The following is a 53,809-nucleotide window of genomic DNA, read 5'->3' as shown; positions in this document are numbered from 1 at the left end:
AAGGGCCGCAACGGTCTTGATAAGGTTCTGGGCGACAGTGAAACGACCCGCGTGAAGATTAACTCTGTGATCCTCGATAAACCGCACGGCGTAGCAACGATACGCTTTACTACGGTTCGCCGCGTGCGCAGCAATCCCGTTGATGATCAGCCGCAGCGCTGGATTGCCATTATGGGGTATGAATATAAATCGCTGGCGATGAATGCTGAGCAGCGTTATGTCAACCCGCTGGGTTTCCGCGTGACGAGTTATCGCGTCAACCCTGAAGTTAACTGAGGGCTGCCCCATGAAAAAACTACTTCTTTCAGCAGTCGTTTTGTCAGTCCTGGGAGGCGCGGCCACTAACGTTATGGCGCTTGAGGTTGGCCGCAATTCTCCTTATGACTATCGCATTAAAAGCGTTGTTTATAACCCTGTTAATGTGGTCAAAATTGACGCTATCGCCGGTGTGGCTACCCACATTGTTGTCGCGCCTGACGAAACCTATATCACTCATGCTTTTGGCGATTCTGAAAGCTGGACGTTTGCGCACAAAATGAACCATTTTTTTGTGAAGCCGAAACAGGCCATGAGTGATACCAACCTGGTGATCGTCACCGATAAGCGCACCTATAACATCGTCCTCCATTTCATCGGTGAAGAAACGAAGAAAAATGCAGACGGTACGGTATCAAAATCCTTTATTGAAACGCCGTGGGCTGTGCGCCAGGCCGTTCTTCAGCTGACCTATGAATATCCGTTTGAGCAGCAGGAAAAAGCCAAAAGCGCGGCTGATAAAAAACGCATTACGCAGAAGCTGAAGCAGACGGCTTTTGCGGGGGCGAAGAACTATCAGTACGTAATGAGCGAACAGCCTGAAATGCGCAGCATCCAGCCGGTTCACGTCTGGGATAACTACCGCTTTACCCGGTTTGAGTTTCCGGCCAATGCGGAGTTACCGCAGGTCTACATGATCTCGGCCAGTGGCAAAGAAACGCTGCCTAACTCTCATGTTGTGGGTGAGAACCGCAACATCATCGAGGTGGAAACCGTCGCTAAAGAGTGGCGTATTCGTCTGGGCGATAAAGTCGTTGGCGTTCGTAATAATAATTTCGCGCCGGGCGCCGGTGCGGTAGCAACCGGTACGGCTTCCCCGGATGTGCGCAGGGTTCAAATTGGGGAGGATAACTGATGGCCCGTAAAAGTGTCGATGTAGATCAGGAACTCGATGAAAACACCGGAGACGGTGAATTTGAAAGCGAGCGTGGCGGATTTAAAGGCAGTAACCGCCGTTCGGCTCCTGGTATGAAAGCCTTTGTCATACTGATGGCGCTGCTTGCTTTGGTATTCATCGGGATTACGGTCATGGGTAAAATTCGCACCCCGGCTAAAGCTGAAGCTGATAAAGACGGTGGTAAAGCGCAACAGGCCAATACACTGCCAAACTACAGCTTTAACAGCGATCCTGATGTTAATAAACCTGCAACTGCGCAGAATAGCGCCACTGATGCCCGTGCTGTGCAGGCTGCCGCACAGGCAGATGCAGATGCGGGCAGCAGCAATACCGCCGCGCGTACCTCTAATAAGCGTAAAGAACCTTCGCCTGAAGAACTGGCTATGCAGCGTCGTCTGGGCGGCGAGCTGGCCCAGACTAATCAGGCGGCTACAAGCAATAGTCCCGGAGTGCAGCCCCAGGACAACGAAACAAGCGAAGGTAGTTCAGCACTCGCTAAAAACCTGACTCCTGCAAGGCTGAAGGCTAGCCGCGCTGGAGTCATGGCTAATCCCAGCCTGACTGTTCCGAAAGGCAAAATGATCCCCTGTGGTACCGGCACCGAGCTGGATACCACTGTTCCGGGTCAGGTTTCCTGCCGGGTTTCACAGGACGTTTACTCAGCTGATGGACTCGTTAGGCTGATTGATAAAGGCTCATGGGTTGACGGGCAGATTACCGGTGGTATCAAAGACGGCCAGGCGCGCGTGTTTGTTCTCTGGGAGCGTATCCGCAATGACCAGGACGGGACAATCGTTAATATTGACAGTGCCGGAACGAACTCACTCGGCAGCGCGGGGATTCCGGGCCAGGTGGATACCCATATGTGGGAGCGTCTGCGTGGTGCGATCATGATTTCGTTGTTCTCTGACACCTTAACGGCGCTGGTTAACCAGACGCAGAGTAATAACATTCAGTACAACAGCACAGAAAACAGCGGTGAGCAGCTGGCGTCTGAAGCACTTCGCTCTTACATGTCTATCCCCCCTACCCTCTACGATCAGCAGGGTGATGCGGTGAGCATTTTTGTTGCCCGCGACCTCGATTTCAGCGGCGTTTATACGCTCGCAGACAACTAAAAAAGTGGGCGCTTAGCGCCCGCTTTTCTTCAGGAGTAATCATGACTGATGCAGCTTTCTATCAACTTGGCCCACTGCGCGAGTATTTAGAAGATCCTACTGTTTTTGAAATTCGCATTAACTGCTTTCAGGAAGTTATCTGTGATACGTTCAGCGGCCGCAGGGTTGTGCAGAACGCGGCAATTACGGCAGATTTTATTAGGAACCTTGCTAAATCGTTGGTGAGCAGCAACAAGCTGACCATGCAGGCCATTAATGACGTGATCCTGCCTGGCGGGATCAGGGGCGTTATCTGTCTGCCCCCTGCGGTGATTGACGGTACAACGGCCGTAGCGTTTCGTAAGGATTTGGCGGCCGATAAAAATCTGGAGCAGCTGACCAGCGAGGGGATTTTCAGTGACTGCCGGAAGATTACCGGCAGCAAGCAAAGCCTAACGGATGATGATTTTTTCCTTAAAGAGCTGCACAGCAGCGAAAAATGGCCCGCATTCCTGCAAACCGCCGTTGAGAAGAAACGCACTATCGTGATCTGCGGTGAAACCGGGTCGGGGAAAACGGTACTCACGCGCGCGCTGTTAAAATCGCTACATAAAGACGAGCGTGTAATTATTTTAGAGGACGTTCACGAAGTCACGGTCGATCACGTTGTAGAAGCCGTTTATATGATGTACGGCGATGCAGGAAAGATCGGCCGCGTCAGCGCCACTGATGCCCTGCGAGCCTGTATGCGTCTGACACCGGGCCGTATCATCATGACTGAGCTTAGGGATGATGCTGCGTGGGATTATCTTAAAGCACTTAATACCGGCCATCCAGGCGGTGTTATGTCAACGCACGCTAACTCTGCGCGCGATGCCTTTAACCGTATTGGGCTGCTTATCAAGGCGACCCCTATCGGCCGTATGCTCGATATGAGCGATATTATGCGAATGCTCTACTCCACCATTGACGTTGTGGTGCATATGGAAAAGCGGAAAATCAAAGAAATTTATTTTGACCCTGAATATAAAATGCAGTGTGTGAACGGGAGCCTGTAATGAAAAACTTAGCAACCTGGCTTCTGGCCGCAGCATTTACGACAGCCGCCCTGCCCGCCTTTGCGGTGGAACCATCCGTTCAGGTTGGCTACTCGCCTGAAGGAAGCGCCCGCGTTCTCGTCCTGAGCGCCATTGACTCCGCAAAAACCTCGATACGGATGATGGCTTATTCTTTTACCGCCCCGGATATTATGAAGGCACTGGTAGCAGCCAAAAAACGGGGAGTTGATGTGAAAATCGTAATTGATGAAAGGGGCAATACGGGGCGCGCCAGCATTGCGGCCATGAACTACATAGCGAACAGCGGCATCCCTTTGCGTACTGACAGTGATTTCCCTATCCAGCATGACAAGGTGATCATCGTGGATAATGTGACCGTTGAAACTGGCAGCTTTAATTTCACCAAAGCGGCCGAAACGAAAAACTCGGAGAATGCGGTGGTGATCTGGAACATGCCTAAGCTCGCTGAATCATTCCTCGAACACTGGCAAGACCGCTGGAATCGGGGGAGAGACTACCGTTCCAGCTACTGAATACTGACCGCCGAAAGGCGGTTTTTTTTGTTCAAAGAAACTGATCTCAGTATCGCGCACGGGGCAGCTGGCCAACGTCGCCGGCATCGCGCCGGCAAAAATCGAAAAACAGAAATATCAGCAAGATAGCTTAAACAGGTGTCGGGAAATTTCGTTGAGATATTTTGAAGGAATCACAGTGTAAGCAGGCGGCCTATTTCAAAAAAGGCGGCTGTACGGTAGTCACTGACTCTCTCGCAGATCTTCCCGCTCATGTACCAGTAATACCCGTCAGTGCTGACAATATCGAGCAAATACCGCATATCATAAACCGTATCGGGTATTACCTCACCCTCACCGGCCAGAACGCCGCTGGCAATAGAATGGTTCCCTCCTCGTACAAAGCCTATCCGCCAGGGCAACCACAAAGTAACGCGGTGGTTAATATCCTGTACCCACGGATTGCCCTTAGCGCTGCCTATATGGGGTCTGAGGTCCAACCATGCGAAAAACCACGTTAAGAAAGCAACCTTCTGAAAAGGCGACGTTTATCAGTTTTTTTTCCGGCCATAAAGGGGGCGGAAATTATTCCCTGCACGGGTATTCGCAAGGATTTCGGTAGTGCTCTGGCTCTGCCCCCCATAACCTGGCGGACAGAGCATGATTGGGAAAGCGGTACCCTCACGGCAGAAACGATTGACGCAGGCTATATTTCTATTATTCTGGAAATATAGATAAAGGAGGTATTATGGATTTAAACACTGCTGCAAACGCACTTCGAGAACTGGGCCACCCGACACGTCTCAGCATATACCGGGAGCTGGTCAGGGCGGGTCATGAAGGCCTGCCGGTTGGCGAACTGCAGAAGCACCTTGAGATTCCTGCCTCCACGCTCAGCCATCATCTTTCAGCGCTGATATCCGCTGGACGGCACTGTTGCAAATAGTCGGTGGTGATAAACTTATCATCCCCTTTTGCTGATGGAGCTGCACATGAACCCATTCAAAGGCCGGCATTTTCAGCGTGACATCATTCTGTGGGCCGTACGCTGGTACTGCAAATACGGCATCAGTTACCGTGAGCTGCAGGAGATGCTGGCTGAACGCGGAGTGAATGTCGATCACTCCACGATTTACCGCTGGGTTCAGCGTTATGCGCCTGAAATGGAAAAACGGCTGCGCTGGTACTGGCGTAACCCTTCCGATCTTTGCCCGTGGCACATGGATGAAACCTACGTGAAGGTCAATGGCCGCTGGGCGTATCTGTACCGGGCCGTCGACAGCCGGGGCCGCACTGTCGATTTTTATCTCTCCTCCCGTCGTAACAGCAAAGCTGCATACCGGTTTCTGGGTAAAATCCTCAACAACGTGAAGAAGTGGCAGATCCCGCGATTCATCAACACGGATAAAGCGCCCGCCTATGGTCGCGCGCTTGCTCTGCTCAAACGCGAAGGCCGGTGCCCGTCTGACGTTGAACACCGACAGATTAAGTACCGGAACAACGTGATTGAATGCGATCATGGCAAACTGAAACGGATAAGGGGTCTGACGCTCAGTGGAACGAAAACTCACGTTAAGCAACGTTTTCTGCCTCTGACGCCTCTTTTAATGGTCTCAGATGTCCTTTGGTCACCAGTTCTGCCAGCGTGAAGGAATAATGGCCGAGCATATTGATATGTCCGTGGCAAAGCGGGGAGAGGCGTGCGATATCTTCATCATTCAGTGTTTCACCCTGCGCCCGGAGATGATCCAGGGCTGCCTGCATATAAATAGTGTTCCATAACACGACGGCGTTAGTGACCAGCCCCAGTGTGCCCAGTTGATCTTCCTGACCGTCGGTATATCGTTTTCTTATCTCACCTTTTTGACCGTGACAGATGGCTCTGGCAACGGCATGGCGACTTTCTCCCCGATTAAGCTGGGTCAGAATGCGCCGGCGGTAATCTTCATCATCAATATAATTAAGCAGATACAGCGTTTTGTTGATGCGCCCCACTTCAATGATTGCCTGAGTCAGTCCGGAAGGACGTTCACTTTTCAGCAATGAACGGACCAGCACTGAAACCTGTACTTTGCCCAGCTTCAGGGAGCCAGCGGTCCGGATCATTTCGTCCCACTGAAGGACTATTTTTCGGGGATCTGATTGCCCTCTGGCAATATCATTCAGCACGCCATAGTCGGCATCATGGTCCATTCGCCAGAAAACCGAAGCACCGGCATCAGCCAGGCGTGGAGAAAACTGGTATCCCAGCAGCCAGAAAAGGCCAAAGACAAGTTCGCTGGCACCTGCTGTATCGGTCATAATTTCGGTTGGATTCAGCCCGGTCTCCTGTTCCAGAAGACCTTCCAGCACAAAGATAGAGTCCCTCAGCGTCCCCGGTATAACGATGCCATGAAAGCCGGAATACTGATCGGACACAAAGTTGTACCAGGTGATCCCTCTGTTATTACCAAAGTATTTGCGGTTCGGTCCGGCATTGATTGTTCTGACTGGCGTAACAAAGCGCATTCCATCTGCAGATGCCACTTCTCCTCCACCCCATATCTGTGCCAGTGGCAGCGTTGCCTGAAAATCAACCAGTCTGGCATTAGCGCTGGTGATAGTTTCAGCCCGCAGATAGTTCGCTTTTGTCCAGTTCAGCCGGTGTCGGGTCAGTGCAGGAACATTTGATCTGATCAGTGGTTCCAGACCGATATTGCAGGCTTCAGCCATCAGCACGGCGCTGATGCTGACGGGCAGATCATCAACTCTGGCACTGGCTTCACTGGCATGGAAAAACTCATCAGCAAATCCGGTATGGGCGTTAATTTCGAGCAGCAACTCCGTTAAATCCACCGGAGGGAGTAGATCACTGATCATTTTGCTCAGTCGTTTCAGACTGTCCGGCTCATCAAGACTGGCGAGGGGAGAAATTGTCAACCGGGGCTTCGGGCCAGAAACATCGAGTTCGACAGCCTCATTTTCGCAAAGACGTGCAGCAACCTGTCTGTAACGACTATCAAGCTGATGACCCAGAGATTTTATTGCTTCCTGCGGGTCTGTCGGGTGCCCCAAAGAACGATAAACCTTAATCCGGTTTGCCTGCCAGTCAGCACCCTGTAGTAATCTTGCACGAGGATCTCCCCACCGGTTACTGCCGGTAACGTAGACATCCCTCCGCCTCAGACTATCCTGCAGTTTACTGAGAAAGCAGAGCGTGTATCCCCTGCGGGTGATATGTTTTTCCTTGTTAATCACCAGCCGTTTCCATGACCGACTGATAATTTCCGTTGGTGCGTCGTCAAAAAACTGCCGCCGTGAGCTGAACTCCCGGCTGAGGTAGTCACAGGCATTCAGAGTGGTAACCCCGGCAGGTGCGGATGAAAATTTAACGGTATTCAGCAGATGGGGCAGGAAACGACGAACGCGCCCGTACTGCTCCACCATTTCTTCATGAAAATTATCGTCTGAGGGCCGGGCAATTTCACGGACAAGCGTGATGATTTCAGCCAGCTTTTGCCTTGGGATGTAGCTGAACACCTCAGCACGAATCGATTCGTCCGGTGTTTCTTCTTTCAGCAGGTACGAACATGCGCTGGCGAGCGCCAATGCAGATTTATCCAGATCCTTCAGCGAGCGGAGCCGTTTTTTCTGCCCAATCTTTCTGGCGTCACGGATGATAACGGCCAGCATGGCGTCCAGAACGGGGGGGTAAGCGGGAACCCCAGAAAATTCCGCCATTCCGCATTGTGGAATTTTTTGGGGGGGTGGTCCGCGGCATGACGACCCGCCAAAGGCTACCGCATCTATCTGAGGCGCTGTGGCGCGACGCTGAAACCCCGGGGAATTCCGCTACTCCAGTTCCAGGTCCGCAATAGTTCGTCCAGGTCGGGTGGCGTACGCCGGAAACGCCGATTTTTCCGCAACCGTTTCTGCGTTGTCGGCAAGGTGGTCTCAGAGAGCGCTCAAGAAGCGGTTTTTCTCGTATGTTTAGCTACGGTGGCCTAGGAGCCTGCGCGGCAGAAGCCAAATCGGCGGAAGATCGAGGACGATACGGGGATGGCTGCCAGTTACCTTCCTTACCGACCCGACCAATCCTATCTGCTGCCCCCTTCTCTGGGAGAGTGGCTACCTGAAGGGCATCTTGCCTACTTCATCAGCGAGACTGTCGATACGCTGGACTTGAGCGCATTCCACGCCCGGTATGCCGGCGGTGGTCCGGGCAATCAGCCGTTTCATCCGGCGATGATGGTCAAAGTGCTGATCTATGGTTACGCGAGCGGCGTCTTCTCTTCGCGCAAACTAGCCAGGAAGCTGTACGAGGATGTCGCGTTGCGTGTGCTGGCCGCTGGAAACTTCCCGGCCCACCGCACGCTGAGTGACTTCCGTGCCCTACACCTGACCGAGCTTGAGAATTTGTTCGTTCAGGTGGTGCAACTGGCGCGCGAATGTGGGCTGGTGAAGCTTGGCACGATCGCGGTCGACGGCACCAAGGTAAAAGCCAACGCCAGCCGCCACAAGGCGATGAGCTATAAGCGCATGAAGCCGGCCGAGGACGAATTGCATTGCGAGATCAAGGCGCTGCTTGATCGCGCCAAGGCTACCGACGACCAGGAGCGTAACGAGCCGGAGCTGGACATTCCTGCCGAGATTTCTCGCCGCGAGAAGCGCCTGGAGGCGATCCAGGCGGCAAAGGCGCGCCTGGAAGCGCGCCAGCGTGAAGCGGACCAGGCCCGGGGGCGCAGCGAAGACGATGGCCGCCGGCCTCGCCATCCGGATGGCTCGGACAAGGGCGGTGGCTCGTACAAACGCGAGTTTGGTGTGCCGGATGACCGTGATCAGGAAAGCTTCACCGATCCGGACAGCCGGATCATGAAACACGCCGGTGGTGGCTCCGAGCAGAGCTACAACGGGTACACAGCGGTCGATGCCGAGCACCAGATCATCGTGGCGGCGGAGTTGACCAACTGCGCCGCGGACAGTCAGGCGCTGCTGGGCATGCTGGCAGCAGTTCAGGCCAACACCGGAGAAATGCCGGCCCAGACGCTGGCGGATGCGGGATTCCGTAGTGAGGCTGTTCTGGCAAAGGTCGCCGATCACCACGGCGATGTCATCGTTGCCCTCGGCCGCGAGGGACGTGAAGATGCCAAGGTCAATGCCAAGACCCATCCGCATACGGCGGCGATTGCGGCGAAATTGAAAACGGAGCAAGGCGATGCAGCTTACCGCCGGCGCAAGTCGATCGTGGAGGCTCCGAATGGTTGGATCAAGGCGGTGATGGGATTGCGTCAGTTCAGCATGAGGGGCCTGGACAAGGTGCAAGCCGAGTGGAAGCTCGTCTGCATGGCGCTAAATCTGAGGCGAATGGCGTATCTGTGAGGGCGAAGGTTAAATGGGGCGGCTCAAATGCACCCCAGTCGTCATAACACGCCGCGCGCCGCAAGATTGGTATCCTTGGCGCCGACGCCTTGCCAATTGCAGAGAGCGCCGCCGCCATCGTCAGTGCTCTACAGAAAACCGGTCACACGGCTCTGCCGCGCAGACTCCTAGCCTAAATGTGACAGTGGTTGGTAATCCATGCCGCCCGCAAGGGCGGCGGTGGTGGGCCAATAGATGATTTTCAGAGCCTTACTGCCCGTTGACGCCCAATCCCTCGAGCGCGAGTCTAGCCGCAGCGGCGATGACGGCCTCGCTGTGCTTGTCATCCTTGTTAGGCGCCCGGGTGTAGACGGCCAACACAATAGGTGCGCGCCCAGTGGGCCAGACGACGGCATAGTCATTTGCCGTGCCATACACTCCGCAGGTTCCGGTTTTGTCTCCGACTGCCCAGTCTGCCGGCACCGCCGCGCGGATGCGGTGGTTGCCGGTCGTGTTTCCCTTTAGCCAATCAACAAACTGCTGCCGCTGCGGCGCAGCCAGTGCAGAGCCCAGTGTCAGTTTTTGTAAGCTTTCCGTCACGGCGCGCGGCGATGAGGTATCGCGCGCATCGCCTGGGATGGCGGAGTTCAGCTCCAGCTCCCAGCGGTCCAGACGGAACGTGGTATCGCCGATAGAGCGCATGAAGGCCGTCAGCCCGGCCGGGCCGCCCAACTCCTTCAGCAACAAATTGGCGGCGGCGTTATCACTGTATTGCACGGCGGCCGCGGACAGCTCCGCCACCGTCATGCCTGTTGTCAGATATTTTTCCGAGATGGGTGACCACGGAACCAGCGCATTTTTGCCGTAACGGATGGGTGTGTCCAGCAAGCCGGCCTGCTGCTGGCTGCGAGCCAGCACAGCGGCAGCAAGAAAGCCCTTGAATGAGCTGCACAGTGGGAAGCGCTCCTCAGCGCGGTAACTTACAGTTGCGCCTGAGCCGGTATCCATCGCGTACACACCGATGGAGCCGCCAAAGTCCTGTTCGAGTTTAGCGAATGGTTCCGCGACGAGGTTGGTCAGCGCGGTGGCAGAAAAGCCAGCCAGCGGCCATGAGAGACAAGACAGCAGAACTAGACGGCGATACAGTGACATCAACGATATTCCTTGTTTGAAGGTGGAGCTAGGTGTAGCGGCCGGATGTAATCAGGCCGCTACAGCTGGGATTATCACCGAGCGGCAAGCCGCTCCCTCTCCAGAGGCTGTAACGGCTGTAACTGCCCCGGATGGGCACACATCGGGTTGGTAAGTCCCTGGCACCACAACGTCCAGCGCTATTGAAAAACGAATCAGGTCGGCGTTCATGGGTCGGCCACCTCGCCTGACCTCGGCATCCACGTTACGGACGGCCTCAGGAAGTCCTGGCCAAGCCCCGACTATTGGGGCGCGAAGATAGCACCGAGGGTACGCCGGTGTCAACACCAACTGAAAACTGACCCACTTTACCCCTGAATCACCAAAGTAATACTGACCCACCTGGATCATTCGGGTTTGGAATTTTTCCTGACCACTCCCGCCTTCCTCTTGTCCTTCAAGCGGTAGCTTTCGCCGCTCAGGGTCAGGATATGGCACTGTTGCAAAGTTAGCGATGAGGCAGCCTTTTGTCTTATTCAAAGGCCTTACATTTCAAAAACTCTGCTTACCAGGCGCATTTCGCCCAGGGGATCACCATAATAAAATGCTGAGGCCTGGCCTTTGCGTAGTGCACGCATCACCTCAATACCTTTGATGGTGGCGTAAGCCGTCTTCATGGATTTAAATCCCAGCGTGGCGCCGATTATCCGTTTCAGTTTGCCATGATCGCATTCAATCACGTTGTTCCGGTACTTAATCTGTCGGTGTTCAACGTCAGACGGGCACCGGCCTTCGCGTTTGAGCAGAGCAAGCGCGCGACCATAGGCGGGCGCTTTATCCGTGTTGATGAATCGCGGGATCTGCCACTTCTTCACGTTGTTGAGGATTTTACCCAGAAACCGGTATGCAGCTTTGCTGTTACGACGGGAGGAGAGATAAAAATCGACAGTGCGGCCCCGGCTGTCGACGGCCCGGTACAGATACGCCCAGCGGCCATTGACCTTCACGTAGGTTTCATCCATGTGCCACGGGCAAAGATCGGAAGGGTTACGCCAGTACCAGCGCAGCCGTTTTTCCATTTCAGGCGCATAACGCTGAACCCAGCGGTAAATCGTGGAGTGATCGACATTCACTCCGCGTTCAGCCAGCATCTCCTGCAGCTCACGGTAACTGATGCCGTATTTGCAGTACCAGCGTACGGCCCACAGAATGATGTCACGCTGAAAATGCCGGCCTTTGAATGGGTTCATGTGCAGCTCCATCAGCAAAAGGGGATGATAAGTTTATCACCACCGACTATTTGCAACAGTGCCACCGCATCAACGCCTTCAGCCAGTTCGGTAGCCATCGTTGCGCTGATAGGCCCGTTATTGGTGGTTTCCACACAAATGCGGAACAGGTTTTTAATGAGGGCAATATTGCGTTTGGTCGGTTCAATCTGAAGCGGGGCAAACCCGGACGGCATACCCTGTTGCAGAACTTTATAGTAGCCACCAACGCTTCGAATGAACGGCTCCATACCGCGGTCACGGTCATAAACAAAAAGCCGCGGGTTGTACTTCATTGACTGCGCCAGCAGGAAGTTAAGCAGCGTGGTTTTACCTTCCCCCGACATACCCGTTATTAACGCATGGCCCAGCGGGCGTTTACCGTAGGAAAGTTCTTCAAGCGGGGTCACATGGAAATTAAAATAGAGTGGCGTACCGCTGATCGTGCGGAACATGGTCAGCGCTGGCCCCCACGGGTTATTGTCAGGCTTGCCACGCATAAAATTGTGGAACGGGCTGAAGTGCAGGAAGTTCCATGAGTTTATCGGAACCGGGCGCGGCGCCCATTTCTGGTTGCCAGGCAGTCTCGCATAATATGCAGCCTCAGAGGCCAGGCTGATAGTCCCGCCAACCACGCCACAGCCGGTTAGCATAACCTTCACACGACGCGCTTTGCGCTGTACCGCGTTTTGGTCATTATCCCAGACATGCACGGTTCCATGATGGTAGCCCATCACGAACTCTCTGGACGTCAGCATATCGAGCGCAGTACCAAGCTGTGCCAGCTGGCTTTGCGCACGGTCGCGCGTTTCCTGCAAAGATTTTTCCTGATGCGTCAGAAACGTTTTAGCTGAAGATTCAGAGAGGCAAGAAAAACTCTGCGTCAGAAGGTATTCAAAATCGGCTTCTTTAAGCATGTTAAGCTGGCCTGGCTCTGTATCTTCTTCGTATTCACGAAATTCAATGCCGGTGGTATAGAAGTTGTGATCTACCGTTCTGATCTGGACAACATCCCCCCACAGGGAGCTAACAGGGCGGTTGTCCATGATGTACTCACGGATACGATCACGGCAAACAGGCACGATGGCCCATTCCATATTTGCGAGGAAATAAAGGAACTCCAGCGCTTTTGAATAAGCGTGAGCCTGCGAAGGTTCAGGCTCGTTGCGTTCGATAACAATGGCTTCGTCAAAAATGTCTGATTCATCGACTTCAGCAAGTTCTTCACGTTCTTTTTTATCAGGCGCAGGAATTTCAACACCGCGTTTGTCACGATAATAGATACCCAACTGCTGAATGCCATACGGCTTCATTGCTTCCAGGATTTGTTCAGAAATATCTTCCAGACCTTCAAGCGCCTCATTCTGCATTTGCTGAATTTCGTCACGAGTCGGCTTTTCAAATTTCGCCAGAAACTTCTGTGTTTTATCCCCTACCTGTTTGTAAATAACGGTCAGATAAAGGTCATTAATCAGCTGCTTGGAATCACCGTGCAGCTTACGGTTATATTGATCAACATAAGCAGGGAAAAAATGGTCATACTCACCATCCGGGTACTCTTTAGCCTCATGGTGATATTCATGCGTCCACAGCTCTACATGGTCTGTTCCGAAGCTCTTGACCAGCGTATTAAGGTCTTTATGCCAGGTGACCAGTTCCCGATCTGATGCGCAGTCATGTGTGCGGCCATCCAGCTTGAAAAAAGCCATCAGATCGCCGTTTTCCATCGAAATCACGTAATCATTGAGGTGATAAGAATAGGGCAAATACTTTTTATTTACTGATGGCTCCTTACGGTAGGCATCAATTTTTTTTGGCTTCGTAGCGGTGGCAGCTCTCATTATTTTAAACCCTTACGTTTGTAGTCAACAGAGGAATAAGACGATCCTCCCCACTGCTTAAACGGAGAATCAAACCAATTACTGAATTTGGTTTTCAACCACAGGCCCATAATTCGAAACATGCGGTCGTCATATTTTGTTAATGCAGCTGAAGGAATCCACAAAAAGACGAACACCAGAATCGCCCACATATGAATAATCATAAAAAGCGAGGCAGAAATCATGAATATCATCATAGCTACATTACGTGGTACACCCAGCGCGCGAGGTAAGCGAGTCGCACCTTTGAAAAGCGGTCTTTTCCCGTCAACGAACATCTTTGTAGTCCTCACTTTGGGGGACAAAAGTCCCCCCTTTTCGCGTTGTTCAGCTTCCTACGCCCGTCAGGGAAACCAGAAATGATGCAGAACCAATACCAATCAGCGAGATTACGATACGAGGAATAAAGCTGGCTGGGATTACGTGAAGCATCCACATAAAGCAACTAACCATGATCGCAATAGCACAACCAATTGGAATCCATGTGCTCAACCACGTCTGGATTGATGTAGCGGTTGATTCACCAGTATCGGTGCCAGCGGCCAGCGCAATTTGCGGCAGGGCAATGGACAAAACGCCCATAACTACCGCAGGGCCATACTTCTTAAACAACGTGGTCATACTTTCTCCTTACTCACTATCTTCTGTTGATTGCAGATTTAACCGGCATTCTTCAACGCCACACTTATCTTTCAAAAACTCTGCCAGTAGCCTTAAATCAGCCCAGGTTCGTAGCTCATGCTCTTTGTTAACCCTAATGGAACATGCGATCTGGCCCAGCTGTTCATCGTCTATCTGAAAAACGGGATACCACTTCTTTAATGAAACCCGTTCTATCGTTACCTCCTTCACTTTTCCTGCTTCAAATAGCTCCAGGATCTGTGATTGCAATACAAGGTACAAACGTTCCATCCATAACCTCATTCCCCCTTCGCTGTTTCCTGTCTGGTTAAAAAGGCATCCGTATTATTTCGGCTGAAGGCATCGCCATCACCCGAACCAAAAACATCTTGTTCACCGTCATACTGCGGCGCCGTACTTTTTGCCTGCTGAGGCTCAGTCGCGGTGCTGTCCTCACTGGTCTGGCCGTCAGGTAGCAGCGTAGGGATTTTCAAATCAGTTGATTGACGCGCCACGTTGATAACTTTCGTGACATACCCGTTAGAAATCCCGTTTGTGAGTGAGCCGGTGTTGTAGCAGGAAAGCGCGTGTCTCAGCGCAACCTGCCCGGCTGGGTAGGATTTCAGGGCGCTATCATAACAGGCTTTAAGGATGGTCTGGCTCGCCCGCAGGTTGATGCAGGGTTTGAAAATATCGTCAACCGAAAGACCCAGGCCCACTAAATTATTTGAGTTAATTTGTGCAAGGCCCATATCAAAACTTTTATTATCCTTCAGCAGAACTTTCGCAACGCTGACGGCCTCAGCTTCAGTACGCGGTTGCTGTTTTAACTGAATACTACCGTTAATATTGATCCTGTACGGCCCATTTGAGGACTCATGGCCGACGATGTACGCCATCGTTAAGGGTGAAACATCAGGCGCACATCTCTGCGCAAGCCTGGCAACTTCATCGGAGGCAGGCGCAGCACTGGCACGGCCAGCACAAGCAAGGCAGGCCAGAGCGAGAACCAGGAGTTTTGGATGTTTACTCATTTATGTTTCACCGCGTAATTGTAATTTCGACGACTTTTGTTTATGATAAGGGCTAATGAGATCGTGTCAAGAAGAAACGAAAAGAAAACCGCTGAAGGAAGGAAGGTGATGCTGGTTCCCCTGAAATCAGAAAAACGACCAAAAGGCGAACCCGTGTATCGTGACCCGGATAACCCTTTTAATACGTGGACTGGTATAGGGAAGCGCCCGGCCTGGCTAACTGCAAAATTGGACGCTGGCATTAGCCTGGAAGCCATGAAGATGCAGGGCGTAGCCAACCCCAGAGAACATAGACCAGCAAAATACCGCGACCCCAGGAACGCAGAAAATACCTGGTCCGGGACTGGCCGCCGACCCACATGGCTCAAAGAGCTGCTTGATAGTGGTTTATCACTTGATGATCTGAAGATATAACCGGAGGGTATAAAAATGGGCGAACTTATTGATTTTGCGGAAAGGCAAAAAAGCAGAAGGAAGAAAAAGGCATCTTCCATTCCGCCCATTTTTAGAAAATTTCGTGTCCATGCGATCAGGTTACTCGCCAGCATCATCAAATCCGGCTCTTATTCAGTTGCTTATATTGTTAAGAAAATTACAGGAAAGTTAATCAAGTTTTACACAATTTTAACGATTTTCGTTTTTGTTGTCGAATATATTGCAGGCGATATAGGTTACAAATCTATTTATAACGCAGCGTTATTATTAATATTGCTTACCGTTATCAACATTCTGGCGAGTGTATATCTGAACAAACTGTTAAGGACAAAACAATGAAGAAACTCTTAATACCTCTGATAGCAGCTGGTAGTCTGCTTTATATTCCTGCCAGCCATGCTGAAGATCCCTGCAAAGTTATTATGTGCATGGCGGGCAAGCTCACCGGCGATAGCGGCGGAAGCGAGTGTAACAGTGCTGAAGCTGCTTTCTTCAATATCGTTAAAAAGAACAAGCACGGCTTTTTACCCAACCACACGAAGGATGCCAGGAAGGCTTTTCTTAATGAATGCCCGGATAATGGCGAAGGTGGAAGTAACCAGTCGATGATAAGCCAGATCATAAGTAAATACGGGAAAGTTCGCTTATAGGCGAACTAGGAATAATCTCAATTTAAGGAGCCAACGTGAAAAAAATAATATTAAGTGCATTAGCCTGTACAGCTCTCTTAACTGGTTGCGTCAGCCAGGATAAAGGTAATGCGATGCAGAGCCAGCTGAATAACCAGCAACGCCAGATTAACGAATTATCCGTTCGTTTGCAGTCTGCGGAGTCCCGGCTATCAAAGCAGGAAGAAAAGCTGCGCAACGAACTGCTGCAATCCAGCGGCTATTGCTATCTGAATGGCGCCCGCTACTCGACCGGCACCGTACTTTACGGGCGGATTTGCCAGAATCAGTCAGGCAGCGCTTCGTGGCAGGTATACAGCCGTCGCTAAACACCAGGGCGGTTTAACCGCCCTTTTCTTTACCCTCAGAAAGCCCACTATGACCATGATCCCCTTCCCCACTACAGAAAACCTTATTCTATGGGCTTGCAGCGCCATCGCACTGCTTGCCGTTGTATTCTTCCGGCGTTCAGTACGGCACAGGCGACACAAAAGGAAGCAGCAAAGTGCGCGGCGGGTGCTGGAGCGCATAAAGACGTTGCCGGGCTTCCCACAAAAAATTGACTACCTGAGGAAAATTGATCCTTTTGTGTTTGAAGAACTGTTGCTGGAAGGATTTGAAGCGCATGGCTTCAGAACCATCAGAAACAAACGCTATACCGGCGATGGAGGCATTGACGGCCAGGTAATAATAGGAAAATATCGCTATCTTATTCAGGCTAAACGCTATCGCGGCCATATTGCTTTACAGCACGTACAGGAGTTCGAGAAGTTGCTTAAACGTCATAACTGTCGCGGTCTGTTTTGCCATACCGGGAAAACCGGCGCAGGTTCAAAATCTGTCAGTATTGCCAGTGAACGGATGGAGATTATCAGCGGCCAGCGCCTGATAGATTTGCTCACGCCCGGCAGCTCCTTCACTATCGCAACCGCCCCGCAGACGATGATGAAGCGTACCGCAGCAACACTAGAAACGAGCACCATTGTTAAAGATGCCGGTAAAGAAAATCGATACCATGAGAGTTAATTAAATGAAGTCAGTAACTATAGAAGCAAAAACATTTGCTGAAATGTTAGGAATAACAGAAGGTGAGTTAATCTTTGCCATTAAGAAAACTGGCACATTCAAAAACAAGACCATCCCACAACCTCATGAGCCACATAAATCAAATAATAGATTTTTATATTCAGACGTAATGAGGTTTATAGAATCACTAAAAGACAAAGAGAACCGGTAATGACTCCAACTTACTGATAGTGTTTTATGTTCAGATAATGCCCGATGACCTTGTCATGCAGCTCCACCGATTTTGAGAACGACAGTGACTTCCGTCCCAGCCTTGCCAGATGTTGTCTCAGATTCAGGTTATGTCGCTCAATGCGCTGAGTGTAACGCTTGCTGATAACGTGCAGCTTTCCCTTCAGGCGGGGTTCATACAGCGGCCAGCCATCCGTCATCCATACCACGACCTCAAAGGCCGACAGCAGGCCCAGAAGACGCTCCAGCGTGGCCAACGTGCGTTACCTAACAATAAACCTGTTTAAATATCCAGATAAAAACATTCAATCTGGGTCAAATGAGTGATACAGTTTCACCCATAAGACCCAATGGAGGCAATATGTCTGAATTTGAATTACTGGCGCAGGATCTGCTTGAGAAAGCAGAAGCGGAAGAACAACTGCGACAGGAAAATGATAAAAAGCTGCTCGGGCAGGTGCTGGAAATCTATGACCAGAAGTACGTGGCTGAACTGCTTAGAAAAGTTGGTAAAAATGAGTGGAGTCGCGAGACTCTTAATCGCTGGATTAATGGTAAGTGCTCACCTAAGACGCTGACGTTAGCCGAAGAGGAACTTCTACGAAAAATGCTTCCGGAAGCGCCTGCACATCACCCTGACTATGCCTTCCGGTTTATTGACCTGTTTGCTGGGATTGGAGGTATACGGAAGGGCTTCGAAACCATCGGTGGCCAGTGCGTTTTTACCAGTGAATGGAATAAAGAGGCTGTGCGCACATATAAAGCTAACTGGTTTAACGATGCTCAGGAACACACTTTCAATCTCGATATTCGTGAAGTCACGCTCAGTGATAAACCTGAAGTACCTGAAAACGATGCCTATGCTTACATTAATGAGCATGTGCCGGATCATGATGTACTTCTAGCAGGTTTCCCCTGTCAACCGTTTAGCCTTGCGGGCGTAAGCAAGAAAAACTCGCTCGGGCGCGCGCATGGTTTCGAATGTGAGGCTCAGGGAACGCTTTTCTTCGATGTGGCGCGTATTATCCGCGCAAAAAAACCTGCCATCTTTGTTCTTGAAAACGTTAAAAACCTGAAGAGCCATGACAAGGGTAAAACCTTTAAAGTCATCATGGATACCCTCGACGAACTGGGCTATGAAGTTGCGGATGCAGCTGAGATGGGCAAAAACGATCCTAAAGTTATCGACGGAAAGCACTTTTTACCTCAGCACCGAGAACGTATCGTTTTGGTCGGTTTCCGCCGTGATCTGAACATTCACCAGGGCTTTACCCTGCGCGATATTAGTCGTTTTTATCCGGAACAGCGTCCGTCATTTGGCGAACTGCTGGAACCCGTGGTTGACAGCAAATATATACTGACGCCGAAACTCTGGGAGTATCTCTATAACTACGCCAAAAAGCACGCAGCTAAGGGTAACGGATTCGGTTTTGGCCTCGTTAATCCTGAAAATAAAGAAAGCATTGCCCGTACGCTTTCTGCTCGCTATCACAAAGACGGGTCTGAAATTCTGATAGACCGTGGCTGGGATATGGCCACAGGTGAAACAGACTTCGCGAACGAAGAAAATCAGGCGCATCGGCCCCGCAGGCTGACTCCGCGAGAGTGCGCGCGCCTTATGGGTTTTGAAAAAGTAGATGGCAGGCCTTTTCGCATTCCTGTGTCAGACACTCAGTCGTACAGGCAGTTCGGTAACTCCGTAGTGGTGCCCGTGTTTGAAGCCGTAGCCAAACTGCTTGAACCTTATATCCTGAAAGCGGTTAATGCCGATTCGTGCAAGGTTGAACGAATCTGATCGCTCCTCCCGGTATTTATGCCGGGAGATAATCTATGGAATATCTGCGTAAAGCCCTGTCAGCTCAGCAATAAACGCACCTAGCGTCATTAGCTCAGCTCTCACCGCCTCCGGGTATTTTTTGTGCAGAGATGATGGCACGACCAATCTGACACCCGACTCCCGCATCTCCCGATATTGAGCCAGAGAAACTCCCTCCTGGAGTGTAAACAGATGCACCTGATGAATTTTATCGGCCTCATTCAGTATCTGACGCCAGCGATCCTTACAGGTAGTCTTGACTGCCAGCATGCGCAGATTTTCTACGGGAAACTCAGTATCGTGGTAAGCCCCTGCGGAAGGGAAAAGGAAATCGGGTTTTTTATTACCTTCTGTGATGGCCTGCGTCGCAAAGTGTCGCAGGCCGTGCTCAATGAATAGATGCTCCAGGTGCAGTTCCAGCGACTTCCCGGATCTGGATTTACGGCGATTGCTGACAGAATTGGCCAGCGCAATAAATTCATCCACAGAGCCAAATCCTTTCCGGATGATATCCAGAACATGCAGTTCCTCAACCAATAGAAATATGTCGTACTCCACGCGCCGGCGGTCAAGAAGTTGCTCATCCGGATCAAGGGAATTTTTCACATAATGGCTGGCTGCATACTGAATAATTTCACTTCCCGACGGAAAGCGCAGGTGCCAGTCTTCAGGTAGAATATATTTATGATTTACTGGCGCTTGCTGTAGAGATAGTCCGCCTAGAATCTGTCCTGCGGGGCCGGATATAAGCGCTCCGGGTATAACTTCACCAATAGCGGTCTCAATGACGTCCTCTTCATCAGTGCTGGCGCATACCCAAATATTTACTTCCTTACAGTCCCCCCCTTGCTCATCAAGCTTGAAAGCCAGGAGCGTCAGAGCCCCTGTATTTTCAGGATCCTGAAGTGGGCTGCCTCTACCCCAGCGGGTAATCCTTTTTTCATTCCGGGTTTTACCAAAATGACGGCTGTTATAATAAATTGCCCTGGCTTCGCTGTCAGGGCAATCATGCGATGACACATGTGCGGTGAGAAAAACCGAAGGGTTCAGTTCACGGGTATGGTTGATAGACGGAAAGAGTTTTTCAACGATACCTGAAGGGATATAAAGCCCTACCTGGTGACCACCTGTTGCGCCGGTATCGTTGGCGGAAAGGCGTTTGATGTAGACGAAGTAATTCTCACATGCGATCTCAAGTAGCCAGTTGTGGAAAACCGACATAAGCATCCCCTGTTACCCTGAAACTCTACTCACCATTTTTTCATGATTATATACAAACAGTGTCATTTTCAGAAGACGACTGCACCAGTTGATTGGGCGTAATGGCTGTTGTGCAGCCAGCTCCTGACAGTTCAATATCAGAAGTGATCTGCACCAATCTCGACTATGCTCAATACTCGTGTGCACCAAAGCGAGGTGAGCATGGCGACGGAGGCTCTGTTGCAAAGATTGGCGGCAGTCAGAGGTAGGCTGTCGCTCTGCGCCGATCAGGCGGCTGCTGCGAAATGGTGGTTGAGCATGCCCATGGCCTCCGTCAGCGCCGAGGGCCCAATGCCAAAAGCTCTCTCCACAAGGCGCACCTCGCCCCTGATGCCGGGCTGCAGGCACCAGGGGCGAGCCTGTCCTTTGCGCAGGGCTCGCATGACTTCGAATCCCTTGATCGTGGCATAGGCCGTGGGGATCGATTTGAAACCGCGCACCGGCTTGATCAGTATCTTGAGCTTTCCGTGATCGGCCTCGATCACGTTATTGAGATACTTCACCTGCCGGTGGGCCGTCTCCCGGTCCAGCTTTCCTTCGCGCTTCAATTCGGTGATCGCTGCACCATAGCTCGGCGCTTTGTCGGTATTGAGCGTGGCAGGCTTTTCCCAGTGCTTCAGGCCTCGCAGGGCCTTGCCCAGGAACCGCTTCGCTGCCTTGGCGCTGCGGGTCGGCGACAGGTAGAAATCGATCGTGTCGCCCCGCTTGTCGACTGCCCGGTACAGGTAGGTCCACTTGCCCCGCACCTTGACGTAGGTTTCATCCAGGCGCCAGCTCGGATCAAAGCCACGCCGCCAGAACCAGCGCAGCCGCTTCTCCATCTCCGGGGCGTAGCACTGGACCCAGCGATAGATCGTCGTATGGTCGACCGAAATGCCGCGTTCCGCCAGCATTTCCTCAAGGTCGCGATAGCTGATCGGATAGCGACAATACCAGCGCACCGCCCACAGGATCACATCACCCTGGAAATGGCGCCACTTGAAATCCGTCATCGTTCCGTCCGTCCAATCTCCGCCAAGCATGCTCAAGCTTCACGATTTTTGCAACAGAGCCCACACGAGTATTGAGCATAGTCGAGATTGGTGCAGATCACTTCTGATATTGAACTGTCAGGAGCTGGCTGCACAACAGCCATTACGCCCAATCAACTGGTGCAGTCGTCTTCTGAAAATGACAATCGTGCCACCGGCTCCAGGTCTTATCGAACAGCTCAGACACATGGTCCAAATGCTGGTCGATCCGTTCGGCCAGTTTTTCGATGGCCTCTTGCTTGAGCTTGTCACTTTCCCTGAACTCGATGTTCAAGGCCCTGGCCACCTGGTTGAGGTTCCGGCCGATAGCTCCAAGCTGCCGGCACGATTCCCGTACGGTGTTCACTTCTTCATCAGTGAGGACCGGCATCCGGTTCAACGACCGCAGTCATTTCTGTACCTAAACAGTCCTGCGAATATGTGAGTTTTGACCTAATGAGCCACAAAAACTCATTTTCGCCCACGATAATTTTTCTACTTCCTTTCTTTGGAATGCTCATTTCAATATTCACATAACGTCGCTATCAATCGCGGAAAAGGCGTAGTGCGCGAAGCGAACGAAGCTTTTTGCCGTCGATTGCATAGCTTTGTTAACCCTTTTTCCAAATTTGATAGCAATAGTTAATGTTTGAAGTAAAGTGTTGCTCAAAAACAACTTCGAAGGTATTTGGAATACTCGGGAAGAAAACATCCCCCTCTGGCTCGATGTCGATCGTCGATAAGTGGAGCGTAGAGGCCATGGGTAATGTTTCTCGGTAAATTTCTCCGCCACCAGACACTATAACGTGACCGGTGAATTCAGCTAGCCTGTCCATGGCCTCTTCGATTGACTGAAATACAACTACATTGTCATCATTTGATGTCCAACCTGAGCGGGTAACGACCGCGTATTTCCTATTGGGGAGTGCGCCCATAGATTCAAACGTCTTGCGACCCACCAGAAGCCACTGATTGTAGGTCAATGCTTTAAAAAGTAGCTGCTCCCCTTTCGCGGACCAGGGTATGTCTGGACCGCAACCAATCACGCCGTTTTTCGCTTTCGCAGCCATCAATGATACTTTCAAGGTTCTCATCCTGGGTTAACTTTGTTTTAGGGCGACTGCCCTGCTGCGTAACATCGTTGCTGCTCCATAACATCAAACATCGACCCACGGCGTAACGCGCTTGCTGCTTGGATGCCCGAGGCATAGACTGTACAAAAAAACAGTCATAACAAGCCATGAAAACCGCCACTGCGCCGTTACCACCGCTGCGTTCGGTCAAGGTTCTGGACCAGTTGCGTGAGCGCATACGCTACTTGCATTACAGTTTACGAACCGAACAGGCTTATGTCCACTGGGTTCGTGCCTTCATCCGTTTCCACGGTGTGCGTCACCCGGCAACCTTGGGCAGCAGCGAAGTCGAGGCATTTCTGTCCTGGCTGGCGAACGAGCGCAAGGTTTCGGTCTCCACGCATCGTCAGGCATTGGCGGCCTTGCTGTTCTTCTACGGCAAGGTGCTGTGCACGGATCTGCCCTGGCTTCAGGAGATCGGAAGACCTCGGCCGTCGCGGCGCTTGCCGGTGGTGCTGACCCCGGATGAAGTGGTTCGCATCCTCGGTTTTCTGGAAGGCGAGCATCGTTTGTTCGCCCAGCTTCTGTATGGAACGGGCATGCGGATCAGTGAGGGTTTGCAACTGCGGGTCAAGGATCTGGATTTCGATCACGGCACGATCATCGTGCGGGAGGGCAAGGGCTCCAAGGATCGGGCCTTGATGTTACCCGAGAGCTTGGCACCCAGCCTGCGCGAGCAGCTGTCGCGTGCACGGGCATGGTGGCTGAAGGACCAGGCCGAGGGCCGCAGCGGCGTTGCGCTTCCCGACGCCCTTGAGCGGAAGTATCCGCGCGCCGGGCATTCCTGGCCGTGGTTCTGGGTTTTTGCGCAGCACACGCATTCGACCGATCCACGGAGCGGTGTCGTGCGTCGCCATCACATGTATGACCAGACCTTTCAGCGCGCCTTCAAACGTGCCGTAGAACAAGCAGGCATCACGAAGCCCGCCACACCGCACACCCTCCGCCACTCGTTCGCGACGGCCTTGCTCCGCAGCGGTTACGACATTCGAACCGTGCAGGATCTGCTCGGCCATTCCGACGTCTCTACGACGATGATTTACACGCATGTGCTGAAAGTTGGCGGTGCCGGAGTGCGCTCACCGCTTGATGCGCTGCCGCCCCTCACTAGTGAGAGGTAGGGCAGCGCAAGTCAATCCTGGCGGATTCACTACCCCTGCGCGAAGGCCATCGGTGCCGCATCGAACGGCCGGTTGCGGAAAGTCCTCCCTGCGTCCGCTGATGGCCGGCAGCAGCCCGTCGTTGCCTGATGGATCCAACCCCTCCGCTGCTATAGTGCAGTCGGCTTCTGACGTTCAGTGCAGCCGTCTTCTGAAAACGACAAACAGCCAGAAAGGCTGTTACAGGCGATTTGATCTGCAACCTATTGGTTAAATTAATGTATCAAAAACGATGGTTTTTGTGACAGTCTTGAAAAGTCCTGACTTCTCCCGAAAAATGACTCCCCTCATGTAACAAAACTCGTTACTGTATCAACATAACAATAACCCCATAACTAATTAGCGAGAAAAGAATGAAAATCGGCTATGCACGTAAATCTACGGGCACTGTTGCAAAGTTAGCGATGAGGCAGCCTTTTGTCTTATTCAAAGGCCTTACATTTCAAAAACTCTGCTTACCAGGCGCATTTCGCCCAGGGGATCACCATAATAAAATGCTGAGGCCTGGCCTTTGCGTAGTGCACGCATCACCTCAATACCTTTGATGGTGGCGTAAGCCGTCTTCATGGATTTAAATCCCAGCGTGGCGCCGATTATCCGTTTCAGTTTGCCATGATCGCATTCAATCACGTTGTTCCGGTACTTAATCTGTCGGTGTTCAACGTCAGACGGGCACCGGCCTTCGCGTTTGAGCAGAGCAAGCGCGCGACCATAGGCGGGCGCTTTATCCGTGTTGATGAATCGCGGGATCTGCCACTTCTTCACGTTGTTGAGGATTTTACCCAGAAACCGGTATGCAGCTTTGCTGTTACGACGGGAGGAGAGATAAAAATCGACAGTGCGGCCCCGGCTGTCGACGGCCCGGTACAGATACGCCCAGCGGCCATTGACCTTCACGTAGGTTTCATCCATGTGCCACGGGCAAAGATCGGAAGGGTTACGCCAGTACCAGCGCAGCCGTTTTTCCATTTCAGGCGCATAACGCTGAACCCAGCGGTAAATCGTGGAGTGATCGACATTCACTCCGCGTTCAGCCAGCATCTCCTGCAGCTCACGGTAACTGATGCCGTATTTGCAGTACCAGCGTACGGCCCACAGAATGATGTCACGCTGAAAATGCCGGCCTTTGAATGGGTTCATGTGCAGCTCCATCAGCAAAAGGGGATGATAAGTTTATCACCACCGACTATTTGCAACAGTGCCATCTGGTCAGCTTGCGTGACACCGTTGGTAGCAATACCGCTTTTCATAGCCATCACGGCAGAGGTTACAGCACCGATCAGCGTAATGCCCGGGTTTACACCCGCGAGGAAGCACAACGCGCATGGAATACGGGACGGGAGTTTGACCTGCCGGTTGATGCCGATGCAGTCGACCGCCATCTCGTGTTTCATGTTGATCATCAGTTTGTACCGGGAAAAACCATTCTCTCCGAAAGCGCCACCAAATATGTCGGCTTCGTTAATGGCCAATGGGACGGAAACGATCTGTTCTGGCTGGCTGATGCGGGTACTACCACGGATTTTTCCCTTGCCAGAGTTTTTGACTCACCACAGGCAGATAGACCTGATGTCGTCTGGTTACCCCATCACATCCCTGACGCTGCAAAGCGCCCTACCTTCAGTGTTGAGCGGATAGACCGCCGTAAAATGACGCAGGGGGCCGGTCTGCTGATGCCTGCCTGGCTGAAACGCCAAAATCGCCGACAGTCAAAGGGGCTGACTCGCTGGAATTGCCCCGGGTGTGGCCGTATTTCATGGCAACAGAATCCGTATGATTTTGATGGTTGCCGGTTCTGCATATAGTCAACTACCGCGAGAGGCCTCTATGTTCCGATTATTACAGAAGTGGTTAGTCAGGTTTACCTGTCAGGACGATATAGATTGTATGTCGACCCGGCGCTCTGCGGGCGAGTTCTGGCTGGAAATAGATGCCCGTCGTCACTGGATTTTCCTGGACATCGACGGTGTACTCCACCGGGCGGAAAACGGGTCACTGGAGTTTATGCCTGTGCTGGATCACGTGCTGACGCAATGCCCGCAGACGGGAATTATCCTTTCCACAAACTGGCGTACCGGCGTACCCCGGGAGATGGTGCTGAGTCATTTCCCTGCGGGTATACGCGATCGGATTGCTGGACTCAATCCCGATCTGGATGGGCTGGTGAATAACCACGTGCGTTATCACGAATGCATGGCGGTCGTTAAACGGTTCGGCCTACAGCATTACACCTTCGTGGACGATACCGCTCGACTCTTTCCAACTGACTGCCCTGCCCTGTTCCTGACTCACCGGCACGAGGGGCTGAATGCAACGCAGGGTAGCGCTTTGATAGACCGGATTCGGTTAATGAAATGACCGGTTTAAGGCTGAATACAAATTATTAATGAGGATGCGTTATGAATGAAATCCCACAATACGTCTATGACCTGATCGGTATTTGCCTCTTTGTTGGAATGTGGGTCGGAGGCGTTCTGCTTATTTGGTTTATTTTCTCTAATGGAGAGAGCGACGAATAGCCAGGCAACTGGCGCAACTGATGTTGCAGGATGGCCCCAACAATATCTTACCTGCTTACGCTCTGATTACCCGCGCAACGCTTCGTCAGAAGCGGAAAGCTGGGATAATGAATATATCCCGTATACACCAGGCTATCCCAATGAAAATTACTGTGTTTACTGCCCCTGATTGTCCGAAATGTCGCATGACGCTTACCCGCTTTTCTCTGGCTGGGGTGGACGTGAATGAGATCCCGCTGGTGGACAACGCAGATCTCGTTCGCCTGACACAAAATACCGGTGCGCCGCTGGTGGTGGTGGTCAACGATTCGGGCCGTGTGACGGGTTGGGGTGGGTTCCGGCCAGATCTTATTGCGACAACTGCCAATGGCTGGAGTGTCGGGTCACTCGATATCCCCCCGTCGCTGGTTAATCACGTCCTTCACTGAGGTAAACGCCATGCACAATATCTCTGTCGAAATCCCTGCGGCCCTCGGCGTACATCCTCCTTCAGGAGCGGATGTCGTGCTTATAGACGATCTGAATAACGCCCTCGCCGGTGCTGGCTTACCGCAACTGAAGATAGAGCCGATAACGTGGACACCGCCATCAGGCCGACCGGTGATCTACCGGTCTGAGGTTCCCGATATCCTGCGCATTGCAGGTATAAACCCTGACACCTCTGACATGGTGAAAACCTTCTGTTCCGGGCCACTGCCGATTGACGATAACGAGCTGGATGCCCTTCTGGAGATGCGCGAACGGGACGGTCATAGCGAAAGCTTCAGGATCGCGCTCTGTGGGGCGCTGGACGCGATTCTCATTCGACTCTACTCAGCAGAGCGTCAGCTTCGTTGAAACGCCAGTAAAGACGCTGGTGGCCTCATATGAGGTATCAATCGGCTCGGTTCCGTCTCAATAATTTAAAGAGAGCACGGTATATGAGTCCTGAAGAAGAAAAAGTGCTGCATCAGCGGCTGATACAGCTTGGCGATATGATGGGGGATGGCCTGCACTATGAGCGCGACGGTCAATGGATCACCCGGGAGTACAAAGCCACGTTGCGGGCGCTGGGGCTTTTGAAGGCTCCCAAGCGTAAGCATAACCCGACCAAAACACTCGCTGTGGATGAGCGAATGGCACAACGTGTGAAGGACGTAGCCTGTACCCAGTGCGCCGGGAAACTGAAACAGGTGCGCTCCGGGTCTCTGAAAGCGCAATGCACCCGGTGCAAAACCAAGTTCACCCTCCTGAAAACCATTAAGTAACTATACCCGCAGCTGGTGGTCACCCCACCAGCATAAAATATACCCGAAACTGTGACACCTGCGCTTGCCTGCCTCAATGTCGTGATAGCTGACAACCCCCACGAAGAAAACAAACCTCACACCTGCGATCGTCGTGATGCAACGATTTTGTCGAGCCAATTATATGAAGAGACTGTTATGAAAGACTTCCATTTCCTGTATGTCGAACTCCTGGTCGAATTGCTTCGACTGGTCAATTTTCTTCTGCCGTTGTGGTTTGGTAGTTGAAAATAGCAGGTAATACCCGGGCAAGACCTTCCCGTTTTTTTAAAATAAAAGGGCGCACATAGCGCCCTGTCAGAAAGGTATTTTGAAGCAGCAGACTACTTACGAAACTCCCATTGTTTAATCAGCTTTTTGACAAACGTCTCGCCATAGATCTCATGTGACTCCATGTATGCACAAAGCTGTATCAGGGTCATCATGCCATCGCGAAGGGTATCGCATGACTCGTTACGGCAATAGGCCGTGAGTTTGTACATATTCGCCCCGCAAACGTCCGGGTTGTAGAGATTAACAATCAGGCTTGCCGCGAATTTCTTTCTCTCTGCGATAGCGCCCAGATAAGCCAGCTCCCTTTTCAGGTCTTCCGGGATAGGTGTGACAGCACACGCTCGCGGGTTCAGGTTTATCTGGATATGGTCAAAGTCGAGTTCCTGCATTGTCCTGGTTCCTTCTGCTGATATTCGGTATCCGTCTGCCGGGCCACACGATTCTGCATGTAATGCCCTTCATATCACCATTGTACCGGATACCTGCAATTTGCCCCGTAACTACCGGTGCTGATGATAAAAAATATCTTTATTTTGCGAACGATATACACCAGTCCGTCCTGATTTCGTCAGCTGAATTGTGCCGGGTAAGCTGGTTGCCATGTGAGTGACCTAATGGAGAACACCATGCAGCACACTGCAACCACACACCCGCAACCGGCTAACACCGTGAGTATCGTCAGTACGACCTACGGTCAGACGCTGGTGGTACTGAACGGGAAATGTCTCTACTGCGCACCACCAGAGCGAGGAGACGAAGCCCGGCAGCTGGCATCAACCACTGCCGGGGCACTCAACGTGCCGGTCGATGTCGTCCACCTCGATACATTTGCTACCGATACAACCGAAAGCCAGCTGATGGCCCGCTTTGAAAACCAGAATGCCGGGCCGTGGTATAGCCATGCGTTTACCATCGCGTTCAGTGTTGAATACCCGGCGAAGAGTAGCGATGACATTCCACCAGCGGAATTACACCGTGCATTGATGAAGCGGGCCAGAGAGTTTACCGGTGATCTGGATGCGCTGGTGGAAGCCTGCGGGGCATCTTATGACAGTTATCAGATGGGGTAACTCCTGCTGGAAATGACCGCATTCTGCTGGCGTTTTCAATGAGATATCGCCAGCCGCTTTGGTAGAGTTTTCCAGATAGCAAGCGAACATCATAGCCAGTGGCAAGAGGTAAACCTATATGAATTCTGTCTGTCTTGATTACGAGAAAGTGGATTTTCTGGCGAATCTCCTGATCCCCACCCTCGCCAGACACCCCATCAGTAACAGTTTCCCGGAGCGCGGCCTCGCACTTAAGGAAAAGCACCCTGAGCTGGTGGGCTGGCCCGAGCGCAAACTGGGTGAAGTGGAAAATTACCAGAATGCACTGTCCAGACAGCTACCGAGCCTGAACAGCATGTCCTTGCCGGAGTTTATCGACTTCATTCTCACCCCGCATGTCGCGGAGTATGTTCTTGAGCAGGTTGGCACTCCGCTTGCTGAAGAAACCATGCAGCTGTTTATGGCGAAAGTGAAGGCATAACGCGGTTTTCAGCCCCATATACTCCAGATCATAACCGGCCTTAATGGTCGGTTTTTTTTGTGAATTTTCTGCCCCGAAAGCCTTCGTCACCTGCGGGGAGCGTGGTTAACTGGTTATGTAAACAAAACGAACAACACACATAACTACAGGGGTCTACCATGTTAAATCCAGCTATCTGCGCCATGTTCATGTTTCAGGGCTTCCAGCATGAAGTCTCCCGTCTGACCGCATTATCAGTGGCTAATCCTATCCCCCTCACCTTCAACTGTGACAGCGTACAGACAATGATCTGTGAAACGCTGGCTGGTGGCGAAATTGAATGTGCTCACTGGATGTTGGATGCCGCAGAGCAGATCTGTAAAGCCTGCGAACCTGCGTATCAGGCATCTGAAGAACCGGGAGTCTGGTACTACGACATTGCTGAACGTCTGGGCGCTGAAGTGGCCTGCCGTTGCGTAAAAGGTGATATCAGCACTGACCAATTGGTCGCTGTTGCAGTTAACCTCACTGAGTCATGGAACACGCTGAGCGAAGACAGCAATCAGGAGCCTGATTGCGGATCATATGAAAATACCGTCAGGACGTTGGTAGAACGTGCTGATACAGCAGAAGCGGCTTGCGTAGAAGCAGTCAGAATCCTTGATGGTGGTGAGCGGCAGGCGTTATCAAAGGCGATAGCAATTCTTCGCCCTGTGGCCGCAACGTTGCAGTAGATAGTGGCAGAACACCAATACACACAACACTCACTACAGGAAAATGACCATGAAACTCACCGTATCGACTCGCCCGGTAAGAATTGAAGGGAATTATGTCTCTGTCGTCTTTAATCGTTCCCATAACTCCATGCCGGAAACAGCAGAGGTTAAAAATGCCGATCAGGCGCGGGCATTCATCAACGATTACATCGCCCGTAATATCAACGAAACGCCGATGCATCTGGTGCTGACAAAAGAGGGCCGGGCATTTGGCGGGTTCGACGCGCTGAATAGTAGCCTTCCGCCCGCGATTGAATCATCAACCCGTTTGTAATGACTGACTGGTGGCGCTCAGTGAGGAGCGTCACCCGGCATCACGGAGGGAGTTGCAAGAGTTCTGATTAGCCTTTCCTGACCCACGCCCAAAGCATCGCACCCGCCAACACCGTCAGCATCAGAGCAAACACGGAACCAACCAGACTCGCATCGCCATTCTTGCCGGAGTAACCGCAGGTTTGAGATGCGTCACCAACTGCCTGACAAATTGAATCGGGATCAAGTCCCCAGTAGACAAAGGCGAACAAGGCAATTACAGAGATAAACGCTTTAGCGACTTTCGCTTTCTGAATCATCAGAGACACCTCAGTTCGTCAATGCCGGGGAGTTGCCTGTGTGTTATTTCAGGCGGGAATCAAACCGGAACGGAATTTTCTTAACCGTAGCCATCAGGTCAAAGAGTTCAGGGTGTGCCGGATTCAGCAAGTAGTTAAATTCAACCGGAGACAACGCACTTGGAATACGCAGCGCGATAGAAGAACCGCTTTCAGCCCAGTTATCACCGTAGAGCGCCAGCTCAGCAGGAGCATCCTCACTCGCCCAGTTATCAGGGAGACGGCTCATGTCGAAGGTCTGGATCTGATCATCCGGTACATCAAGACTCAGCAGTGTAAAGTCGTCCAGTAACTGCGGCGCGTGAATGTGTACCAGCGTTTCAAGCATGGTAAGGCTGGCCGTTTCAGACAGGTAGACCATTGCAGTGCCTACGCTGTTCCAGCGGCCCCCCGCTTCTTTCGCACCCAGACCAGACCACGCAGTCATCAGATAACGGGTCTTGGTCAGTCGGTAAAGGATCACGAGTATACCCCGTGCTCAATACGCGTAATCAGGCGCATCACTTCAAGCGCACCTGTCTCAGAAGAAACAAGCTCTGCCGGTGATTTCCAGCTCAGACCACGGTTCGCTTCGTTCAGCCATTTGTGCGCCGCTTCTTTGTCACCTTCAAACAGCTCTACAGCGCGTTCAATTACGCGGATAATGCGCACCAGACGTTCGCTCTGATCGGCAGTGAAACGGTCTTTGATGCTACGATTAAACGTCGTATTAGGTATACCCGACATTTTGCGCAGCTCAGACGGCGTGATGTTAGCCCATTCAGAAATGTGCTTAGCTACTGTGCCATCGAGACCGTGATTGATTTTATCCATCAGCGCGATACCGTCATTATCCAGCCCAGCAACCTGCCATAAGCAGTGCTGATTCGTTTTGGTAACGTCTGGAGAAAAAACTTTCATCGTCATAACTAGCCCTCCCATTTGGTAATTCAATTATACCATATGGAACACTAACGGCAATCTTTTAACCATCAGACAACCTCAGCGCCCTTCGTCACCAGCCCCACCTGCCAGATAATAGGTCAATAACGACAAAACTATGACAGGGGGCATCATGCCGAATCTCTTACGTTATGACCAACTGGACTCCTCACGTCAGCCAGCAGCGCGGGCATCAGCCGCTAGTGGCGAATTATGGTGTGCCCGCAACAACGTAAAAAAGCAGGCGGCAGCGTCAAAGGCCGCAATTCACCAGGCAATCAATGATCAGCACCGCATTACCCGGCTGCGAAACACCTTTTCGCTCGCGAAGGATATGCGTGAAAAGCCGGTCGTCTGGATTGAAAAGCGCATCCTCGAAAATCTGTGCATGTTCAATGAGCAGGGCGATATGTACCTGTTCACGCAGCAGAACTTTGTCAGCAAACTCTGAACCTCCGGCCCGGCTCGTCGGGCCATTAAAAGGAAACCGATATGACAGACTTCATTGATAAACTGGCAGCGAATGGTGTGGCCTTTACCCTTCAGGACGGACGAATCATCGTTGAAGGCGATCTTCGTGTCGGGTTTACGCTTGAGCCAGAAGATCCGGCAATTCCCTGCGACTATATTCCCGCGAATCTGACCGTGACGAACACCCTGACCATTCTGTCGGGCATTCATAGCATCCCTGCCGGGCTGGTGGCCCGCAATCTGTTTATCAGCTACTCTGAGCTGGAATCTCTCCCTGACAACCTGACCATTACCGGTACGCTCATGGCGAATTCTTCACGTCTTAAGTATCTGCCGGAAAATCTGACGGTGGGCCGCGTTCTGGACATCATGTGTACTGATATCGCCTATCTGCCGGATACGCTGAAAGTAGCTGGCAGTATGATGCTGTCAAACACCCGTATTACCACTTTGCCGGATAACCTGCATCTTGAAGAAAATCTGGCCCTCGAAGCCATGCCGTTGCAAGCGTTGCCAAAAAACCTGAAAGTGGGCCACAGCCTGTATCTGGATGCTGTGGCTCTGAAGCGGATCCCTGAGTGTATATCGTGCCCCGTGATTAACCTGGTTAACCCTGGTAATTTTGAAAATGTCGCGTCAGTCACCGGTATCGGCGGAAAGCCTAACCGCCATGTCTATGCGCTACGTACAGCGCTTGGCGTTCGCGTATGCATGTACGATTTGTCTGTAGACCCGGAAATATTTGGTCTGCTGGTACGTGGCATCTATGATGAACCCACGGCTGAACTACTTGATAAGGCCGCACAACAATGTATTCAGCGTCTGGAGGATATGTATGCTTCTGAAAACGCAGTTCGGCACTGACTCGGGTATGATTTATACCCGGAAGGTGTATCTGCATTACACCGACACTGACGGGCATTCACGCAGCAAGCTGATAAAAGGTTACTACTACCCGGGCGAAGTCCCGGTTGAGTCGTTTTCAGAGCGGGCACTTGCTCCTGGTATGCGCCAGCTGTTGAGTTGCCGCTGCGGCGCAATAAACTGGGTCGCAACTGGTGGTATCAACGAATACCAATGCGACTGCTGCGCAAAGGAAATAACCGTTTACTGACGGTCTGCACGGGGATACCGTTCGACCGGCATACCCATGACAATAAGAGCAGGTGCTAAATGACAAAAGAAGAATCACAATTTTATGCTGGTGCAATCTGGGCCGCATCGACCATTTACCGGATGCATTCTGACTCGGTGGTAGCGAAAGATTTTCTCCGTGAAATTAACGATCTGGATGTGGCAGCAAAATGTGGTGCTGAGTACGACGTTCTCCCATTACGCCTGTTTGTTTTGCGCGATTTACCATTGGGCCACGATGCGGATTATGAAGCCATCAGCTTCGGGCCGGTAGACCGTCACGGCAATATCATCTGCGATCACTCTCAGACTTCGGTCACCGATATCTCCGGCCAGCGAGCGTATGGGGTTTATGCCCGCCGTGCGGGTGAGTCGAATCTGACGCTCATCGACAATCTTGATGATGAAGAAGAAGCCGAACCACTGGCGAAGGTGCTGGCTGAACAGCTCCAGCAAATCAAAGAAGGTCGCTACGATATTTAAGCGTTAGACCACGTACTGCTGGTGGCAATACACTGGCGATTAAGGGGGTTAAGTGACTTAAATGATCCACTGACCTGTCTGTGTAAAGCCTGTTTATCCCAAAGCCGTCTGGTTCACCAGGCGGTTTTTTTATGCCCGGAATAGCAAGCACAACACAAAACGAAACCGATATTATCTTTCTGAAAATACAGGGCTTTTTATGCCCTGGTTTTCTTCGTCACCTGAGTCACTCACCAGATACTGGATACAGAAGCCACAACATGTAACCCGTTATCAGGAGCGACCCATGAAAGCACAAGCTGTTCGTAATCACTCTTTTGGCTCACTGAAGCTCAGCGCAAGCAATGCGGCAGCAGCCGCGCTGGCGCACCCGGTAACCCATTTCTTCATGCTGTTCGCCATCGTGATGTACCTGGTCTATGGCGGTGTAGTACTCGGCATTAAGCCGTAGCATTCCCTGTGGCCGGTCGCCCAACCGGCTTTGCCTCCAACCCTTCTGGAGGTAGTTGTTAACTTCCCCGGTAAACCGGGGATTTTTTTACCCGTAGTTCCAGCGTTCGCCACTGGAGCTAAAACCCACCAGAGCGAATTCCGTAACATAAGCGCTTCTTCTACGTCCGATCAGTACCTTACCCTATGAGCAACCCGTCACACTCTGCTAGCCTTCCTCCCGGAATGAACGACACTCTGATGTCCCTATATATCGAACCGGATATGCCTGGTATCGATGATCTCGTTATAACAATTATTCGGCTTCGGCGTGAGGGCTGGACAGCATCTGAACTGACTTTCCGTATACTTTCGTCAGTTGCATATCAGGTGATTCCTCCAGAGGCGTTTACCGACCCTAAGCATCACCTCCTGAAAGAGTATGTCAGTTTGTCCCGTGAGTTCGGCCTAGTAAGCGGGGCAAGACATAATGCTCACCTCCGTGGTGTCATTCGCAGATGGATAATGTCGGGAATAGATAGAGCAGAGGTAATACGCCGCGTTCTTTTCTCCCCGCACTATTCAGAACATGAGGAAGATAACCAATCTGATTCGTTCCCTCGTTCGTCGTAACAACCGGGTGGCATTAACGCTTTTTCCCCGAATGTTCCGGTACAAAGCCTTTGGCGTGGTTGAAACAGGATCTGGTTATCCGCGACGGCCTGAACATCAGGAATCCAAAGTTTGTCTACTGGCAGGATATCTCAGAGTCCAGGAAGAAATTCGTGCTTCTCAGGCCCGTCTGGCTTTACTAAATACTGAAATCGAAAAGGAGAATGCTCAGGAGTACGCACGTAACAAAATTCCGGCATCACGGTTGGCTCACTTCAGGCTCTGGTTCACTCGCCGATTTGGTAATGACACATCCCGTTTGATTGAGTCCGTGGACACCTACTGCGAGGAGCAGAATCCAGTAATGGATGAGCAACCGGCTGTATTGCCATTACCACGCGGTCACCTCCCCCATGCAGATATCCGTATGCGCTCCCCGAGCTTCCGCCGAGAGGTTAGCGTTCGCGATGTGCATGTCCAGTCTCAGTTCCGTGAGTTGGTGGATAAGAATTTCGGAAGCCTGTGCGCGGTATCGGGCAAACACCTCAACGGTGTGCTGGAGGCAGCACATATTGAACCAACATCCGTAGCAGGCTGCTATAACGCCAGTAACGGCATTTTGCTATCACCAACATTCCACAGGCTGTTTGACACAAACATGATGGGTATTGATCCTGATACACTACAGATTCACTTCGCCAGCGGTATAGAGTTCCCTGAGTATGAAGGGGTCTGTATAAAACCGTTGTTCTACAATCTGGATAAAAACAGGCTCGGGGCAAGATGGCTTGAATTTAAAGTGAAATCACCTGCGGAGTAAGCCCTCTCCCCTCTTCCATCTCCCTGCCCTATCCAATCTATTTATTGGAAAGGCATAGCAGCATGGAGATAAGTAGCACACAAGTAACTCACCGATAATTCACATAAAAACCATATCAAAACAAATCAATCAGTTTATCGCATTTCCTAGCGCACTTTTAATTCACATTTTATGGACTTTTAATCCAATCCTCTCCTGTTCACTTTGAATTTAAGTGATATCAGTGAATGATAAGGTACGAATAATTCACTAAATAACAACTATGTAAATTCAACAGCATAAAAACCAGAGCGCTATCTTCGGACTGGTTCCAGTAATTGATGGTTTGAGTCCGGCCCGCATGTCATACTGATTTATATCTTTCGTGTAGCCCTGCGGTAGGCACGATTTCATCCCAATACATCCAGTGGCATGTGACTATATGATCGACCAAGCAGAGTTAATGAAGAGTGTTTTAGCGGTTCTGCAAGCCAGAAACGTGTCATTATCAGAGAGCCCTACGCGAATTCTGATGATGCTTCCAACACGGTTACGCGTGAATGTCACTGTAATCGATGCTCAAAATGAACCGTTAACCGCGACACTGATGCTGGATCAGGAAGGTCAAGTGACCTGTAAGCTGGCAACAGACCCCGCTGATACCGTCGTTGATATCAGTCGATATAGAGTATGATTTAAATCTTCGCGTTCCAGCCAGCCGTTCCCAGCTTCGTTGTAGAATATTGCAATAAGCCAATCCCCAGCCAGCCCTGTAATGTAACCGAAGAAAATCGTGCGCAATGCGCACGTAAAAATGTCTGCCCGCCACGCGGGCAATCGCCGTCCAAAAGCTTCGCTCTCAAGCGAAGCAGGCACGGCATGTAAATTCGAATAGAGCCCTCACGGGGCGATTAGGCGAATTCGCGGCCCGCTAGGGCAAAGTCTCAAAGCGTATGGGGGTTAACACCCCCAAAACGCTGTGGAGACTGTTGTGGCTTTTCGGAACTACGATCCCGAAGTACTGACTAAGGGTTGCGGCTGCCACCAGCCCGGCTATCAGGCGACCCAACAATTATTTCTCCGTATCACTTCGTCACCTGCTCAAGGTGATTGAAAATAGAATCACAATTAGAAAGCGGGGAACACACAATGAACACTCAGACAAGAATCAAATTGAAAGGCCTCAAAATCTATACTGGCATGAGCCAGGAAACAGTCTGCTTTAACGCTACTGTCCTCTTCGACGGGCTGAGCATAGGTACAGCTGATAATGATGGGCATGGTGGCGAAACTCGCGTACTGTTCGAACCAGGAAAAAAAGAGCTGTTCCGCCAGGCCGAATCATATGCGAAGGGTCTTCTGCCAATCTGCCTTGGCGAACACAATGGCAAGCCATTTCTCATAGACTCAAACCTGATTGAAGTAATCGACCAGCTTGTCAGTGACGAGGAGCGTAACCGGAAAACTAAATCAAGTTTCAAGAAGGTTTACCGCAAGAAAATCTGCGTCTTACGCGAAGGTAGACTTTGGACAGTGGGCTACAAAAGCCAGGCTCAATACGCTTCATACATCGCACAAATCAAAAAAGAACATGGCCCTGATATCGTTATCCTGGACGATTTGGAACATGATGAAGCTTTCGAGCTGTACAGTAAGCACTTATACGCCTGACCATCAAGCGTGGTAGAATTGGATAATTCTAGCGCAGAGGATCACTATGAAAGTTAAAGAGCTTATCGCCCAGCTTCAGCTACACGACCCTGATGCTGTTGTCGTAATTGCCGGATTTGAAACCCAGAGTACTGGACTGGTTGCCGAGGCCGATACTATTAAAGAATGCGTGACAGTTCCTGTCCAAGCGGACAGCATGACGGGTGACCGTTCGTTGGCAAAGGAGGGTTCACCTTCTGTCTGGTTGGGATGGGGGAATGATTACCGCACGGAGTTCTTCGTTAGTGCCATCAACGACCCGGACGAATTAGCCTAACTATATCGAATACCCAAGAGCCTCTACTTCAGAGGCTTTTTTATTTGATGGGTCTTACGGGAAACCTTGTCATTCATTTACCAATAGTTGCAGGGCGTATCCTCCAGCGCTAAGTCACTTAACCCCCTTAATCGCCAGCCAGCATCTCCGGGTTCTGCCCGACCCGTGGATTACTTAACACCCTTAATCGCCAGTCAGCCTCTCCGGGTTCTGCCCGTACCGTGGGTCACTTAACCCCCTTAATCGCCAGCCAGCCTCTCCGGTTTCTGCCCGTACAGTGGGTCACTTAACCCCCTTAATCGCCAGCCAGCCTCTCCGGTTTCTGCCCGTACCGTGGGTCACTTAACCCCCTTAATCGCCAGCCAGCATCTCCGGGTTCTGCCCGACCCGTGGGTTACTTAACCCCCTTAATCGCCAGTCAGTCTCTCCGGGTTCTGCCCGCCCCGTGGATTACTTAACCCCCTTAATCGCCAGAAGAGAAAGATGATGTGTCATTGAACTGCATTTCGAGATCGCAAAATGAAGAAAAAACAAAATAGAATGTTAGCGTCTCAATCTGATTGCCGTTACAATTATACGCATAGAGCGTCATTTTACGCATTATACGTAAAGTATACGCATATGCGTTTAAATTCATAATTCAGGTTTGAGGGTATGACGAGAATGAATCTAATAGATAAAATTGCCCTTGTCGGGCAACGCATGAAGTCCGAACAAATTTCATTGAAAGAATCGTTACTGGCTTCTTCCCGGGTATCTGTATCAGATGACAGTGTGGAGGGGGTAGATCGCCTTATCTATAACCACTGCCTGAATAAAAAAAATCTCTCCGACTTCTTTGGAAAATCTCGAGTTACCTTCAATAAAATTCTCGCTGATCTCGAAGAAAAAAGGCTGGTGGGTCAACCTATTTATCAGAACAAAAACCACCTTTATACCCGCTGGGATGTCCAGAATATTATGGATGCCCTGGGTTATCCGCGCTATAGAGATTACTACCAGAGCCGAACAATCATTGTTCAGAATCATAAAGGTGGGACAGGAAAAAGCACGACCTCAGTGGCTCTGGCTGTAGCAGCAGCACTTGATCTCCAGTTGAATGCCAGAGTTTTAGTAATTGAATGGGATCCGCAAGGCTCTATTGGTAGCGGTATGATTCAAAGCGTATCTGAAGACGACGTATTCCTGACTGCAATCGACGCAATCCTGGGCGTGTATGAAGAAGGTTCTGAATATAAAAAATACCTCGACATGGGTTACTCTGAGGCTGAAATCATTGAGAATATGCCGTTCTCAACCCATCTGCCAAATCTTGATGTAATTACTGCGTTCCCAACCGATGCGAGATTCAAAGATAAATACTGGCAGTGCAGTAAAGAAGAGCGCACTCAGTTGTTGCTACGATTCAAAGAAGTGATAATGCCAGTCCTGAAAGCTAAGTATGACCTTATTATCTTCGATACCCCTCCAGAAGACTCGCCAATTATCTGGGCCGCTGATGAGGCCGCTGACGGTATTCTTGTCGCAGTTTCTCCGCGAGAATACGACTATGCATCCACAACTGATTTTATGCTGACGATCAGTGAGCGATTCCGTCAGTCTCCCAATAAAGGTGAAAATATTAAATGGTTTAAAGTACTGGCCGTTAACGTCGATGATAAAAGCCCATACGAAAAAATAGTCCTCGATAAGTTAATTCGAACCGTTCAAGACCTGTTTATGGCAACCAATATCAAAAACTCTGAAGCATTCAAAGCAGCTGCGTCACGGGGTAGGTCGGTTCTCGATATTAAGAAATCTGAAGAGTTATGTTCACCAAAGCAGCTGGATATTGCCGAAGAATCCGTAATGTCCGTATATCAACAGTTTATTAATGAGATAAAGAGTTTTTCAGCGAAGGAAGGAGTTAACGCATGAGTGATGAACAGCATATCGGAAACGATAAATCGCGTTATCTAAATACGCCAAAGCGAACCGATGTAGGCCACCGTTCCGGGTTAGCTAACCTTAAGAGTCCCCCTCGCATTAAGAAACTCTTTACCCTTCATAACGGGCGAAAACTTGAAGCTGAGCACGTCACTGTAGCAGCTGAAAATGTCGCTACTGAGACCGCCGTTCACCCAATGAACCCGCGAAATCAGGAAGCGCTTACCACAAACGCAGTACGAGATATCCTGCAACAAATTGAGTCAAGGGGTGTTGATACTGAAGGTGTTGCCGTTAAACGTGATGGCGTGTACCTGCTTATTGAAGGTAGCCGCAGACGTTTTTGCTGTATTGCGGCTCAAAAAGATCTGCCTTTATGGGTGCTACCAGATGATCTATCAGCTGAGGACATCAAGGCGATTATTACCGCTGCACAAACATCACGCCGATTCTCATACCGAGAGGTTGGGCTTCAGTATCTGGAACTAATGCAGGAAAAAGGATTCACCAAAAATGAAGAGCTTGCCCTCTTTCTTGGCATAAGCCATGTGTCAGTCTTTAAACGTATTCAGGCGGCGCGTATTGACGGTTCGTTGATAGCTCTGTTCCCGGATTATGAAGGTATACCAAACTCCTTCTACAGCCGGTTGTCCAAACTTCAGAAATACGTAGAGAGCAACCTTTTCATTCTTGCAGATGTAGTTGATAGGGTGAAAGAAGAAATTGCTAATCTGGACATCAGTGACATCCCGGAAGCGCAGAAAATTGTCATGGCGCAGATCACAAAGGCGGTTGAATTACTCGATCAAAAGCCACCTGCAAAAAGTTGGGAAACCCGTGATCTGGCTAATTTTGCTAATAAGGACAAATACGCCCGTATCAGCAAAAATGCATCAGGCCGTAAAGTTCGCTTTGAATTTAACCGAATGAGTACCGAGCTCATGGCAGAAATTGAAGCATTTATTACGGATAAACTGAGTAGCGAAAAATAACAATTCGCCATTGCTTGATTATCGAAACTGCACCTCCTGGTGCAGTTTTTTTTTGGCCGCAAACCTATTCGTCAGGAGGAGACACCGGTTGATAATAGGAAAAAAACAGCTCATGAGGTGGCTATGCTTTCGGAAAAAATTGTAACCCTGTTTTCAAATGACGCATTAAAGCGTTTCACGATTCTTGAGGCTTACGCCGAGCTAAAACGTCAGGGTACTTTTAGCGTTTTCCTTTCGTTCATCGATCCTCGTACTGATTGTCTCGTAGAGGGTAACTTTCAATTCTACCCGAACCCCGTTAAGACCTACTCAAACATGGGAGTATGCTATCTCACTGAACATCTTGGGCTAACGTTAAAAATCCCAAGCTCTATGGAATGGTGGGCTACACATGAAAAGTCAACATTTCATAACCAAGACATCACCTATCTGAAGGAGGGTGAATACGTAAAGGCAACCATTAAACTGGAAATAGGCTCGCGGATCAGAGTTCCTAATGCGTTCGAAGTTGCCCCTTCCATGTGAACTTAAGGCATATCAAAGTAAATTACTGACGAGGACGGCTATGGCACTCACGATAAAAACAGAAACACTAAAAGCTACCACAAGCCCAACATTTGAGGCTTTACGTAATCGTTATAGCCACCGTAGTTCTGACGATGAGATTGCCGTCGATCCGCTATGTTTATCTCGGGATGATCTGAATGAACTTTTACAGGCATGTCGTGGTGATGGAGAGTCAAAAAATCGACGAGCTCTTGAATCGATCATCACTGCACTGGAAGGTGATTTCGATAAGCCTGTGAGCAGTTTTCCGGCATTCGGTCGTGTGTTACTACAGTATCTGAAGTCAAATCGAATTGATGGCTGGATATACCGACGCGGTCATGACGGCAACCTGTACCCCGGTCTTGTTACAGCAATAAAAGAAGTAAAATCAGAAAAAAACTCTGACCGTCCCCCATCACTATTGTTACAAATCAGCTGGTATGGGTTCGGCGAATATTCGCACTCCAAAAAGGTTTACGGAACCCAGCTTACCGCCCTGAATTTCGAGCCTAATGAGGTGGCGCGGCGCAGTGTCGCTAAGACACTGGCCGACCGTGATATCTACCATGAAACGCATGAGCTGAAACAAGAGTACCTGGAACAACTAACGCGGTTTAAGGAAGTGGTCGACGGGCAATTTGGCAATCAGTTTAAAGCAACCGGCAGGGCTGTCAGAATGGAATCGTATAGCTACAGCGACCGGAATCTGGAAATAGCAGGGCATAAACTGATACACGATTTGCCTGATAGTGAGTGCGATGCCTACGGTGCAGAAGTGGAGTCGCCTCTTTTTGAAGATGACCAGTTTGGCCTTTTACCCGAAATTCCTGTGCAGCGTTATTTTGATCTCTCGCTGCAAGACTTTATCTGGATACATGCCAATAACGTAGAACCATACAAGTATGATAAAGAACTGCCAAAAAAGATGGTTTTGCCGGAAGACCACCGTGATTTACTCGATATACTGACCACGGATATCAGCGCTTTCACCAGCGATATTGTTGAAGGGAAAAGCGCGGGTAACATCATCATGTGCGTGGGCTCACCCGGACTTGGGAAGACATTAACTGCTGAAGTGTATGCAGAGGTCATTGAACGGCCCCTGTACTCAATTCATGCTGGCGCACTGGGAACCAACGCCGATGACATTGAGAAAAATCTGCGGACGATTCTGACCCGGGCTAAACGCTGGAACTGTGTCCTGCTTCTGGACGAAGCCGATGTGTTTGTCATGCAGCGTGGAGCATCACTGACTCAAAATGCCATCGTTGCGGAGTTCCTCCGTACACTGGAGTATTTCGATGGGTTGATGTTCATGACAAGCAACCGGGGTAGTGACATCGATGAGGCTATCATACCAAGATGCGCTGCAATCATTCACTATGATGTGCCGGAGAAATCAGATGCCCAAAAGATCTGGAAGATTATGGGTGAGAACTTTGGCGTGAACATTCCTGATGAACTGGTCAGATCACTTGTAAACACTTACCCAGAACTTCCACCACGTGACATCAAGATGTTGCTACGGCTCACGTTGCGAATGAGCGTGAAAGAGCAGGGGAGTGGTAGCATCCCGACACTGGATATTGTGCGGAAATGCGCGATGTTTCGTGGGATAGAACGAAAGGGAAAAGAAAAAGCCCTGTGATAACGATGCCGGGTTCGCCCGGCATACAACCTGCTGGCCCAGCCCAAAGCAATCCGAGTTCTTCAGCAAAAGCAGCAGCGTGTCGGAAATAACTGTGTTATAACAATTCAGGTGATCATGATGAGAAGTTGATAACAATGTTTAAGCTAAGTCCCATAAGAAAAAAAACAAACAAGCTGCATAAACTCCTTAATAACGGCTATCGTTTCGTAATCATGCATGAAGATGAAATTATTGAACCCTTCCGCTACGAAATAGAAGCCAGACGAAAACTATTCTTTGGCAGAAAACTCCTTTCTATTTCCGACCTCATCGACTCAATAAACGATAGTGTAAAAACCCAAGCAAAACGCGCCCCTTAACTATTCGTCACCTGAATAACTCCAGCTATGATAAACATTATTATCAAGCTTAAAGGTGATACTTATGAAACCGTTTGGGATTTTCTATTCAGTAGAAGGCTGCACTTGTTCACTGTGCCGCTCGCGTGGCTATCGTAAAAACAATGCATACGATAGATCTCTTCGTGTAAGCAAACACCGCGCCCGTCAGCAGGCCAAGCGTGAAATCCGCTCCGCCGTATTCAGCATCGACAATTAAGAAAGGTTGATGATAAATAAGAAGAATAACGAGGATAACAAATGACTGATGAAAACCAAATAAAGGTGCTGTTTTGCATTCTGCGTCGTCGATTCGTGGATTATGTCCCTGAGTTTGAAAACTGTGTAGAAGAACGGGAAGTCATCAATGAAACGCCGAAGGGTTACCGTATGTCCGTCTCCTACGGCACATCAGTTTACCTGCACGCGGATTATGAGTTTTTCGAATCACGTCAGGCAGCGTATCAATGGTGCGCCCGCCGTGTGACCGCTAGCATTGAGAAGATGAAACAAAAAATGCAGGCGGCAGAAGCAACAAAAATAAAACTGATAGAAGCATCCGGGAACTGTGGCGAATAAGATGACACCACGTCAAATTATCCTCTCACATATTACAGCTGAGAAAGCACTCCCACGAGGAACGCTGATCTGGTTATTCTACGAGAATGCCGATGATTTAATCAGCCTGAATGAAGTGGACGATAATCTTGAAAGGTGGCATCAACGAGTTGGGTCGCCTGAAGAAATTCAGGTGATACTGGATATGCCTGATGACGATTCAGAAGTCTGGCTATTCAGCCCAACAAAATTATTCTCCCCACGGGTAAAAACCCCCGTTCTGACAGCCAGAGATAGGGCAGTTGCTCGCTATGGCGTTTCTCGCGTTATGACGGCGGAGAAAGTTGTTTTTCTGTATTCAGGGTATCTTCTGCACCTCTATAGACAGGCATATGGTTTCACCGGCCCTGCGCCTGAAGTTCGGGTCAACTGGAGTGCCAAACATTCATGGGGCGGCAGGAGCTCAATCACTATTTCACCATCGTCCATTTATCCTGACAGTGATACACCGCGCTATCGCTACCATGAGTACGCACATATAGAGCAGCGTAAGGACATCGGAGCATTTTATTCAATCAATCAACTGGATCATATCAAAGGCGTAGTGGCACATGAGCTTGCGCACTTTTGCCAGCGCCACACTGGAAAAGATAATTTTAAATTTGGTTTTCCGGTACTCCCTGAAAAAGATTTCAGAACGGCTCATGGTGATGGGTGGCAGTTCTTGTATGCATTTTTCAGAACAGAATTAAATAAAAGAATTCAGCGATAACCCAAAAAAAGGCATAACCAATGTACCTTCTTTCCATTTTATTATTTACATTTGTTTATCTGTTATCCTTTAATTCTGTTATAGAGGAAAATAGAGACCGCTATTCCATACAGACTTTTGCAATAGTGATGATCACGATATTCCTGATATCAATGCCAGTAACAACAACTTTTGTGTCGTTGATGCTTGAAGAAAACCAGAGAGAGCATCGTGATTTGATTTCCTTCCTGCAAATCAATTCCGTTTGGTTCGCAGGAGCCGGGGGGCTGGTGGCTATCTTCTTGTCAGCCCTGACAATGGTTCGCCTGAAGCAAAAACGTATCCGTCACAAAACATCGAACCTTAACCTCATCGTTGTGGGCCTTTTCGCGGGCGTAGTCTCTTTTGCCAGCGCGTATAAGCATCTAGCTTTCTTCAGTGGGGATGATGCGGGAGTGTTTTTATATGAGGCTATACCAGCCATCGATGACATCGACTGTAACGCGCCAATACTCCTGGTGAAATGGGAACCTGACTCAAAGAAGCCAACTGCATGGCGATGCCCTACGGGCGTTGCATTCAATATCAATAGTCCTACTCCATTCCTACCTTGGGGTTCATATGAGGAAGGGGAGAGTTCAAAACTAAATGAAGTGATGACAATTTTGATGAAAAATGCGGTCAAAATCGAAAAACGTCGCCATCTTGATGTCATCATTACGAGCTAAGGCCTTGTAATCACTGGATTACAGGGCTTTTTTATGTACCCGAAAAAAAAGAGACATTTTGTCCCCAAATACGCTTCGTCACCTGTTTGGTGTGTGTTTAACTGGATTTACAGCAAGCAACGAACCTCGCGACACAATAACTAAAGCGGAGAAACACCATGAACACCGACGTTAAAGCTATCTTCGAACAAAGCCGTACCCTGGAAAATCTGGAAGGCGCTGCGGTACTGATGCGCAGCTTAGACAAAGCGCCATCATCACTCCGAGCACTGAGCGATTTCGTAACCAAAGCGCGTAAAAGCGGCAATACGGAACAGTTCGAAGAAGCCGATATCGGGCGTAACAACGTCTTTGCGGTGAGCCCGTACTGGTTGTTTGTGGAAGAGGGACTGAACCTCCGCGACGTAAATTATGACCGTGCGGTAATGTTCAAACACGCTTATCTGGAACGTCCTCAGTCAGTGCCTGTCATCCGCGTTAAACCAGTAGTAGTGGAAGGCGTAACCCGCCTGAAAATCATTGATGGCCACCACCGTTTTGCTGGCCTGATGATGGCGATTGCTGAGGGCGCGAGCTTCCAGAAAATCACCGTCGAGGAATTTGAAGGCGGCAAGGACGAAGAAGTCTACAACATGATCGAGAGCGCCAACTCCCTTCAGTTGAAGATGGTGGAACGCGCTGAAGGCTTCAAGCGCCTGATTGGCTGGGGTCACACCATTGAGTCGATTGCTCAGCGTCTGGGTGTCTCTCTGGTCACCGTTCGCCGCAGTATCGTGCTGGCAAACGCTGACTTCAGCATCAAGATGCTGGTGAAAGAAGATAAGGTATCTGGTGACGTTGCCGTTGACGTTATTAACGAATGTCAGGGTACTGACCGCGACCCGTATGAAGTCCTGATGGAATCCCTGAAAAAGGCAGAAGGAGCTGGGAAAACCCGCGTCACTGCCAAATTCGTGAGTTCCAAGAAAAAGACTGGCCTGAAACCGAAAGTTATCCGTAAAACCTTCGACAGCCTGTTGCCAACCCTGAGCCAGCTGCGCGACCAGATCCCGCCGCAGCCGGAAGGTGAGCATGAAAATCAGATCGAAATTACGGAAACCGTGCCGGAAGAAGTCGTCTTACGCCTGACTCCTGAAATGGCCCGTACTCTGATGGCTACCCTGGCTGAACTGGAATCAGCAAAACAGGCAGAAGATGCTGAAGCTAATGGTGACAACGACGGTGATAGTGCTGAAAACAACGGCGGTGCTGACGATGCGACTGATGCCGATACCGATGGCGCTAACCAGCAGAATGGTGAAACTGAAGAGACTCAGCTGCACCCGGTGTACTAACCTCCCAGCAGGTCTTTAACAGACCTGCATAAAATTCCTTTTCATTCTGATGGGCCGGATAAACCGGCTCATATTTTTGCACATATAAATGGCCGCATTTTGCTGCCTTAAATTTTTCGATGATAGACAGGAGCGCATTAAAATATCAGGGTTATAGACTTTTTTGGATAGCAATGGGGGTCGCGTTGAATATTCAGACTAATTATATCGAGCTGCAAAATTGGCTCGAAAAGGCAAAAAGTATTTATTCCTCCGCAGGATGCCCGCACGAAAGAGTTGATGATGGCATTTTAAAAATTGCAATGCAGGTAGCGGCTATTAGAAAAACAAAACCAGATATGCTGCATGTATTCCTTCAGGAGTTAATTACTGAGTTCAAGGGTTATAAACTCATTCAGTGCCGATTCAATAAATCCAATTATGAGCATTTTGTTATGACCCCGGAAATTCAGATTCTGATCGGTGGTCTTATGGATAAAGCGTCAGAGGGAATAATGCTGGCTTCTATCTGCCACATGCTACAGGTAGATACGTTATCCGAACTTCTAAGCCTAATCCCAACGGGAATGCCAGACACCGATGTACTGGATGCGCTATGGCGTGATCAGAAGACGCCCGCAGGACTGAACCTGCTTGATGACTTCGTACTTCTGGATACCGTTGCGCTGGCTAATAAGCGGGGGATTGCTGCATGAATGTATCGGCGTTGATTAGTAGCCTCTATGTGACCGTTATCGCCGGGCAGGAGCTGGAAGCAAAAGCTCTGGAGCATCACGAACGCCGTACAGCTGGTCGATTTTGCCGAAAAACACTTTCTGTCCACGCGGTGAAGCGCAAGCCCGGGGTGGAATTTCTGGCGCGGCTGAAAGTCAATTACGCCCGCGCCAACCTGACAAACTGCGACCCCGGTACAGTAGCCGAGCTGAGGCTGGTGGGCCGCTCTGATGAAGCGAATGAGCTCTCTGAAGCAATTCTAAAGGCAATAGCATCCAGTTACCCGGAGTTGGTATCGGAATGCGCACGACAATTACAAAAACAAAAGCTATTCCAGAACCTCTGAGGCCACTTATGACTATGGCGGACATCTCGTTTACCGAAACAGGTGAGACAAAGCAAACAGCTGAATACAGCTTAAAAACCCCTCCGCAATCGATAGAAGCGGAACAGTCCGTGCTGGGCGGGTTAATGCTTGAAAACCAGAGATGGGATGATGTGGCAGAAATCGTTAGTGAGCAGGATTTTAGTTCTCGACCGCATCGCTCAATTTTCTCTGCAATGAGATCGCTCGTTGCGAATCAATTCCCGATTGATTTGATAACCCTCGCTGAGCACATCGAAAACGAGGGAGAAGGTAAGCTGGATAGTCTCGGCGGTTTCGCCTATCTGGCAGAACTGTCAAAAAATACGCCCAGTGCGGCAAATATAATTGCCTACGCGCAGATCGTCAGGGAACGTGCCGTAATCAGGGAAATGATAAAAGTTGCCAACGAAATAACCGAGGCCGGTTACAACCCGGAAGGTAGGACAAGTGACGAATTGCTTGATCTTGCAGAAAGCCGGATTTTCCAGATTGCAGAGCAAAGGGGAAATAAAAGCGGTGGGCCGGAAAATATCAGCAGCATTCTGGACAGAACCGTTACCAAGATTGAAGCCTTGTTCCAGCGTCCCCATGACGGGGTCACTGGAGTTGATACCGGCTACGTGGACGTGAACAAGAAGACAGCCGGTCTACAGCCCTCGGATTTGATTATTATCGCTGCCAGACCCTCAATGGGGAAAACTACGTTTGCAATGAACATCTGCGAGAATGTATCGCTGACAAACGATAAGCCCGTCATGATTTTCAGCCTGGAAATGCCTACGGAACAGCTCATGATGCGCTCACTGGCATCGCTATCACGCGTCAACCAGACCAGCATCCGAACCGGACAGCTCGATGACGAGGACTGGGCCCGGTTATCCGGCACAATGGGACTGCTGCTGGAAAAAAAGAACATTTACATTGATGACAGCTCTGGCCTAACACCTATGGACGTTCGCTCCCGGGCGCGTCGATTGTCCCGCGAACACGGTGGGCTTAGCCTCATTATGATCGACTACCTTCAGTTGATGCGTGTACCGTCGTTATCTGACAACAGAACTCTGGAAATTGCTGAAATCTCCCGATCTCTGAAAGCACTGGCAAAAGAGCTGAATGTACCGGTAATCGCTTTATCGCAACTAAACCGCTCGCTTGAACAACGTGCCGATAAACGTCCGGTAAACTCAGATTTGCGAGAGTCAGGCTCCATTGAGCAGGATGCTGACCTGATCATGTTTATTTACCGTGATGAGGTCTATCACGAAAATAGCGATATGAAAGGTATAGCCGAAATTATCATAGGTAAACAGCGCAACGGGCCTATAGGGACAGTACGTCTCACATTTAATGGTCAATGGTCTCGATTTGATAATTATGGTGGCCCTGAGTATCATGATGACGACTGACCATAAAAGCTACTGACCTTATCCTGATATTTAATTAAAGGTTTTCGACTGTTTAATTTCGCCAGCTGATTGGCCCGATAGATAATGGTTCTACGGACAGCAATCTTTTATATAGGTGTAAAATGAAAACGATACTCTCAGCTTTATTATTCGTTGTTTCATGGAATGCACTGGCACAGGATGAGGGAAATAGTGGTGATAAAAAGCAACAGGCAACGGCAACTATTCAAATTTCGATTACAATTTTACCCGAACCGGTAAAACCAAAGATCACCAAAGAACAGGTGAGTGATACGCTAACCGTCATTTCTTATGAATGGTAGCATCCAGACAACCAACGGTTAAGCCTGCTCCAGCAAAGAAAAGTATCTTTCTGAACATCACTTCGTCACCCGAATGCCTCGTGATTTAATAAGTAAACAAACCGGACAATATTCACGAGGTGTTTTATGACAAATGAAACTCAGAACAACGCATCCGCACCTGAAGAGTTAATCACGCGTATATCGCAGGTCATTAAACGCAAGGATGGATCTGAAGTGAAAATTACTGCTCAGGCTGCGTTCGGTGCAGGGTTAACTCGCTCTATCGATGTATATGTTCTTCGTCGGGATAATGCTGATTCAAACTGGCAAGGTTGCAGTAATCGACCAAAAGCAGGATGGCGGAATATGTCTGTAGATGAATATATCCGTGAAGGGCGCTCTGAAATGCTTAAGGCAGTTACGCCGGGAGAAATTCTAAAGCTCACAAATGCCATTGGCAAACCAATGAGTTGTCTTGATCAATTATTTCCATCCCCGATTACTAAATAAATCATTAAATAATACCGCTGGCCTTATTCGTCAGCTGGTACGCCCGTGTTTAAATAAATATACAAAACGAATAAATAAACAGGTGAACCATGCAACAGGTAATCGACTTTGGCACATCAGAACCGACCCTTGCCCCAATCCTTACCGGGGATAAATGGGATACGGTTTGGCAAACACTGGCTAATGACGAAGACCTGAATTATGTCGATGCCAGCACTGGCACGAGCATGGCCAATCTTATCACCACCGGCACAAACGCCATTTATAAAGCGCTTACTGACGGCTGGACTATGAGCCTGGCGTATTCATCAGGAAAGGACTCTGAGTGCGTTCTGCACCTCTTCCTGATGGCGCTGGTAAGGGCTACCCGCAATGGCACAAACATCAGCCAGCATCACTATGTGATCCACACCGACACGGGCATCGAGAATCCAGCCGTCCGCTGGCTGGCAGACACAAAACTCGCCGAACTTGAGGCATTCGTTGAAAAGCACCAGTTACCGCTGAGCATTGTAATTGGTAAGCCTGGACTGACATCTGGGTGGACTGGCCGCATCCTTTCAGGGCGAGGATTGCCAACATTTTCAAATAGTTCCGCCAGACAGTGCTCGATCGACTTGAAGGTCGATCCTGCACGTCGGGCCCGTGCCGAGTACATGCGAGGACTGCCTAAAGCCGTTCGTCAGCGCGTTTGTCTGCTGCTGGGTTCCCGTGATGCAGAGAGCACAACCCGTGCCATGAACATCGAAAAAAAAGGCGGGAGCGCTGAAGACGTTAAACAGACAAAAGAGGGCGGTGAGCTCTATCCGATCCGTCACTGGCATCAGGGGAACGTATGGGAATTCCTGCTATCGTCCGGGGATGAGGCTCGTTTTGCGTTACCCAGTTACCTGCCTAACAATAATGAAACTGCTGAGCTCTACAAAGAGGCTACGGGCGAATGTGTCTGGACGGGTTCTGAAAAAGCAAAAAGCGCCTGTGGTTCACGATTTGGCTGTTACCTTTGCCAGGCTGTAGGGCTCGACCGCTCTATGGAAAACCTGCTGAATGCCGACCCGGAGAAATATGGCTATATGGCTATCCTGAACCGGCTTCAGCGTTTCATTGCCAAACGCCGTTATGCCTGGGAAGACCGCCATCCAGTGGGCCGCACGGTATACGAAGGTGGGTATATTAAGATCCAGCCAGATGTATACTCGCCGAAATTCCTGGAACGTCTGTTACACATCTGCTGTAGCGCCGACTACGTAGAGCAGCAACGCGCCGATGACGTTGCCGAGAAACTCGCTTACGGCTTGCTGGAAGACAATGCGCATAACCGTCGCATGTCCCGGCCTCAGTTCCGCATCGTCAGCGAAGAAGCCGTTGTGCATGTCGATTTCATGTGGGCTTTCCATCATTTCAATGACAAGCCTTTTAGGGCACTGGAGATCTACCACCGCGTCTGGGCCCACGGCGAGCTGGATCTGTTGACTGATGAACCGACGATGCCTGTAGTCCCTCAGTCCCCAATCCCTAAAGCAGTCTGGCTGAAGGTGGGGAAATTTGGCGATGACTCACTATTTGATGGGCTGGCTGATCCTGTTGCGGAAATGACCTATTTCGACGGCGGAGATGACGAACGCGCCGCACGTGTCATCAAGACAAGAGACGGCCACCGTCGTGTTGTCAGTTTCAGCGAAGATAACGAAGTTACCGTAGATGAAGAGTCTGCAAGCTTTGTGTTATGGGTGGAATACCCACGCCTTAAATCTGCTATTGAGAGCGGGGCGTACACCGCTGGGAGCGCGGCGCAGTTCTACCTGCGTTTCGGCACGGTATCTCTGTGCAAAGGTAAGTCAGCCTTGTATCACAAAATGATGCAGCGTGGTCAAACCTACCATCGACTCGGCCTGACCGGATTCCAGTCGATGGAAGGGATCACAGCTCGAAAAGACCTTCGCATCCTCTCGACCGAGAAATACCAGCATGTTCTGAAAAGAACGCTGGAGGCCCGGATCATTCGTTTTAAATGGTGGGCTAACCTCGCTTTCACCATCCAGTACCACATGACCCGCATGACAGAATTTGGGTTCTGGCTGCATCGCGTCTTACGCCAGGAAAGCCATAACGAGCTTATGGACGAGAAAACGCTGTGCAAAAACAGCCTGGAAACTGTCCTGATCAACCAGACCAATGCCTGGTGTCTTGTGATGAGTGACGTGGGCAACAAACCTGATACATCAAATGCGCTGCGCCGCTACTGGAGACAGGAGCGGGCCCGAGCTTTCGCGCACTGTGCTTCAGTACCGGAAGTCCTTAAATCGCTGGTGGCTCGTGAGATGTTCAATATTTATCGACGTGCGCTTTATGAACTCAATAGCCATAAAGAGTTGAGCCTTGGCCTGATACACATACAGGAACTGGCAACTCAGAACGCGGACGCGTTACGGATCCATATCAAAATAATGATGCGGTTAATCAGGCTGTGGCAATTGTCAGGTTTAACAAGCATTGGTCAGAGTGAATTTTGTGAGGCGGCTTAACTGCCTGGAATAAAGGGAAAATAATGAAAATCATGCTTTCACTAGGCTCTGTTGCTATTACGACAGTAGCATCTATGTTGTTGCTGTGCAGCCAGGCTAATGGCAGCAACGGGAACAGGCCTTTACGGATCAACGAACCTGTTCAGATTACTATCGAACAAGTGATGTATCGCATTGCAAATGGTAACCAGAATATCGGCATGAAAATGCGTGAAAACCCAGTGCTGTTTTCGGGTCATGCCGGAATCAGTGTAGAGCTAAGTGATTTTCCGCCCGGGTCAAAATCCGCGCCCGTACCCGGAACTACCGTAATGCTGCGTACCGCTTTGTCTGGTCAGACAGAGGCCTGTTATCAGCAGCACTGCTACTCAGCCGAAGTGACCACGTACAACGAATAGAGGTCTTGCTATGGCAGACAGAACTGATGGAATGAAAGGAAGAGCACTGATTAGGCAGTTGTCCGGTATGCCACCCGGCGTTAACCCATTAAACGTTCCTCAGCCGCTTAAGCGAACCGTGTGCCTGGCAAAAGGCATAGTGGATACATGGGATAGTTTTCCATCCGAAAACAACCTTGCAATCGCCCTGGAAAACGCCGCTGCAATATCACGGCTGGCGATAAGCCTCCTGCAAGAACGGGAAGTACTGTACCGGCAGCTGGCATCTCTTGGAGTAGAACCAGAGAAAATGAAACAATCCGTCGAAGCCATCCCGATGGAAACGCTTTTAAAAAGCCTTCCAATGAGGAAAAAGTAACTTTCTAGCGTTTTTTGTTTCCGCTGTAAGAAGACACCTTTTTTGGTGCTCAATAGCAGTATTTTTTTAACAGATAAACTAAACGAATTCAATATTTCTTAAATTCAAGCACATTTTGTCTTCTTTTAAATTTCGTCGTAGGTTTAATGCAGTTAATAATGTTACTCACGGATTAATTTTTAAAAAATACAGAGCCTAATCAGGCTATACGGGTTTTGTAATTGCTATCATTAAAGTCACGAGGAAAACCATGAGTGCATACGTCGAGCAGGTATTTAATGATGTTGAAAAAATGCGTGGCAAAGTTCTGGCCGACCGATTCCGCATGGTATTCAAAAAAATCCAGCTTGTGAAGAACGACGACTCAGACGAGGCCTACAACCTGAAGCAACAGGAAAACCTAGCCGCTGTCACTGAACTTCAGAATGCTGGTGGTTTCATTGATTGGGACATCAAGGTCACTAAGTATAGCAACACATCCACTCAGGTTGAGTTGCGGCATAAGGTAGATGGTGTGCTGGTATGGCGCGATTTTACCTTCGTAAGCGATTTTGTATTCGAACTCGCTAAAAACGTTGTCTATTCAAAAGAGACGGTCTGAATTCAATTATTGCATTAATAACCGGTGGAAAAATGGAGCAACTGACACCTGCAAAACTC

At 50.1% G+C, this 53,809-nt stretch carries 67 protein-coding genes and 8 pseudogenes (2 of these 75 only partly in view); 54 read left to right on the top strand and 21 right to left on the bottom strand.

The features are described from left to right. The 5 genes in view from C2U53_RS02775 to C2U53_RS02755 are tightly spaced (at most 41 nt apart) and all read left to right on the top strand, a layout consistent with a single transcriptional unit that may run on beyond the window. Positions 1 to 276 carry the final stretch of a virB8 family protein gene (locus C2U53_RS02775; protein WP_000646594.1) on the top strand. Its footprint begins 423 nt before the window's first position, so 276 of the gene's 699 nt are visible here — the last part of the coding sequence; its start codon lies off the left edge, out of view; the stop codon is at positions 274 to 276. A 10-nt stretch (positions 277 to 286) separates the two neighbouring features. Next, positions 287 to 1,171: a TrbG/VirB9 family P-type conjugative transfer protein gene (locus C2U53_RS02770; protein ID WP_000735066.1), complete on the top strand. Its 885-nt coding sequence runs from the start codon at positions 287 to 289 to the stop codon at positions 1,169 to 1,171. Next, a complete protein-coding gene (virB10, locus tag C2U53_RS02765) occupies positions 1,171 to 2,331 on the top strand; it encodes a type IV secretion system protein VirB10 (RefSeq protein WP_000101710.1) in 1,161 nt (386 codons plus the stop codon). The genes C2U53_RS02770 and virB10 overlap by 1 nt, the downstream gene beginning before the upstream one ends. Positions 2,332 to 2,372: 41 nt before the next feature. Then, the gene (locus C2U53_RS02760) at positions 2,373 to 3,368 is read left to right on the top strand and encodes an ATPase, T2SS/T4P/T4SS family (RefSeq protein ID WP_000128596.1); all 996 of its coding nucleotides are present in this window, start codon (positions 2,373 to 2,375) and stop codon (positions 3,366 to 3,368) included. After that, the gene (locus C2U53_RS02755) at positions 3,368 to 3,901 is read left to right on the top strand and encodes a phospholipase D family protein (RefSeq protein WP_000792636.1); all 534 of its coding nucleotides are present in this window, start codon (positions 3,368 to 3,370) and stop codon (positions 3,899 to 3,901) included. Before C2U53_RS02760 ends, C2U53_RS02755 begins: the two co-directional genes overlap by 1 nt. A gap of 173 nt (positions 3,902 to 4,074) precedes the next feature. On the opposite strand, the gene C2U53_RS30665 is transcribed toward C2U53_RS02755, so the two are convergent. Then, complete coding sequence (locus tag C2U53_RS30665; protein ID WP_042345711.1) at positions 4,075 to 4,302, bottom strand: DUF6710 family protein; 228 nt, start codon at positions 4,300 to 4,302, stop codon at positions 4,075 to 4,077. Positions 4,303 to 4,628: 326 nt separating this feature from the next. On the opposite strand from C2U53_RS30665, the pseudogene C2U53_RS02745 reads away from it, so the two are divergent. Beyond that, positions 4,629 to 4,808: pseudogene (locus tag C2U53_RS02745) on the top strand (ArsR/SmtB family transcription factor); the annotation flags it as partial. A gap of 64 nt (positions 4,809 to 4,872) precedes the next feature. After that, positions 4,873 to 5,433, top strand: a pseudogene (locus C2U53_RS02740) (IS6-like element IS26 family transposase); the annotation flags it as partial. Positions 5,434 to 5,452: 19 nt separating this feature from the next. On the opposite strand, the pseudogene C2U53_RS02735 reads toward C2U53_RS02740, so the two are convergent. Beyond that, a pseudogene (locus C2U53_RS02735) lies at positions 5,453 to 7,564 on the bottom strand (Tn3-like element Tn3 family transposase); the annotation flags it as partial. Positions 7,565 to 7,918: 354 nt separating this feature from the next. On the opposite strand from C2U53_RS02735, the gene C2U53_RS02730 reads away from it, so the two are divergent. Then, positions 7,919 to 9,238, top strand: coding sequence for an IS1182-like element ISKpn6 family transposase (locus C2U53_RS02730; protein WP_004152397.1), 1,320 nt, complete (start codon positions 7,919 to 7,921; stop codon positions 9,236 to 9,238). Between the two features lie 249 nt (positions 9,239 to 9,487). On the opposite strand, the gene C2U53_RS02725 is transcribed toward C2U53_RS02730, so the two are convergent. From C2U53_RS02725 to C2U53_RS02685, 8 genes and pseudogenes are all read right to left on the bottom strand, one after another. Beyond that, positions 9,488 to 10,369: a carbapenem-hydrolyzing class A beta-lactamase KPC-2 gene (locus C2U53_RS02725; RefSeq protein ID WP_004199234.1), complete on the bottom strand. Its 882-nt coding sequence runs from the start codon at positions 10,367 to 10,369 to the stop codon at positions 9,488 to 9,490. 386 nt (positions 10,370 to 10,755) lie between these two features. Beyond that, positions 10,756 to 10,854: pseudogene (locus C2U53_RS02715) on the bottom strand (AAA family ATPase); the annotation flags it as partial. Between the two features lie 39 nt (positions 10,855 to 10,893). Further along, positions 10,894 to 11,598, bottom strand: coding sequence for an IS6-like element IS26 family transposase (locus C2U53_RS02710; RefSeq protein ID WP_001067855.1), 705 nt, complete (start codon positions 11,596 to 11,598; stop codon positions 10,894 to 10,896). 11 nt (positions 11,599 to 11,609) lie between these two features. After that, the gene (locus C2U53_RS02705) at positions 11,610 to 13,457 is read right to left on the bottom strand and encodes a hypothetical protein (RefSeq protein WP_246876121.1); all 1,848 of its coding nucleotides are present in this window, start codon (positions 13,455 to 13,457) and stop codon (positions 11,610 to 11,612) included. Then, on the bottom strand, positions 13,457 to 13,774 hold the full coding sequence (locus C2U53_RS02700; protein WP_000496058.1) for a VirB3 family type IV secretion system protein: 318 nt from the start codon (positions 13,772 to 13,774) through the stop codon (positions 13,457 to 13,459). Before C2U53_RS02700 ends, C2U53_RS02705 begins: the two co-directional genes overlap by 1 nt. Before the next feature lie 49 nt (positions 13,775 to 13,823). Next, positions 13,824 to 14,117, bottom strand: a complete 294-nt coding sequence (locus C2U53_RS02695) for a hypothetical protein (RefSeq protein WP_001749962.1) — start codon at positions 14,115 to 14,117, stop codon at positions 13,824 to 13,826. Positions 14,118 to 14,126: 9 nt separating this feature from the next. Then, the gene (gene korA / locus C2U53_RS02690; protein WP_000440698.1) at positions 14,127 to 14,408 is read right to left on the bottom strand and encodes a transcriptional repressor KorA; all 282 of its coding nucleotides are present in this window, start codon (positions 14,406 to 14,408) and stop codon (positions 14,127 to 14,129) included. Between the two features lie 8 nt (positions 14,409 to 14,416). Continuing rightward, positions 14,417 to 15,151 carry a lytic transglycosylase domain-containing protein gene (locus C2U53_RS02685; protein ID WP_001749963.1) on the bottom strand — a complete coding sequence of 245 codons (735 nt, stop codon included), beginning with the start codon at positions 15,149 to 15,151 and terminating at the stop codon, positions 14,417 to 14,419. A gap of 108 nt (positions 15,152 to 15,259) precedes the next feature. Here C2U53_RS02685 and C2U53_RS02680 point away from each other — a divergent pair, with 108 nt between their 5' ends. From C2U53_RS02680 to C2U53_RS02655, 6 genes are read left to right on the top strand one after another with little or no spacing between them, the layout of a single operon-like run. Next, positions 15,260 to 15,565, top strand: a complete 306-nt coding sequence (locus C2U53_RS02680; RefSeq protein WP_000960954.1) for an H-NS family nucleoid-associated regulatory protein — start codon at positions 15,260 to 15,262, stop codon at positions 15,563 to 15,565. Between the two features lie 15 nt (positions 15,566 to 15,580). Then, positions 15,581 to 15,925: a hypothetical protein gene (locus tag C2U53_RS02675; protein ID WP_001749964.1), complete on the top strand. Its 345-nt coding sequence runs from the start codon at positions 15,581 to 15,583 to the stop codon at positions 15,923 to 15,925. Next, the gene (locus C2U53_RS02670; RefSeq protein WP_001749965.1) at positions 15,922 to 16,236 is read left to right on the top strand and encodes a TrbM/KikA/MpfK family conjugal transfer protein; all 315 of its coding nucleotides are present in this window, start codon (positions 15,922 to 15,924) and stop codon (positions 16,234 to 16,236) included. Before C2U53_RS02675 ends, C2U53_RS02670 begins: the two co-directional genes overlap by 4 nt. A 35-nt stretch (positions 16,237 to 16,271) precedes the next feature. After that, positions 16,272 to 16,583, top strand: a complete 312-nt coding sequence (locus tag C2U53_RS02665; RefSeq protein WP_001452736.1) for a hypothetical protein — start codon at positions 16,272 to 16,274, stop codon at positions 16,581 to 16,583. Positions 16,584 to 16,638: 55 nt separating this feature from the next. Then, on the top strand, positions 16,639 to 17,280 hold the full coding sequence (locus tag C2U53_RS02660; protein ID WP_024181859.1) for a restriction endonuclease: 642 nt from the start codon (positions 16,639 to 16,641) through the stop codon (positions 17,278 to 17,280). A gap of 4 nt (positions 17,281 to 17,284) precedes the next feature. Beyond that, positions 17,285 to 17,491: a hypothetical protein gene (locus C2U53_RS02655; RefSeq protein ID WP_001749967.1), complete on the top strand. Its 207-nt coding sequence runs from the start codon at positions 17,285 to 17,287 to the stop codon at positions 17,489 to 17,491. A 10-nt stretch (positions 17,492 to 17,501) separates the two neighbouring features. Here C2U53_RS02655 and C2U53_RS02650 read toward each other — a convergent pair. Then, positions 17,502 to 17,774: pseudogene (locus C2U53_RS02650) on the bottom strand (IS1 family transposase); the annotation flags it as partial. Positions 17,775 to 17,872: 98 nt separating this feature from the next. Here C2U53_RS02650 and C2U53_RS02645 point away from each other — a divergent pair. Next, positions 17,873 to 19,306: a DNA cytosine methyltransferase gene (locus C2U53_RS02645; RefSeq protein ID WP_001288432.1), complete on the top strand. Its 1,434-nt coding sequence runs from the start codon at positions 17,873 to 17,875 to the stop codon at positions 19,304 to 19,306. A 33-nt stretch (positions 19,307 to 19,339) separates the two neighbouring features. Here C2U53_RS02645 and C2U53_RS02640 read toward each other — a convergent pair whose 3' ends face one another. Next, on the bottom strand, positions 19,340 to 20,548 hold the full coding sequence (locus C2U53_RS02640; RefSeq protein WP_104445628.1) for a type II site-specific deoxyribonuclease: 1,209 nt from the start codon (positions 20,546 to 20,548) through the stop codon (positions 19,340 to 19,342). A gap of 61 nt (positions 20,549 to 20,609) precedes the next feature. On the opposite strand from C2U53_RS02640, the pseudogene C2U53_RS29805 reads away from it, so the two are divergent. Continuing rightward, positions 20,610 to 20,675: pseudogene (locus C2U53_RS29805) on the top strand (EAL domain-containing protein); the annotation flags it as partial. 139 nt (positions 20,676 to 20,814) lie between these two features. Here C2U53_RS29805 and C2U53_RS02625 read toward each other — a convergent pair. The 4 genes and pseudogenes from C2U53_RS02625 to dfrA14 all read right to left on the bottom strand — a co-directional run bounded on the left by C2U53_RS02625 (position 20,815) and on the right by dfrA14 (position 22,682). Next, positions 20,815 to 21,579: an IS6-like element IS6100 family transposase gene (locus tag C2U53_RS02625; RefSeq protein ID WP_001389365.1), complete on the bottom strand. Its 765-nt coding sequence runs from the start codon at positions 21,577 to 21,579 to the stop codon at positions 20,815 to 20,817. A gap of 117 nt (positions 21,580 to 21,696) precedes the next feature. Continuing rightward, a pseudogene (locus tag C2U53_RS30230) lies at positions 21,697 to 21,771 on the bottom strand (EAL domain-containing protein); the annotation flags it as partial. A gap of 103 nt (positions 21,772 to 21,874) precedes the next feature. Next, positions 21,875 to 21,988 (bottom strand): annotated as a pseudogene (mobC, locus tag C2U53_RS30225) (plasmid mobilization relaxosome protein MobC); the annotation flags it as partial. 220 nt (positions 21,989 to 22,208) lie between these two features. Then, positions 22,209 to 22,682 carry a trimethoprim-resistant dihydrofolate reductase DfrA14 gene (gene dfrA14, locus C2U53_RS02610; protein ID WP_004201280.1) on the bottom strand — a complete coding sequence of 158 codons (474 nt, stop codon included), beginning with the start codon at positions 22,680 to 22,682 and terminating at the stop codon, positions 22,209 to 22,211. Between the two features lie 155 nt (positions 22,683 to 22,837). Between dfrA14 and intI1 the strand changes: the two genes are divergently transcribed. Beyond that, positions 22,838 to 23,851: a class 1 integron integrase IntI1 gene (gene intI1 / locus C2U53_RS02605; RefSeq protein ID WP_000845048.1), complete on the top strand. Its 1,014-nt coding sequence runs from the start codon at positions 22,838 to 22,840 to the stop codon at positions 23,849 to 23,851. 474 nt (positions 23,852 to 24,325) lie between these two features. On the opposite strand, the gene C2U53_RS02595 is transcribed toward intI1, so the two are convergent. Further along, positions 24,326 to 25,030 carry an IS6-like element IS26 family transposase gene (locus C2U53_RS02595; RefSeq protein ID WP_001067855.1) on the bottom strand — a complete coding sequence of 235 codons (705 nt, stop codon included), beginning with the start codon at positions 25,028 to 25,030 and terminating at the stop codon, positions 24,326 to 24,328. Here C2U53_RS02595 and C2U53_RS02590 point away from each other — a divergent pair. The 5 genes from C2U53_RS02590 (at position 25,021) to C2U53_RS02570 (ending at position 27,656) form a co-directional block, all read left to right on the top strand. Then, complete coding sequence (locus C2U53_RS02590; protein ID WP_246876120.1) at positions 25,021 to 25,695, top strand: hypothetical protein; 675 nt, start codon at positions 25,021 to 25,023, stop codon at positions 25,693 to 25,695. The two genes, C2U53_RS02595 and C2U53_RS02590, sit on opposite strands and share 10 nt — an antisense overlap. Before the next feature lie 82 nt (positions 25,696 to 25,777). Further along, positions 25,778 to 26,248: an HAD domain-containing protein gene (locus C2U53_RS02585; protein WP_007372290.1), complete on the top strand. Its 471-nt coding sequence runs from the start codon at positions 25,778 to 25,780 to the stop codon at positions 26,246 to 26,248. 301 nt (positions 26,249 to 26,549) lie between these two features. Then, positions 26,550 to 26,837, top strand: coding sequence for a hypothetical protein (locus C2U53_RS02580; RefSeq protein WP_016241556.1), 288 nt, complete (start codon positions 26,550 to 26,552; stop codon positions 26,835 to 26,837). 10 nt (positions 26,838 to 26,847) lie between these two features. Next, on the top strand, positions 26,848 to 27,246 hold the full coding sequence (locus C2U53_RS02575; RefSeq protein ID WP_007372292.1) for a hypothetical protein: 399 nt from the start codon (positions 26,848 to 26,850) through the stop codon (positions 27,244 to 27,246). Between the two features lie 83 nt (positions 27,247 to 27,329). After that, positions 27,330 to 27,656: a hypothetical protein gene (locus tag C2U53_RS02570; protein WP_007372293.1), complete on the top strand. Its 327-nt coding sequence runs from the start codon at positions 27,330 to 27,332 to the stop codon at positions 27,654 to 27,656. A 362-nt stretch (positions 27,657 to 28,018) separates the two neighbouring features. Here C2U53_RS02570 and C2U53_RS02565 read toward each other — a convergent pair whose 3' ends face one another. Then, positions 28,019 to 28,357, bottom strand: coding sequence for a hypothetical protein (locus tag C2U53_RS02565; RefSeq protein ID WP_007372294.1), 339 nt, complete (start codon positions 28,355 to 28,357; stop codon positions 28,019 to 28,021). Positions 28,358 to 28,594: 237 nt separating this feature from the next. On the opposite strand from C2U53_RS02565, the gene C2U53_RS02560 reads away from it, so the two are divergent. From C2U53_RS02560 to C2U53_RS02545, 4 genes are all read left to right on the top strand, one after another. Next, entirely contained in the window at positions 28,595 to 29,038 is a 444-nt protein-coding gene (locus C2U53_RS02560) for a hypothetical protein (protein WP_007372295.1), read from the top strand. 118 nt (positions 29,039 to 29,156) lie between these two features. Further along, the gene (locus C2U53_RS02555; protein WP_007372296.1) at positions 29,157 to 29,498 is read left to right on the top strand and encodes a hypothetical protein; all 342 of its coding nucleotides are present in this window, start codon (positions 29,157 to 29,159) and stop codon (positions 29,496 to 29,498) included. 158 nt (positions 29,499 to 29,656) lie between these two features. Beyond that, positions 29,657 to 30,211: a hypothetical protein gene (locus C2U53_RS02550; protein WP_007372297.1), complete on the top strand. Its 555-nt coding sequence runs from the start codon at positions 29,657 to 29,659 to the stop codon at positions 30,209 to 30,211. Between the two features lie 49 nt (positions 30,212 to 30,260). Beyond that, positions 30,261 to 30,527 carry a hypothetical protein gene (locus tag C2U53_RS02545; protein ID WP_007372298.1) on the top strand — a complete coding sequence of 89 codons (267 nt, stop codon included), beginning with the start codon at positions 30,261 to 30,263 and terminating at the stop codon, positions 30,525 to 30,527. Between the two features lie 67 nt (positions 30,528 to 30,594). On the opposite strand, the gene C2U53_RS02540 is transcribed toward C2U53_RS02545, so the two are convergent. The 3 genes from C2U53_RS02540 to C2U53_RS02530 are packed head-to-tail and all read right to left on the bottom strand — an operon-like array spanning position 30,595 to position 31,764. Further along, entirely contained in the window at positions 30,595 to 30,825 is a 231-nt protein-coding gene (locus C2U53_RS02540) for a hypothetical protein (RefSeq protein ID WP_007372299.1), read from the bottom strand. Positions 30,826 to 30,868: 43 nt separating this feature from the next. Beyond that, complete coding sequence (locus tag C2U53_RS02535) at positions 30,869 to 31,327, bottom strand: RES family NAD+ phosphorylase (RefSeq protein ID WP_007372300.1); 459 nt, start codon at positions 31,325 to 31,327, stop codon at positions 30,869 to 30,871. Beyond that, entirely contained in the window at positions 31,324 to 31,764 is a 441-nt protein-coding gene (locus C2U53_RS02530; RefSeq protein ID WP_007372301.1) for an antitoxin Xre/MbcA/ParS toxin-binding domain-containing protein, read from the bottom strand. The genes C2U53_RS02535 and C2U53_RS02530 overlap by 4 nt, the downstream gene beginning before the upstream one ends. Positions 31,765 to 31,918: 154 nt before the next feature. On the opposite strand from C2U53_RS02530, the gene C2U53_RS02525 reads away from it, so the two are divergent. The 28 genes from C2U53_RS02525 to C2U53_RS02395 all read left to right on the top strand — a co-directional run. Continuing rightward, positions 31,919 to 32,236: a hypothetical protein gene (locus C2U53_RS02525; protein ID WP_007372302.1), complete on the top strand. Its 318-nt coding sequence runs from the start codon at positions 31,919 to 31,921 to the stop codon at positions 32,234 to 32,236. A gap of 41 nt (positions 32,237 to 32,277) precedes the next feature. Beyond that, positions 32,278 to 33,120 (top strand): hypothetical protein, encoded by an 843-nt coding sequence (locus C2U53_RS02520; protein ID WP_007372303.1) that lies wholly within the window; start codon positions 32,278 to 32,280, stop codon positions 33,118 to 33,120. Further along, a complete protein-coding gene (locus C2U53_RS02515) occupies positions 33,092 to 33,370 on the top strand; it encodes a hypothetical protein (RefSeq protein WP_007372304.1) in 279 nt (92 codons plus the stop codon). The genes C2U53_RS02520 and C2U53_RS02515 overlap by 29 nt, the downstream gene beginning before the upstream one ends. A gap of 59 nt (positions 33,371 to 33,429) precedes the next feature. Continuing rightward, on the top strand, positions 33,430 to 33,873 hold the full coding sequence (locus C2U53_RS02510; RefSeq protein WP_007372305.1) for a hypothetical protein: 444 nt from the start codon (positions 33,430 to 33,432) through the stop codon (positions 33,871 to 33,873). 286 nt (positions 33,874 to 34,159) lie between these two features. Then, positions 34,160 to 34,324 (top strand): hypothetical protein, encoded by a 165-nt coding sequence (locus C2U53_RS29800; RefSeq protein ID WP_007372306.1) that lies wholly within the window; start codon positions 34,160 to 34,162, stop codon positions 34,322 to 34,324. Positions 34,325 to 34,891: 567 nt separating this feature from the next. Next, positions 34,892 to 35,734 (top strand): HNH endonuclease signature motif containing protein, encoded by an 843-nt coding sequence (locus C2U53_RS02505; RefSeq protein WP_007372307.1) that lies wholly within the window; start codon positions 34,892 to 34,894, stop codon positions 35,732 to 35,734. A gap of 421 nt (positions 35,735 to 36,155) precedes the next feature. Then, complete coding sequence (locus C2U53_RS02500) at positions 36,156 to 36,407, top strand: hypothetical protein (protein ID WP_024196080.1); 252 nt, start codon at positions 36,156 to 36,158, stop codon at positions 36,405 to 36,407. A 455-nt stretch (positions 36,408 to 36,862) separates the two neighbouring features. Then, positions 36,863 to 37,384, top strand: coding sequence for a hypothetical protein (locus C2U53_RS02495; protein ID WP_007372310.1), 522 nt, complete (start codon positions 36,863 to 36,865; stop codon positions 37,382 to 37,384). A gap of 46 nt (positions 37,385 to 37,430) precedes the next feature. Further along, positions 37,431 to 37,700, top strand: a complete 270-nt coding sequence (locus tag C2U53_RS02490; RefSeq protein ID WP_008786584.1) for a hypothetical protein — start codon at positions 37,431 to 37,433, stop codon at positions 37,698 to 37,700. 663 nt (positions 37,701 to 38,363) lie between these two features. Next, entirely contained in the window at positions 38,364 to 39,617 is a 1,254-nt protein-coding gene (locus C2U53_RS02485; protein WP_007372312.1) for a ParA family protein, read from the top strand. Further along, positions 39,614 to 40,618 (top strand): ParB family protein, encoded by a 1,005-nt coding sequence (locus C2U53_RS02480; RefSeq protein WP_007372313.1) that lies wholly within the window; start codon positions 39,614 to 39,616, stop codon positions 40,616 to 40,618. The genes C2U53_RS02485 and C2U53_RS02480 overlap by 4 nt, the downstream gene beginning before the upstream one ends. A gap of 39 nt (positions 40,619 to 40,657) precedes the next feature. Continuing rightward, positions 40,658 to 41,143, top strand: coding sequence for a hypothetical protein (locus C2U53_RS02475; RefSeq protein ID WP_172745723.1), 486 nt, complete (start codon positions 40,658 to 40,660; stop codon positions 41,141 to 41,143). A gap of 40 nt (positions 41,144 to 41,183) precedes the next feature. Further along, positions 41,184 to 42,815 carry an ATP-binding protein gene (locus C2U53_RS02470; RefSeq protein ID WP_008786582.1) on the top strand — a complete coding sequence of 544 codons (1,632 nt, stop codon included), beginning with the start codon at positions 41,184 to 41,186 and terminating at the stop codon, positions 42,813 to 42,815. Positions 42,816 to 43,241: 426 nt separating this feature from the next. Beyond that, positions 43,242 to 43,415 carry a hypothetical protein gene (locus C2U53_RS29795; protein WP_009653096.1) on the top strand — a complete coding sequence of 58 codons (174 nt, stop codon included), beginning with the start codon at positions 43,242 to 43,244 and terminating at the stop codon, positions 43,413 to 43,415. Between the two features lie 41 nt (positions 43,416 to 43,456). Continuing rightward, positions 43,457 to 43,774, top strand: a complete 318-nt coding sequence (locus C2U53_RS02460; protein ID WP_007372316.1) for a hypothetical protein — start codon at positions 43,457 to 43,459, stop codon at positions 43,772 to 43,774. Position 43,775: 1 nt separating this feature from the next. Continuing rightward, entirely contained in the window at positions 43,776 to 44,525 is a 750-nt protein-coding gene (locus C2U53_RS02455) for a hypothetical protein (protein ID WP_045269635.1), read from the top strand. Positions 44,526 to 44,545: 20 nt separating this feature from the next. After that, positions 44,546 to 45,232 carry a hypothetical protein gene (locus tag C2U53_RS02450; RefSeq protein ID WP_016241554.1) on the top strand — a complete coding sequence of 229 codons (687 nt, stop codon included), beginning with the start codon at positions 44,546 to 44,548 and terminating at the stop codon, positions 45,230 to 45,232. 158 nt (positions 45,233 to 45,390) lie between these two features. After that, a complete protein-coding gene (locus tag C2U53_RS02445; RefSeq protein WP_007372318.1) occupies positions 45,391 to 46,566 on the top strand; it encodes a ParB/RepB/Spo0J family partition protein in 1,176 nt (391 codons plus the stop codon). Positions 46,567 to 46,751: 185 nt separating this feature from the next. Continuing rightward, complete coding sequence (locus tag C2U53_RS02440) at positions 46,752 to 47,261, top strand: hypothetical protein (RefSeq protein WP_223307977.1); 510 nt, start codon at positions 46,752 to 46,754, stop codon at positions 47,259 to 47,261. Further along, positions 47,258 to 47,626, top strand: a complete 369-nt coding sequence (locus C2U53_RS02435) for a hypothetical protein (RefSeq protein ID WP_007372320.1) — start codon at positions 47,258 to 47,260, stop codon at positions 47,624 to 47,626. The genes C2U53_RS02440 and C2U53_RS02435 overlap by 4 nt, the downstream gene beginning before the upstream one ends. 14 nt (positions 47,627 to 47,640) lie before the next feature. After that, positions 47,641 to 49,053, top strand: coding sequence for a replicative DNA helicase (dnaB, locus tag C2U53_RS02430; protein ID WP_007372321.1), 1,413 nt, complete (start codon positions 47,641 to 47,643; stop codon positions 49,051 to 49,053). Between the two features lie 122 nt (positions 49,054 to 49,175). Then, a complete protein-coding gene (locus tag C2U53_RS02425) occupies positions 49,176 to 49,376 on the top strand; it encodes a hypothetical protein (protein ID WP_007372322.1) in 201 nt (66 codons plus the stop codon). Between the two features lie 126 nt (positions 49,377 to 49,502). Further along, a complete protein-coding gene (locus tag C2U53_RS02420) occupies positions 49,503 to 49,868 on the top strand; it encodes a hypothetical protein (protein ID WP_008786579.1) in 366 nt (121 codons plus the stop codon). A gap of 89 nt (positions 49,869 to 49,957) precedes the next feature. Next, positions 49,958 to 52,393, top strand: a complete 2,436-nt coding sequence (locus C2U53_RS02415) for a phosphoadenosine phosphosulfate reductase family protein (protein ID WP_007372324.1) — start codon at positions 49,958 to 49,960, stop codon at positions 52,391 to 52,393. A gap of 23 nt (positions 52,394 to 52,416) precedes the next feature. Then, on the top strand, positions 52,417 to 52,791 hold the full coding sequence (locus tag C2U53_RS02410; RefSeq protein WP_008786576.1) for a hypothetical protein: 375 nt from the start codon (positions 52,417 to 52,419) through the stop codon (positions 52,789 to 52,791). Positions 52,792 to 52,801: 10 nt separating this feature from the next. Beyond that, positions 52,802 to 53,149, top strand: a complete 348-nt coding sequence (locus C2U53_RS02405; RefSeq protein ID WP_008786575.1) for a hypothetical protein — start codon at positions 52,802 to 52,804, stop codon at positions 53,147 to 53,149. A 250-nt stretch (positions 53,150 to 53,399) separates the two neighbouring features. Continuing rightward, positions 53,400 to 53,750, top strand: coding sequence for a hypothetical protein (locus C2U53_RS02400; protein WP_007372327.1), 351 nt, complete (start codon positions 53,400 to 53,402; stop codon positions 53,748 to 53,750). 32 nt (positions 53,751 to 53,782) lie between these two features. Beyond that, positions 53,783 to 53,809 carry the 5' end (the start) of a hypothetical protein gene (locus C2U53_RS02395; protein WP_016241553.1) on the top strand. The gene runs 273 nt beyond the window's last position, so the window shows 27 of its 300 coding nt (coding positions 1-27); its start codon is at positions 53,783 to 53,785; its stop codon lies off the right edge, out of view.

The organism is Citrobacter sp. CFNIH10 (genome assembly GCF_002934585.1).
GTDB lineage: Bacteria > Pseudomonadota > Gammaproteobacteria > Enterobacterales > Enterobacteriaceae > Citrobacter_A > Citrobacter_A amalonaticus.
Note: the sequence above shows the minus strand (reverse complement) of the source record. Positions and strands in the feature narration are given on the sequence as shown.

Excerpts from the sequence above, each read along its gene's own strand:
- C2U53_RS02645 (WP_001288432.1), top strand. The coding sequence starts at position 17,873 with ATGTCTGAATTTGAATTACTGGCGCAGGATCTGCTTGAGAAAGCAGAA.
- C2U53_RS02485 (WP_007372312.1), top strand. The coding sequence starts at position 38,364 with ATGAATCTAATAGATAAAATTGCCCTTGTCGGGCAACGCATGAAGTCC.
- C2U53_RS02680 (WP_000960954.1), top strand. The coding sequence starts at position 15,260 with ATGCTGGTTCCCCTGAAATCAGAAAAACGACCAAAAGGCGAACCCGTG.
- C2U53_RS02415 (WP_007372324.1), top strand. The coding sequence starts at position 49,958 with ATGCAACAGGTAATCGACTTTGGCACATCAGAACCGACCCTTGCCCCA.
- C2U53_RS02480 (WP_007372313.1), top strand. The coding sequence starts at position 39,614 with ATGAGTGATGAACAGCATATCGGAAACGATAAATCGCGTTATCTAAAT.
- C2U53_RS02540 (WP_007372299.1), bottom strand. The coding sequence starts at position 30,825 with ATGATTCAGAAAGCGAAAGTCGCTAAAGCGTTTATCTCTGTAATTGCC.
- C2U53_RS02580 (WP_016241556.1), top strand. The coding sequence starts at position 26,550 with ATGAAAATTACTGTGTTTACTGCCCCTGATTGTCCGAAATGTCGCATG.
- C2U53_RS02585 (WP_007372290.1), top strand. The coding sequence starts at position 25,778 with ATGTCGACCCGGCGCTCTGCGGGCGAGTTCTGGCTGGAAATAGATGCC.
- C2U53_RS02675 (WP_001749964.1), top strand. The coding sequence starts at position 15,581 with ATGGGCGAACTTATTGATTTTGCGGAAAGGCAAAAAAGCAGAAGGAAG.
- C2U53_RS02550 (WP_007372297.1), top strand. The coding sequence starts at position 29,657 with ATGTTAAATCCAGCTATCTGCGCCATGTTCATGTTTCAGGGCTTCCAG.
- C2U53_RS02425 (WP_007372322.1), top strand. The coding sequence starts at position 49,176 with ATGAAAACGATACTCTCAGCTTTATTATTCGTTGTTTCATGGAATGCA.
- C2U53_RS02450 (WP_016241554.1), top strand. The coding sequence starts at position 44,546 with ATGTACCTTCTTTCCATTTTATTATTTACATTTGTTTATCTGTTATCC.
- C2U53_RS02710 (WP_001067855.1), bottom strand. The coding sequence starts at position 11,598 with ATGAACCCATTCAAAGGCCGGCATTTTCAGCGTGACATCATTCTGTGG.
- C2U53_RS02570 (WP_007372293.1), top strand. The coding sequence starts at position 27,330 with ATGAGTCCTGAAGAAGAAAAAGTGCTGCATCAGCGGCTGATACAGCTT.
- C2U53_RS02520 (WP_007372303.1), top strand. The coding sequence starts at position 32,278 with ATGACAGACTTCATTGATAAACTGGCAGCGAATGGTGTGGCCTTTACC.
- C2U53_RS02410 (WP_008786576.1), top strand. The coding sequence starts at position 52,417 with ATGAAAATCATGCTTTCACTAGGCTCTGTTGCTATTACGACAGTAGCA.
- C2U53_RS02640 (WP_104445628.1), bottom strand. The coding sequence starts at position 20,548 with ATGTCGGTTTTCCACAACTGGCTACTTGAGATCGCATGTGAGAATTAC.
- C2U53_RS02445 (WP_007372318.1), top strand. The coding sequence starts at position 45,391 with ATGAACACCGACGTTAAAGCTATCTTCGAACAAAGCCGTACCCTGGAA.
- C2U53_RS02655 (WP_001749967.1), top strand. The coding sequence starts at position 17,285 with ATGAAGTCAGTAACTATAGAAGCAAAAACATTTGCTGAAATGTTAGGA.
- C2U53_RS02495 (WP_007372310.1), top strand. The coding sequence starts at position 36,863 with ATGAACACTCAGACAAGAATCAAATTGAAAGGCCTCAAAATCTATACT.
- C2U53_RS02755 (WP_000792636.1), top strand. The coding sequence starts at position 3,368 with ATGAAAAACTTAGCAACCTGGCTTCTGGCCGCAGCATTTACGACAGCC.
- C2U53_RS02505 (WP_007372307.1), top strand. The coding sequence starts at position 34,892 with ATGAGGAAGATAACCAATCTGATTCGTTCCCTCGTTCGTCGTAACAAC.
- C2U53_RS02730 (WP_004152397.1), top strand. The coding sequence starts at position 7,919 with ATGGCTGCCAGTTACCTTCCTTACCGACCCGACCAATCCTATCTGCTG.
- C2U53_RS02560 (WP_007372295.1), top strand. The coding sequence starts at position 28,595 with ATGCAGCACACTGCAACCACACACCCGCAACCGGCTAACACCGTGAGT.
- C2U53_RS02490 (WP_008786584.1), top strand. The coding sequence starts at position 37,431 with ATGAAAGTTAAAGAGCTTATCGCCCAGCTTCAGCTACACGACCCTGAT.
- C2U53_RS02510 (WP_007372305.1), top strand. The coding sequence starts at position 33,430 with ATGACAAAAGAAGAATCACAATTTTATGCTGGTGCAATCTGGGCCGCA.
- C2U53_RS02455 (WP_045269635.1), top strand. The coding sequence starts at position 43,776 with ATGACACCACGTCAAATTATCCTCTCACATATTACAGCTGAGAAAGCA.
- dnaB (WP_007372321.1), top strand. The coding sequence starts at position 47,641 with ATGGCGGACATCTCGTTTACCGAAACAGGTGAGACAAAGCAAACAGCT.
- C2U53_RS02435 (WP_007372320.1), top strand. The coding sequence starts at position 47,258 with ATGAATGTATCGGCGTTGATTAGTAGCCTCTATGTGACCGTTATCGCC.
- C2U53_RS02760 (WP_000128596.1), top strand. The coding sequence starts at position 2,373 with ATGACTGATGCAGCTTTCTATCAACTTGGCCCACTGCGCGAGTATTTA.
- C2U53_RS02555 (WP_007372296.1), top strand. The coding sequence starts at position 29,157 with ATGAATTCTGTCTGTCTTGATTACGAGAAAGTGGATTTTCTGGCGAAT.
- C2U53_RS02500 (WP_024196080.1), top strand. The coding sequence starts at position 36,156 with ATGATCGACCAAGCAGAGTTAATGAAGAGTGTTTTAGCGGTTCTGCAA.
- C2U53_RS02590 (WP_246876120.1), top strand. The coding sequence starts at position 25,021 with ATGGGTTCATGTGCAGCTCCATCAGCAAAAGGGGATGATAAGTTTATC.
- C2U53_RS02400 (WP_007372327.1), top strand. The coding sequence starts at position 53,400 with ATGAGTGCATACGTCGAGCAGGTATTTAATGATGTTGAAAAAATGCGT.
- korA (WP_000440698.1), bottom strand. The coding sequence starts at position 14,408 with ATGGAACGTTTGTACCTTGTATTGCAATCACAGATCCTGGAGCTATTT.
- C2U53_RS02705 (WP_246876121.1), bottom strand. The coding sequence starts at position 13,457 with ATGAGAGCTGCCACCGCTACGAAGCCAAAAAAAATTGATGCCTACCGT.
- C2U53_RS02725 (WP_004199234.1), bottom strand. The coding sequence starts at position 10,369 with ATGTCACTGTATCGCCGTCTAGTTCTGCTGTCTTGTCTCTCATGGCCG.
- virB10 (WP_000101710.1), top strand. The coding sequence starts at position 1,171 with ATGGCCCGTAAAAGTGTCGATGTAGATCAGGAACTCGATGAAAACACC.
- C2U53_RS02770 (WP_000735066.1), top strand. The coding sequence starts at position 287 with ATGAAAAAACTACTTCTTTCAGCAGTCGTTTTGTCAGTCCTGGGAGGC.
- C2U53_RS02515 (WP_007372304.1), top strand. The coding sequence starts at position 33,092 with ATGCTTCTGAAAACGCAGTTCGGCACTGACTCGGGTATGATTTATACC.
- intI1 (WP_000845048.1), top strand. The coding sequence starts at position 22,838 with ATGAAAACCGCCACTGCGCCGTTACCACCGCTGCGTTCGGTCAAGGTT.
- C2U53_RS02460 (WP_007372316.1), top strand. The coding sequence starts at position 43,457 with ATGACTGATGAAAACCAAATAAAGGTGCTGTTTTGCATTCTGCGTCGT.
- C2U53_RS02525 (WP_007372302.1), top strand. The coding sequence starts at position 31,919 with ATGCCGAATCTCTTACGTTATGACCAACTGGACTCCTCACGTCAGCCA.
- C2U53_RS02595 (WP_001067855.1), bottom strand. The coding sequence starts at position 25,030 with ATGAACCCATTCAAAGGCCGGCATTTTCAGCGTGACATCATTCTGTGG.
- C2U53_RS02700 (WP_000496058.1), bottom strand. The coding sequence starts at position 13,774 with ATGTTCGTTGACGGGAAAAGACCGCTTTTCAAAGGTGCGACTCGCTTA.
- C2U53_RS02660 (WP_024181859.1), top strand. The coding sequence starts at position 16,639 with ATGATCCCCTTCCCCACTACAGAAAACCTTATTCTATGGGCTTGCAGC.
- C2U53_RS02530 (WP_007372301.1), bottom strand. The coding sequence starts at position 31,764 with ATGAAAGTTTTTTCTCCAGACGTTACCAAAACGAATCAGCACTGCTTA.
- C2U53_RS02625 (WP_001389365.1), bottom strand. The coding sequence starts at position 21,579 with ATGACGGATTTCAAGTGGCGCCATTTCCAGGGTGATGTGATCCTGTGG.
- C2U53_RS02565 (WP_007372294.1), bottom strand. The coding sequence starts at position 28,357 with ATGCAGGAACTCGACTTTGACCATATCCAGATAAACCTGAACCCGCGA.
- C2U53_RS02575 (WP_007372292.1), top strand. The coding sequence starts at position 26,848 with ATGCACAATATCTCTGTCGAAATCCCTGCGGCCCTCGGCGTACATCCT.
- C2U53_RS02545 (WP_007372298.1), top strand. The coding sequence starts at position 30,261 with ATGAAACTCACCGTATCGACTCGCCCGGTAAGAATTGAAGGGAATTAT.
- C2U53_RS02405 (WP_008786575.1), top strand. The coding sequence starts at position 52,802 with ATGGCAGACAGAACTGATGGAATGAAAGGAAGAGCACTGATTAGGCAG.
- C2U53_RS02420 (WP_008786579.1), top strand. The coding sequence starts at position 49,503 with ATGACAAATGAAACTCAGAACAACGCATCCGCACCTGAAGAGTTAATC.
- C2U53_RS29800 (WP_007372306.1), top strand. The coding sequence starts at position 34,160 with ATGAAAGCACAAGCTGTTCGTAATCACTCTTTTGGCTCACTGAAGCTC.
- C2U53_RS02670 (WP_001749965.1), top strand. The coding sequence starts at position 15,922 with ATGAAGAAACTCTTAATACCTCTGATAGCAGCTGGTAGTCTGCTTTAT.
- C2U53_RS02685 (WP_001749963.1), bottom strand. The coding sequence starts at position 15,151 with ATGAGTAAACATCCAAAACTCCTGGTTCTCGCTCTGGCCTGCCTTGCT.
- C2U53_RS29795 (WP_009653096.1), top strand. The coding sequence starts at position 43,242 with ATGAAACCGTTTGGGATTTTCTATTCAGTAGAAGGCTGCACTTGTTCA.
- C2U53_RS02695 (WP_001749962.1), bottom strand. The coding sequence starts at position 14,117 with ATGACCACGTTGTTTAAGAAGTATGGCCCTGCGGTAGTTATGGGCGTT.
- C2U53_RS02470 (WP_008786582.1), top strand. The coding sequence starts at position 41,184 with ATGGCACTCACGATAAAAACAGAAACACTAAAAGCTACCACAAGCCCA.